Raw genomic sequence first — 57,671 nt, 5'->3', positions numbered from 1 at the left:
GTCGCAGGTGATCGGCAGGCGGCAGGAAGTCTGGCGGTCGCAGGTCGGGCTGCGTCGGCGTCGTCCGGCGAGCCGTGTGCTCGGCAGGTCGGGGCCGAATCCACCACTGGCCGAGGGGACCTGGGCGGCGCTGTGGATGCGGCGGTGGGCGTGGTGGCGCTCGGCAATGGGCTGGTGGCGGGTGATCGGGCTGCTGCGGATCTTCGAGCGACATCAGGGGATATGGCTGTCCCAGGTGATCGAGCGACGGCAGGGGACCGGGTGGTAGCCGGGCAGGTTATGTCGGCGGGGGCTGGCGCGATGAGCGGGCGGCAGGTGGATTCCGATGTCGCGGCATCGGGGCAGTGGTGTGACGGTGTGGGGGCGTTGGGATCTGGTGGTGCGGACGGTGTTCGGGATCGTGATGGAAGTGCGGGGAAGGGGGCGTGGCGGATGTCGCGGCCGGGGGTGGATGGATGGTTGGGGGAGGTGGAAGCGGGGACTTGGCGGACCTTCGGGGACGTGGGGCGGATTCGGGTGGGGATCAAGACGACTGCGGATCGGGTGTTCATTTCGGATCGGTGGGGGGAGGTGGAGCCACGGCCGGAGGGGGAGCTGCTGTTCGACTTGATAACCCATCATGATGTCGAGCCGTGGCGGATTTCGCGGGAGCGTGCCACCAGGGTGCTGTATCCGTACGACCCGTCCGAACCCGCGCGAACACCGGTTGATCTGCGGGAATTCCCAGGGGCCGCAGCGTATTTGGAGAAGAATCGGGAGACGTTGGCCGGTCGGAAGTATTTGACGGACAGCGGCCGGGAGTGGTTCGAGATCTGGGTGCCGCAGCGGCCACATATGTGGCGGGTGCCGAAGGTGGTTTTTCCCGATATCAGTGAGCGGCCGCGGTTCGCATTGGATCGGTCGGGGGCGGTGGTGAACGGAGACTGCTATTGGATCTCGCTGGCCGATCTCGGGGTGGACGGTGCGGCCGAGCGGCTCGCGTATTTGCTTATGGGCGTGGCGAATTCGGCGCTCGGGCTGCGGTTCTACGATGCGGTGTGCGGGAATCGGCTGTATTCGGGGCGGCGACGGTGGATCACCCAGTACGTGTCGCGGCTGCCGCTGCCGGATCCGACGACGATGCGGGCGGGCGGAGTCGTCGAGCTGGTACGCGATTTCGTCGACGGCGGGCGAGTTCCCGACGCGAATTCGCTGCGGCTGCTCGATGAGTGGGTGGCGTTCGCATTCGGCCCGCGTGTGTACGAAATGCGTTGAGTCCGCTCATGCGGTGGTGCGGACACCGACCATCGGCAGCAGCGTGCGCCGCGCGAATGCACGACCGGCCGTCACATCATCGATCGGAATGAGCCCGTCGGGCGTCAGCGCGAGTGAGAGCGCCAGCCGCGCCATGATTTCGGCGACGAGTTCGAAGTCGAAGTCGTCGTCCGCACCGCTGCGAAGTTCACGCAACTTCTCCGCCAAATAGGTGCGCCCTACCGCGATGATCGGTCCGGCTTCGGTGGTGAGCCGGGGCAGGATGAGGTCGGGTTCGGTCCGCAGCAACCTACGCAACAGTTCGTTGCCGGCGATCTCGGTGATCACCGCGACGAATATCTCGACCAGTTGTTCCTCGACGCCCTCGACCTTCTGTACACGCTTATCGATCTCGGCGACGAAACGCTGTGCCTCCCGCACGCTGACGGCCTCGACCAAGTCGTTCTTCGATTCGAATCGGCGATACAGGGTGGCCGGGCTGATCCCGGCACGTCGGGCGATCTCGCCCATGCTGGTGCGTTTGATGCCGAAATCCAGGAATGCCGACAGCGCGCTCTCCAGCAGTTTTTCGCCGTCGCTGACAGGCTTTTCCAGGATGCGCTGGAGGATGGGCGGGACGGTCGGCATCGAGTCTCCAGTCGTATAGGCTCGGACGCCGATGGTGCCAGGGCGTCGCGACGGTGCGGGTGATCGGCATTCATTATTTCACCGGGTCGCGACGCTTCGGCCGGGGATCGGCACCAGAGATCGACAGGACGGATATCGTTCGGCGGTTCGTGGGGGTTGGCGGGGGACTACTGTCGCGGCAGATCCAGTTCCGCCATCTCTTGTTCGATCGCGTTGGCGGCAAAATCCACCCCGCTGGAGCGCAGTTCGTGAACCCGCCGCTGTAGCGCCTCGATCCCGCCCGGCTGGGCCGCGATATCGGCCAGGCTGATCCGTCCCGACGGCCGGTGCATACTCTGCGGCACATACGCCACCGTGATACCTCCTGCCTGCACGCTACGCAGCCACCACCGCGGCGGGCTCACCCTGCGCGCAACAGGCCACTCGACAGCTGTGTCGGCGAGAGATCCCGGGGCGCCGGGCACGCTGGCGAAATGTTATCAGCGATTCGGACTGGTCATTTGATCAGTGTGGCCTGTCTCACATTTGCTTCGCGGCCCGGTGGTTGGCCATGTTGTGAAGGTACACAGCGCCGTTGAGCCGAATGCCGTCCTGCTCGGCTTCGCTCAATTCCCGACGCACCTTGCCGGGCACGCCCGCAACCAGCGATCCGGGCGGAATCTGGGCGCCTTCCGGAATCAGGGCGTTGGCGGCTATCAGACTGCCCGCGCCGATGACCGCGCCATTGAGCACTGTGGCGCCCATGCCGACGAGCACATCGTCGCCGACCGTGCAGCCGTGCAGGATCGCGTTATGTCCCACCGATACTCCGGTACCGACGGTGAGCGGGAAGCCGGGGTCGGCATGCAGTACGCAGCCGTCCTGAATGTTGGTGCGCGCGCCGACGCTGATCGCCTCGAGATCGCCGCGCAACACCGCGCTGTACCAAATGCTCACCTCGGCGGCGAGTCGAACGCGTCCGATTACGGTCGCGTTCGGTGCGATCCACGCGGTGTCGTCGATCTCCGGCGTATGTCCGCTTACCTCGATCCTCATGCCGAAAACCTAGACGACGAGATCGGCGGCGCCGCCGGCGTCCCCGAGAACAGCGCGCGGTGCGCGGCCGGGCTGGTGCCGAGAATGCGGTGGAAGTGGTGGCGCAGGCTGACCGCGGTGCCGAAGCCGGTTTCGGCGGCGATGCGATCCATGGTGTCGGTGGTTGATTCGAGTAGCAGCCTGGCCCGGTCGGTGCGCTGGTGCAGCAGCCATTGCTGCGGGCTGCTGCCCGTGCGATCGCGGAAACGTCGGGTGAAGGTGCGTCGCGACATGAGGGCGATGCGGGCCAAGCTGTCCAGATCGATCGGTTCGCCGAGATTCGTTCGCGCCCAGACCATTGCGCGTTCGATCGGATCGTCGTCGGCGGCGTCGGGTACGGCCACCGGAATGTACTGGGCCTGAGATCCGCTGCGGTGCGGTGCGGTCACCAGCGATCTGGCCAATTCGGTGGCGGCACGGCTGCCCAGATCGCCGCGCACCAGGTGCAGACAGCAGTCGAGTGCGGCTGCCACACCCGCGGAGGTGATGATGTCGCCGAGATCCGACCAGAGCGTATCGGCGCGGACCCGGACCGCGGGGTAGGCGGCGGCGAGGTCGTCGGCCGCGGCCCAGTGGGTAGTGATCTCCCGGCCGTCCGCCAGGCCACTGGCCGCCACCGCGAAGGCGCCGAGGCATAGGCCGACGATCCGGGCACCCCTGGCGTGGGCGCGATGCAGTGCGTCGCGCAGGTCGTCCGAGATGGCCATATCGCGCCGCCAGCTCGGGATCACCACCAGGTCGGCCCGCTCGAAGGCGTCGAGTCCGGTGCCGACGACAATGTCGAATCCGGCTGGCGTCCGCAGGGTGCCGGGGCGTTCGGCGCACACCTCGACGCGGTATTCGGGGCTGCCCTCGACGCCGACACGGCCGAAGACCAGCGTGGGCACGGACAGATGGAAGGGGATGACGTCATCGAAGGCGAGAACGGCGACGGTGCGCATGGCCCGATCTTATCGCTAGGCGGCTCATGGGCCACTTTTGATCGGATATCGCGGTCAGCAATATTGATCGCATGACCGAGACGATCGAACGCACCACTGTCGAAGCCCTGCATATCGGCGGACCCACCCTGCGCTTGCGGTACGGCAACCTGACCTGGCTCACCGACCCCACCTTCGATGCTCCCGGCGACTACCCGGGTCCGATCACACTGCACAAGCTGACCGGCCCCGCGGTGTCCGCGGACCAGGTGGGGGCGGTGGATGTGGTGCTGCTTTCACATGATCAGCACGCGGACAATCTCGACAATTCGGGTCGCGAATTCCTGAAAACCGTGCCGACCGTGTTCTCGACACCGGATGCGGCCGGCCGCATCAACGGTGTTCGGGGACTGGAGAACTGGGAGACCGTGACGATCGGCGATGTGCGCGTGACGGGTGTGCCGGCACTGCACGGGCCCGAAGGGTGCGAGCCGCTGAGCGGGGCGGTCACCGGATTCGTGCTGCAAGCCGATGATCAACCGACGGTCTACGTCTCCGGGGACAATGCCTCGGTCGCGCTGGTCGAGCAGATCGGGCGGCGGTTCGGGCGGATCGATATCGCCATCCTCAATGTCGGGGGCGCCAATGTCGGGCGGTTCGGCGACGTCGATCTGACGCTGAACGGGCGCACCGCACTCGAGGCCGCCGAATTGCTCGGAGATGCGGTCATCGTCGCCGTGCACGGCGAGGGGTGGCACCACTTCACCGAGCCGCTGGACTACCTCGTCCGCACCTTCGAATACGCCGGACGAGCTGATCAGCTGCGGATTCCGCGTTCCGGGCAGCCGTTCGAGGTCTAGCCGCGCGGCGACGCACTCCCTCGATAGCGCGCGGCGATCATGGCGAAGCTCCGGTCCGTGGTCCACGATGGCGATATGAGGATCGCAGTTCCGCGGGAGGTCAAGGAACAGGAGTTTCGGGTGGCGCTGACCCCGGCCGGTGCCGGGGAACTGGTGCGGCACGGGCACGAGGTGCTGATCCAGACCGGCGCCGGGGTGGGGTCGGGTTTTCCGGACGCGGACTATCTCGCCGCGGGTGCTCGGATGATGCCCGCCGCCGATCAGGTGTGGCGCGAGGGCGAGTTGGTGCTGAAGGTCAAGGAGCCGATCGCCCAGGAGTATCCGCTGATGCGGCGCGAGCAGGTGCTGTTCACCTACCTGCATTTGGCCGCGTCGCGGGAGTGCACCGACGCGGTGCTGCGGTCCGGAATCACCGCGATCGCATATGAGACGGTGCGGGCGGCGGATGGGTCGTTGCCGCTGCTCGCACCGATGAGTGAGGTTGCGGGCAAGCTCGGGACGCAGGTCGGCGCGTATCACCTGATGGCGCCGCTCGGGGGTGCCGGGCTGCTGCTCGGCGGGGTGCCGGGAGTGCGTCCGGCCGATGTGGTGGTGCTCGGCGGTGGTGTCGCCGGGACGAACGCGGCAACCGTCGCGGCCGGGATGGGTGCGAAAGTCACTGTATTGGATACGAATTTGGCGCGCTTGCGGGAGCTCGACGCGCGATTCGACGGGCGGATCTCGACGTTGGCCTCGACTGCGGTCGAGATCGAACGGGCGGTGCTCGCGGCCGATCTGGTGATCGGATCGGTGCTGGTACCTGGTGCGCGGGCGCCGAAATTGGTTTCCCAGGACTTGGTTGCCGGTATGCGGCCGGGCTCGGTGCTGGTGGACATCGCCATCGACCAGGGCGGGTGCTTCGCCGGTTCGCATCCGACCACGCACGCGAATCCCACCTTCCGCGTGGCGAATTCGCTGTTCTACTGCGTGGCCAATATGCCGGGCGCGGTGCCGCACACCGCGACCCTCGCGCTCATCAACGCCACCTTGCCGTATGTGCGCGCCATCGCCGATCACGGATGGCGTCAGGCATGCTCCGCGCATCCTGATCTCGCGCATGGGGTGACCGCGGATAGGGGGCGGTTGTTATCGGCGGAGGTTGCGGCGGCGCACGGATATGCGATACCGAAACCGATGGAGTTGGCAGGCTGACGACGGTGCCGGGGTCGATGTGGACTCGCAGTGTGAAGGGCGATATCGGTGATGGTGGAATATCCGCGGCGGGCCTGTGTCCTGGTGATCAGCTTGCTGCTGGTGCTGTTGCCGTACTCCGGTGCGGCGGTCGCGGCGCCGGTGGGCATCGATCCGGCCGCGGTGGATCGGTATATGTCCGAGTATCTGTCGCGGACACGATTGCCGGGGGCTTCGATCGCCATTACCCACGGGGATCAGGTGGTGTACGTCGCGGGATACGGTCACGATTCCACCGGTTCGGCGATCACCGCGACGACCAGAATGCCGATCGCTTCGGTGAGCAAATCCATGACCGCGATGGCCGTGATGCAGTTGGTCGACGCGGGGCGGATGCGTCTCGATGCGCCGGTGCGTCAGTACCTGACGGACTTTCGGCTGGCCGATCCGCGTGCCGACCGGATCACGGTGCGGCAGTTGCTGAATCAGACGTCGGGCATGTCGGATACCGCATTCCCCGATCTGCGGCGGCCACAGGCGGACTCGCTGGCCGGGGCGGTCGAGCGACTACGGACGGCCGAATTGGCCGCCGATCCGGGAACGCGATTCAACTATCACAATCCGAACTATCAGGTGGCCGCGCGGTTGGTCGAGGTGGTCAGCGGCGAACCGTTCGCGGCCTATCTGCAACGGAATGTGTTCGGGCCCATCGGGATGCGCGACAGTTCGACGGTGGATACGGCGCGCGCGGCCGAGGAGGTGACGCACGGATACATTCGGGCGTACGGGTTCGCGATACCGATGGCGGAGCCCGATTGGTTCGTCGGCGGTAGCCACGGTGTGATCACCACGGCCGCCGATATGGCCGGGTGGCTGATCACTCAGAACAACGGTGGCCTGGCGCCGGACGGGCACCGGGTGGTATCGGCCGCGGCAATGGCCGACATGCACACACCGTCCGGGGTCGCCGACGACGACTACGGAATGGGTTGGCGGCGTGAGCAATCCGATCACGGGGTGCAGATCTCGCACAACGGCGATTGGTTCACCTATACCGCTGAACAGGTTCTGCTGCCCGACACCGGATATGGCATTGCCGTCATCGCCGATACCGGTATGTCGCTCGAGGACGACCCCGGGATCATCGCGCAGGGGTTGGTCGAGCTGACCCAGGGCGAGACGCCGGATGTGCACCGCCCGTGGGGTATCTGGGCGGACTGGGGTATGGCGCTGTTGACGCTCGGGACTCTCGGTCTCGGTGTGCTCTGCCTGGTGCGATCGCGCCGCTGGGCCGACCAGCAGGGCACCCGGCCCGCATGGCTGATCGCGCTGCGGCAGCTGCCGTACCTGGCCCCGATCGTGATCCTGGCCGTGCTACCGCAGCTCGCGGGCCTCGTCTTCCGCGGTCGAGCCGCGACGTTCCTGCAGGTGACCTATGTTTGGCCAGCTCTCGTGGTGTTTCTCGGCATAGCCGCGTTGGCGGGTGTGAGCGTTCTCCTTGCCCGCGGGGTGTGGTTCATTATGTTGCGGCGCAATCGATCTGGGGCAGACGCGCAGCGCGAAGAGCCCGCGGCCCAGGCGCCCGCCTGAGCGTCGGGTTGCGATGCCGCGGGCATCTCGGTGCTGTGCCGGAGACGGCCCGCACCTGGGAAATGTGCGGGCCGCGTCGGGCTATTCGGCGTTCGGGCCGAGGTACCAGTCGGGTGCGCCTTCGGTGGGGAGGTCGTGCAGCTTGTCCGGGTTGCGGACGACATTGATGGCGACAATGCGGCCGTCGTCGATGACGAAGGAGAAGACGCCGGTGTGGGTGCCGTCGAAGACCACCAGACCGGGCGTGCCGTTGACCAGGACCGCGCGGCCCCAGGCGCCCGCCGCGGACGGTGCGTGGTACCAGCCGAGCAGCATCTTCGCGATGAGTTCGGCGCCGCGCACGGGCTGGCGGATCGCGGGGACCTTACCGCCGCCGTCGGCGGTGAGGCTGACGTTGGCGTCGAGTACGCCGAGCAGTGCGCCGAGATCACCGGAGCGCCAGGCGACCGCGAAGGCGGAGACGACCTTCTCCTGTTCGTCGGGCGAAGCCGGGAACCGGGGCGTTCCATCCTCGACGCGTTTGCGGGCGCGCGACGCGAGCTGCCGCACGGCCGCAGGGGTGCGGCCGACGACCTCGGCGACCTCGGGGCCGCTCATGCCGAATACGTCCTGCAGCACGAACGCGGTGCGTTCGGCGGGGGATAGGGATTCCAGCACGACCAGCAGCGCCGTGGTGACGCGCTCGTCCTGGGTGATCCGGTCGGCCGGGTCGTCCCAGCTGGTGACCTCCGGCTCGGGCAGCCATTCGCCGACGTACTGTTCGCGGCGGGCGCGGGCCGAGCCGAGCTGATCGAGGGCGAGGCGGCCGGTGACGGTGGACAGCCAGGCACGCAGGTTCTCGATCTCGCCCGCGGTCCCGGCCTCGTACTGGCGCTGCAGCCGCAGCCATGCATCCTGCACCACATCGTCGGCGTCGGTGAGACTGCCGAGCGTGCTGTAGGCGAGCCTGCGCAGATACGGCCGGTGCTCCTCGAAACGCCGAGCCAACTCGGCCTGGTCGATCGGTCCGGAGGATGGCTGTTCTGCTGTCACTGGTCTCGCCGTTCGGTCGTCCGGCCCCCTCGGGGGGCGAGTTTATGCGTGTCATCGGGATGACGACGCAGGGCTAGCGAGTGTGACATCCCGATCGCGACGGCGCGCTTGCCGGGGCACACGGATGTCCGGACCAGCGAGGATTCGATGGGGTGCGTGCGTCGTCGGGACGTGGGGACCGGCTACCCTCGCCGGGTGCATACGGGGACCTCGACCGCGGCCGGGCTGCTGCTCGGGTTCGCGCTCGATCGCGCGTTCGGTGATCCGCGCCGATGGCATCCGGTGGCCGGGTTCGGTTCGGCGGCAAGTGCGCTGGAGCGTGTGACCTATGCCGATCGGCGATCGGCCGGGGTGGTGCACGAGGCGTTGCTGGTCGGTGCGGCGACTGCGCTGGGGATCGGGCTTCGTCGTGGCGGAGTGGTGGCGACTGCGCTGGCGACCTGGACGGTGCTCGGTGGGCGCAGCCTCGCGCGTACCGGGCGGGAGATGGCCGACCGGCTCGAGTCCGGCGATCTGACGGGCGCGCGGGCCCTGCTGCCATCGCTGTGCGGGCGCGATCCCGAGGTGCTCGATGCGGACGGATTGGCCCGCGCCGCATTGGAATCCATCGCGGAGAACACCTCCGACGCGACGGTCGCGCCGCTGGTGTGGGGTGCGGTCGCCGGGACGCCGGGGCTGCTCGGATACCGCGCGGTCAACACGCTGGACGCGATGATCGGCTACCGCGACGACCGCTACCTCCGCTTCGGCTGGGCTGCCGCCCGCGTGGACGATCTCGCGAATCTGTTGCCCGCCCGCATCACCGGCATGTTCACCGCCGCCTTGGCTCCGGCGGTCGGCGGGCATCCGGCCGACGTGCTGCGCGCCTGGCAACGAGACGCTTCCAAACACCCCAGCCCCAATGCGGGCGTCGTCGAGGCATCCATGGCGGGTGCGCTCGGCGTCCGCCTCGGCGGCCGCACCCAATATCGCTACGGCACCGAACTGCGTCCCACCCTCGGCGACGGCCCAGCACCTCGAGTAGCGGATCTCCGTCGGGCCGTACATATGTCGGAGGCAATCCAGCTGGGCGCCGTGCTGACGGCCGCACTGTGGTCGGTGCTGCGGCTGACGCCCATGCCCGGTCCGAGCGCGTATTTTTCGCACATTCTGGGGCAGAAATCGCCGGATTCGGATTGAAGGTGCACGCTCGTGCCTACGGGTGCAGGCAGGTGGGCGGCGTCGGATAGCGATGGTTCGCAGTGCTGAGCGGTCTCGGCTCTGCTTGATCGCCGAGGTGGCTCAGCGGGTGCCGCCGTAGCGGTCGGCCAGGCGTTGTTCGTTGGTGGAAGTTGGTGCGGGGGTGGGGGTTTCGGTGGGGGTCGGCTTCGGGGCCGCCTGGGTCTTTTCCCTGCGACGTTCGCGGATTTCGGCGTAGACGAAGTAGCCGAGGCCGAGGGGGGCCATGATGCCGAAGGCCAGCCATTGCAGGCCGTAGGAGAGGTAGGGGCCCGCGTCGAGTTGGGGGAGGGGAGTGGGGGTGAAGGCGCCGGGCTGGTTATCACTGAGCTGCAGGTAGCCCCCGCGTTCGCCGGTGGGGATCGCGGTCAGTGGCTCTTGGAGGACGGTCATTTCCTGGGTGGTGTCCACCGAGTACACCTGGCGGTAGCCGTCCTGGACCATCGGGTCCTTGCCAGGGGTGATGCCCTCGGACATCCGGATTCGGGCCTCGATCCGCTGGGGGCCGGTGGGCGGATCCGGAATCTGTGGTGGGCGCGACCCATCGATGGCGGCGACCAGGCCGCGGTCGACGAGCAGGATGCGGCCGTCATCGAGCTTGAAGGTGGTGAGTACCGAGTAGCCGGGTGCGCCGTCGAGGTGGCGCAGGCGGACCAGCGCCGTCGAGTTCGGCATATAGCCGCCGGTCGCGGTGACGCGACGCCATTCGGCATGTGAGTCGGTGCTCTGGTCGTCCAGGACGGTGGTGATATCGATGGGAGCGGCGTCCACCGAATCGGCGATCAGCTGGTTGCGATGTGAGGTGGTGGTGTTCTTACCGAGCTGCCACGGTGCGAGCACGGTGAAGCACAGGTAGGCGAAGGCCGCGACCAGCACGGCCAGAATCAGCCAGCTCGGGCGCAGCAGGAAGGTCAGTCGGCGCATCACGGGCGTCCGTCGGAGGCGGGTTCGTAGGAGACCGGCTGGTCTGGTTTGTGGCCGGCTGGGTCTGCTCCGCGGGTCGTGCTCGGCTCGTCGGCTATCCCGGTCCGCGTGTCGTCCCCGGAAGAGGCAGCTCCATTGTGGGCATCGGCTTCGAGGTCATGGGCGGCGGCGCCGTTGCGGGCGGCCAGGGTGGCTCGGACCCAGTCCAATAGCCCAGGGATGGCGGCAGCGATCTGGTCGTGGACCAGATCGAAGTCGGCAGTGTCGCCGTAGTAGGGGTCGGGGACGTCGAGCGAGTCGGCGTCCGGGTCGAAACTGCGCAGCAGGCGGCGGCGGTCCGACGGGATGCCGAGCATGGCCAGTCGGCGTTCGTGGCCGGAGTCGAGGGCGATTACGAGGTCGGCGTCGCGGTGTCGGCTGCCGAACTTCGCGGCCACATGACCGGTCGGGTAGCCGTGGCGGCGCAGTGTCGCGTCGGTGCGGGCGTCGGCGTCCTGTCCGGCGTGCCAGCCGTCGGTGCCCGCGCTGCTGACCCGCACGCGGTCCGCGAGTCCCTCGCGGTACAGGTGTACCGCGAACATCTTCTCCGCCATCGGCGATCGGCAGATGTTGCCGGTACAGACGAACGACACGTGCAACTCACCCACGACAGCCATTCTGGCCGGTCGCCCCGATGGGCCGCCACGTAGGGTGTTTTCTCGTGTCGGAGGAACGGGTCGATCACGCGAAACTGCGTCACCACGGTGATGTCGACGCGCGCCCCGGCATGCTCGACTTCGCGGTGAACGTGCAGGGCAGTGCGCCGCCGGACTGGCTGCGCAACCGGTTGGCCGCCCGGCTCGACGACCTGGGCCGGTATCCGAGTGCGGCCGATGAACTCGCCGCGCGCAGCGCGGTGGCGGCCCGACACGGCCGCACCGCAGCAGAGGTGCTGTTGCTGGGCGGTGCGGCCGAGGGTTTCGCGATGCTGCCCAGACTCGCACCCGGGCTGGCCGCCGTGCTGCACCCGTCGTTCACCGAACCCGAGTTGGCGCTGCGCGAGGCCGATATCCCGGTCGTCCGCGTCGTACTCGAACCGCCGTACACGCTCGATCCGTCGCGGGTGCCCGCCACGGCCGACTTGGTGGTGCTCGGCAACCCGACCAACCCGACCTCGGTCCTGCACCCCGCCGATACCATCCGCGCGCTGCGCAAGCCCGGCCGGATCATCGTGGTCGACGAGGCCTTCGTCGATGCGGTCTGCGGTGAACCGGAATCGCTGGCCGCTTCGACCGCCCCGGATATCCTCGTCCTGCGCAGCCTCACCAAGACCTGGGCCTTGGCAGGCCTGCGCTGCGGCTACTTTCTCGGCGCACCCGACCTGCTCGCCCGGCTGAATCAGGGGCGCCCGCACTGGCCGCTCGGCACACTGCAACTGGAGGCGATCACCGCGACCGCCGAGCCGAATGCGGTCGCCGCCGCTGAGCAGCGAGCGCAGGCGATCGTGGTCGACCGGGATTCGATGATCGAACGACTGACCGCACTCGGTCTACACGTCCACACGCCCGCCGACGGACCCTTTCTGCTGCTGCGTGTACCCGACGGTGAACTCCTGCGAAAGCATTTGGCGAACCAGGGAATTGCGGTCCGCCGCGCGGACACCTTCCCCGGGCTCGGACCCGACTACATCCGCGTTGCCGTCCGCGGTGCTGCCGAGGTCGATCGGCTGGTCGCCGGTATTCGCGCGGCGGGGGTTTGATGTCGGCCCGAATGGGTGGTTGTTGGGTAGCGAGTATCGGTCGGCCGGCCCGAGGTCGATCAGCTGGTCGGGTATTTGTGCGGCGGAATTTGATGCCGACCGGAAGCGAGGAATTCGTGCGGCGAGCATTGCCCGGCCCGGCGGCTGCGGGGTCCAGTGCCGCCGAATCTGATCGACTGGCGTCCAGTACTGGGTGGTGGGTTTCGGTGTCGGCGGCTGTCCGCGGCCACAGCAGCCACGCTGCCTGTCAGCGGAGGCGGGAAGCGCGGCGGTGTCGAGGGCGCGGCTGTGGCGGGAGGCGCGGTGGGACCGAGCTCGATCGGGGCAGTCCCGAACGGCCCGCCGCCGATCGCTCGAATCGCCAACTTTGCCCGCCCTAGTGCGGACGGGCAAAGTTGTGGCCGTCGTTGGCGCGAAAGATTACGTGGATTCGGCAGACGAGCGGTGCGCCGCGCGATTCACACAGCATCGCCCCGCACGATGGCCGATGTGTGCGGTGCGGTTGGAAGTAGTCGGGGCATGAATGGAGTGGAGGTAGGCGGATCGTGACGACGCTGGCGGAACTTATCGGGGTGCTCGACGCGGCTTATCCGCCGAAGTTGGCGGAGTCGTGGGATTCGGTGGGGCTGGTGTGCGGGGACCCGGCGGATGAGGTGACTCGGGTGTTGTTCGCGGTGGATGCCACCGCGGCGGTGGTGGCTGAGGCGATCGATTGGCGGGCACAGGCTTTGGTGGTGCATCATCCGCTGCTGTTGCGCGGGGTCGATAGCGTCGCGGCCGATACACCCAAGGGTGCCCTGCTGCATCGGCTTATCCGGTCGGGATGCGCGCTGTTCGCGGCGCATACGAATGCGGACTCCGCTGATCCGGGGGTCTCCGACGCGCTGGCGGCGGCGCTCGGGCTCACTGTCACCGGGCCATTGGATTCGAAACCGCGAGCCGCCGTGGACAACTGGGTGGTGCAGGTGCCGCGCTCGCACGCCGATGCGGTGCTGGCGGCGCTGTTCGCGGCCGGTGCCGGTGGTAGCGGTACCTATCGTGACTGTGCTCTTCGGGTGCCGGGAGTCGGGCAGTTCCGCCCGGTCGCCGGAGCGAATCCGGCGGTCGGGGCGATCGGGGAATTGCAGCAGGTCGATGAGGATCGTCTCGAGGTGATCGCGCCACCTTCGGCGCGTACTGCCGTGCTGGCGGCGCTGCGTGCCGCGCATCCCTATGAAGATCCCGCCTACCACGTCACCGAGCGGGCCGCGCTGCCATCGGGGCTCGGCATCGGTCGGGTCGGCACACTGTCCGAGCCGGAGTCCTTGCGCGAGTTCACCTCCCGGGTCGCCGCCGCTTTGCCCGCAACGACCTGGGGCGTCCGCGCGGCCGGTGATCCGGACCGCATGATCCGGACGGTCGCCGTCTGCGGCGGCGCGGGCGACTCCTATCTGGATACCGTGGCGCGCCTCGGCGTCGACGCCTACGTCACCTCCGACCTGCGCCACCATCCGGTCGACGAACATCTGCGCCGCGGTGGCCCGGCCGTGATCGATGCCGCCCATTGGGCAACCGAATTCCCTTGGTGCGCACAGGCGCAGACAGTGGTACAGACCACGCTGCCCGACCTCGAAACCCGCGTCTGCACGCTGCGCACCGATCCCTGGACGGTCAGCGCCATCGGGTGACCCACACTCTCCGATCAGCCGCACACCCATTGTGTGGCTGTACACCTCGTGTACTGAGAGTGCAGCCCACATAATGCGGATGCGGGGTTGCCGACAGCGAGCATCGTTCGGCGAGCCGGGATTCCGCGTGCTACGGGGTGGCTCGGATGTGGCCCAGTGGCGAGCCGGGATGCTGTGGACGGGGGACGGCTCGACGGTGTCACCGCCCGAACTATCCAGTGCGGCGGCGTGTTCGGGGCGTGTCGCGACTGTTGCCGGGAGTGGTGTGTAGTTCGGCTGAGTCGACGCACCGATCCGGGGTACAACTACCGCATGAATTTCCCGGTGGACTTCGGGATCGTGCAGATCGGGCTGATGCTGATCATCCTGGTTGCGGTCGCGTTGCTGATATCGGCGCTCGTGATGGTGCGCAAGGTCGGTTTGCGGGTTTTGATCGGGCGCGGCGCGGGCGGACTAGGGCTGCTGGTCGTCGCCGTGGTGCTGCTGTGGGTGGTGACGCTCATGCAGACGTTCCTCGGGTTGAGCGGGGAGATCAAGGCGGCACATGTGGTGGTGAGTCAGGTTGCGGGCCAAGACCATCGGCTCGAGGTCGATCTCACCCTCTATGGCGACGAAGACCATCCCGATAAGCACGAGAAATATCAGGTCGAGGGTGACCTGTGGGTGTTGCAGGCCAATATCGTCGAATTGAAGCCATGGGTGAACGCCCTCGGCTTCCACTCCGGCTACAAGGTGACCCGCCTCTACGGCCAGCGCCTCGACGGCGTCGCCACCACCCAGAACCAGATCTTCGTCAATGGCGACGATCAAGACTTCTTCAACGATATGCGCACTCACAAATGGTGGACCGACCCCTTCGTCCGCTCCGCCTACGGCAACGCCGTCATCGCCACCCCCGGCACCTACGACGTCTTCATCTCCCGCGACGCCATCAAAACCCGTGCCCCGGGGAGCTGACGGACAGCTGGTTGTCGGGTAGAGCCGTGTGAGGGTCGTGGGCTGGTGCGCCGCCGGACTCGCCCGAACCCGGCCCGCGAAAATCCAGCCACGACGCCGGGTGGAGCATGTTCTCGCGGCTGTTGCAGGAGAAAGCAGCAGACGTTCCACCAGATCGAGCGCTGGTTCCGGCGCAGCGCGATGAAGTAGGACCCCACCCAGAGCGCCAACAGGCGCTGGCACGACTCCCCGGCCTTCAGGCCGAGGAGGACGTCGATAAATGACGCACCAACCGCTGGTTCCAGGCACTTCTCCCGCCGGCTGACGTGGCTCGGACCGAATCACCCACCATTCGGGGTACGGTTGAACACTGGTATCGCCGCCCTCCCGCGGCTCGCGTGCCCCCATCCGTCCATAGCGTCCAGGAGTTTGTCCGCGTTGAATGTCGAACCGCCTGTCCAGGCCAAGCTGCTCCAGCTCGCCGCCATCGACGCCGAACTGACGCGGATCGCGCATCGGCGCACCGTGCTGCCCGAGCAGCAGGAGGTGGCGCGGCTGGAGACCGAGCGGAATGCGCACAAGGATGCGGCGGTGGCGGTCGAGATCATGTTGGACGATCTCGACCGCGATATGCGCAAGCTGGAGGGCGAGGTCGATGCGGTGCGCAAGCGCGAGGAGCGCGACCGCGGCATGTTGACCGCCGGCTCGGTGGGTGCCAAACAGCTTTCGGAGATCCAACACGAGCTGGGCAGTCTGGAGCGGCGCCGTTCGGTGCTCGAGGACGAGTTGCTGGAGGTGATGGAGCGCCGCGAGGCCTCGGCGTCCGATCACGATCACGCGGGTGCGCGGCTCAGCAAGACCGAGCAGGACCTCGCCGACGCGCAACGGCTGCGCGATGAGGCATTGGCGGATCTCGAGGTGGCGCAGGGCCGTTGCGATGGCGACCGCAAAGATTTGGTCGCGCTGTTCCCGGCCGAACTGCTCAGCATCTACGACCGTCAGCGCACCCAGCACGGCGTTGGCGCTGCGTTGCTGCAGGCCCGCCGGTGCGGTGCGTGCCGGATCGAGCTGGACCGCGGCGAGATCGCGCGGATCGCCAAGACCGAGCCGGATGTGATCGTCCGTTGTCCGGAATGCGGTGCGATCCTGGTTCGTACCAAGGAGTCGGGTTTGTGAGGTTTCCGGTGCGGGTATCAGTACTCGCGTCGGTCCGCTCCCAGCGACGGATGTTCGGCTGAAGAGGACAAGGGAAACAATGACCCAGCGTGAGGTGATCGTCGAGGCCGACGGCGGTTCCCGGGGCAATCCGGGGCCGGCCGGTTACGGCGCGGTCGTCTTCGATTCCGATCACACCCGCATCCTCGCCGAACGCAGGGAATATATCGGCATCGCCACCAACAATGTCGCCGAATACCGTGGGCTCATCGCGGGTTTGGAGGCGGCGGCCGAGCTCGGCGCGCGGGTGGTGTCGGTGCGGATGGATTCCAAGTTGGTCGTCGAGCAGATGTCCGGGCGCTGGAAGGTCAAGCACGCGGCCATGATTCCGCTGGCCGACCGAGCCCGCAGGCTGGTCACCGGATTCGATTCGGTCACCTTCACCTGGATTCCGCGCGCCGAGAACTCCCATGCCGACCGGCTCGCGAATGCGGCGATGGATGACGGCACACTCATCGGCGAGGTGAACGCCGCCGAGCGGCAGCTGCTCGATGCCGGGGCGGCCTCCGCCACATTGGCGGAGGAGGTGCGCGAAGCCGAAGAGCAGCTGCTCAGCTGGACCGAAGAACCTTCGATATCCGCGCGCGGCGTCGAAGAGGAGTCGTCGAGCTGGATCGATGAAGTCAGGGACGCGCAGTCGACCGCAGCCGATTCTCGAGCCGCCGAAGGCGAGACACCGCCGACCGCCGCCGAAAGTGCGCCCGGCTGGACCGGCGCGACCGGCCGCCCGACGCGGTTCCTGTTGCTGCGCCACGGCCAAACCGCGCTCTCACTCGAGCGGCGCTACTCCGGCCGCGGCAACCCGCCGCTGACCGACCTCGGCCGCGAACAGGCCGCCCGCGCCGGGAAAATGCTCGCCGCGAAGGGCGGTGTCGCCGTCGTGGTGACCTCCCCGCTGGGCCGTGCCCGGGAGACCGCCGAAGCCGCCGCCACCGCACTGGACGTGCCGATGCGCGTCATCGACGGCCTCACCGAAACCGACTTCGGTGCGTGGGAGGGCCTCACCTTCTTGGAAGCGGCGCAACGAGATCCGCAGCTGCACGCCCGCTGGCTGAGCGATCCCTCGATACCCGCGCCGAACGGCGAGAGCTTCGACCAGGTCCGCGAACGAGTCGAGGCGGCCCGCCGCGATCTGGTCGCGCGGTATCCGGGCCAGAACATCGTGGTGGTCAGTCACGTGACCCCCATCAAGACCCTGCTGCAGCTCGCGCTAGGCGTCGGCCCGTCACTGCTGTATCGCCTGCACCTGGACCTGGCGTCGCTGTCGATCGCGGAGTTCTATTCGGACGGCGGCTCATCGGTTCGCCTGGTCAACGACACGTCCTACCTCTGAGGAACTTGGGCATCCGACCAATCCGTACGTTTCGCGAACCGTGAATTATGGCGTATAGCAACGGATTCGGCCTGTCGAAAGGGCCCCTTTGGGGTGAATCTCACACGGTAACGTTTCAGACACGGTTATAGCGGTAGGCTTCGGGACGGTCAGGCACAGGCATCCCGCCCCGGCCTGTCTGGTCGGGGATGACATCAGTCTTCGAACAGTGCTGCTCGGGGGGATGAGAGCTGGCGAGCAGCGTGGCTCGGTGGTCGCTTCGAAAGGTGAAGGCGTCCTGTGCTGTCGAGTGGTTCGATGGAAGCGCAGGTTCGAATGAGTAGTCCGATCAAGGTTGTCGTGCTCGGTGCGGGGATCGGTGGGCTCACCACGGCCGCCGCATTGCGACAGGCGGGCTTCGCGGTCGAGCTGTATGAGGCGGCTCCCGAACTGCGTGGCCAGGGATTCGGACTTTCTGTGCAGGCCAACGGCATCAACGCGCTGCGCGCGATCGGCCTCGGCATCGAAGAGGAACTGTTCGAGCGCGGCGGCAAGGTCGAGACCTTCCGCTTCAACAACCCGGACGGCACGCCCATTCGCGTGCTCCCGGTGCATCGCCAGGACGATCGCCTCGGCGCGCCGAGCGTCGCACTGCACCGCAAGGATCTGCACGCGGTGCTGTTGCGTGCGATCGGCGACACCCCGACTCATGTTGGCGCACAAGCGACTCGGTTCATCGACGATGGTGACCATGTGCGCGTCGAATTCGCCGATGGCCGCATCGCCGAGGGCGATCTGCTGATCGGCGCCGACGGCATCCGCTCCGTGGTGCGCGCCCAGCTGCACGGCCACGCCGAACCGCGTCCCGGCGACTTCGTCGCCTGGCTGGCCTGCATCCCGTTCGAACATCCGGCCGTGCCCCGCGGTTACTCCGCCCACTACTGGGGTACCGGAATGCGTTTCGGCATTCACGACATCGGCCAGGGCCGGGTCTACTGGTGGGGCACCATGACCATGCCGGGCGACGAGGCCGCCGATTGGCAGGGGACCAAGGAAGATCTGCAGCGGCTCTACGCCGACTGGGCGCCCGAAGTGCGCGCCTGCATCGATCGAACCGAATGGGCCGATGTGCTCGCCGTACCCTGCCAGGACCGTCCGCCGCTCGCGGGCTGGGGCCGCGGCCGGGTGACCCTGCTCGGTGACGCCGCACATCCCATGCTGCCCAGCCTCGGCCAAGGCGCCAACTCGGCCATCGAGGACGCGGTCGTGTTGGCCCATACGCTGAAGACCTCGCTGGATCCCGTTGCGGGCCTGCGTCGTTACGAGCAGGTGCGCGCCGAACGCACCGCCATGTTCGTCAATGGCTCGTGGTCGCTCGGCAAGATCGAGCAGACCACCGATCCCAAGTTGGTGAAGCTGCGCGACACCTACTTCCGGCACGCACCCACGGAATTCTTCCTGCGCGAATTGGCCAAGCCGATGTCGTTCCCACCGCTGGCGGGACCGACCGTGCGGCTGCCGCGTCCGCTGTCCCCCGTGGAACGGTGGCACTGGATCGCCGATCAGCTTGCGCCGCTGCACATTCTGGCCCGGGTTCGGGTGCACGGGGCGATCACCGCCGAACAGGTTCGGACCGGTCTCGATGAGGTGCAGCGCCGACATCCGCTGCTCGGTGTCGCGGTGGCGGCCGAACCCGACTGCACCGCACCGCGTTTCGTACCGGTGTCGACACCGATTCCGCTGCGTGTCGTCGAATCCGCGGATCAGCGGACCTGGCTGACCGAGGTGGACGAGGTCGAACTGCGCGAGCCGTTCGACTGGCACCGCGGCCCGCTCGCGCGCGCCGTGCTGATCACCGATTCGACCGGCGAGACCAGCGATCTGGTCATCACCCTGCACTATGCGATCGCCGACGGCGAGAGCGCGATGTCGGTGGCCAAGCAGGTGCTGCAGGTCGCCGCTGGTGAGAGCGCCGAACTCGAGCCCGCGCCGGTCCGGCCGGGTCCGGAGGCGCTGTTCCCGGCAAAGTTCCAGGGCGTCAAGGGCTTCGGCCGCACCGTGGGGTCGCTGCTGCGTGATCAGAAGTCGCAGCTGAAGCGTCCGCGCCGACTGGAGCCGACCGAATTGGCCCCGCCCGCGCGGCGGCGCAGCCGGGTCGTGCACCGCAGCCTGAACGCCGATCAACTCGACGCGATGACCGCCGGTTGCGAGCGCAACGGCGTCGGGCTGCAGGCGGCGCTGTCCGCGGCGCTGCTCATCGCGGCGGCCCGAGAGTCGGGCACCTACAGGGAATCCTGGTACACCGTCGGCAGTTCGGTGAACTTCCGCGGCCATCTCGACGGTGCGGTCGCCGATACCGAGGTCGGCACCTACCAGGGCATGATCGCGACCCCGGCGAAGTACGCGCCGTGGTCGTCGCTGTGGCAGATCGCCAGCGAGATCGAGCGCGAGTACGGCGCGAGGATGGATCGTCGCGACCACCTCGCGGCGCTGAATCTGTTGCAGGTCGCCGCACCGAAGTCGGTGGCCGTCAGCGCATCGACGGTCAAGCTGATGGACACCCGCGGTCCGGGCCATCTGTGCATGACCTACCTGGGCCGCTACTCGTTCCCGGACAAGATCGGCTCGTGGCAGCTGACGGGTGCGCAATTCGTCTCGGGCATGTCGGTGAGCGGCTTCATCATGGCCACCGCGAATGCCACGCACGGCGAATTGTCGTTCAATCTCGGCTATGTCGAGCCCGCGGTATCTCGCGAGCGCGCAGAGCGTCTCGCCGATGAGAGTGTGCGTGCGCTGCTGTCGGTGATCTGACAATGCGGGCCACACGCGCCCGCCCGTAAACGACCGCGAAGTCCGGCATCGATGACGATGCCGGTGATTCGCGCTATCTGAAAACTGGATACAAGTGGTAACTGCTTTGCGTTCGGCGTCGACAGGGGTGGGTCCTGGACAGGTTTGCGCACGGTATGTGCCGCGACCGTCGCGATAGGAGTGACTGTGACGTCCGAAACCAGCGCAACCCCGGAAAGACCCAACGAGGCATGGCCGGTCAGCGCGTATCAGCGCGATGTACTCGGCCTGGCGTTCAGGTTGGCGCCGGAACCCGTTGCCCAACAGACCTATAGCCTGCGCATCGATGAGCCGCTGGAGATCGAGCGGCTGCAGGCGTGCTGGCAGCGGGCGCTGCTGAGTGATGACGCACTGCGGCTGCGCTTCGCGTTCGAGAACGGCGAATTCCGCCAATGGATTTCCGACGATATTCCGCCGGTCGATGTCATCGACCTGACCGGGGCGCCGGATCCCGAGGCCGCGGCCCAGGAGTGGCTGTGGCGTGAGGTCGGCGCACCGGAGCGGCCGGATCGGCCCGCACGGCTGGCCGCGGTGGTGGACCGGCCGGACCGGTTCTTCCTGTTCATGTCGTTCCATCACGCACTGGCCGACGGCTATGGCATGAATCCGGTCATCGCCACACTCGATACCAGCTACAAGATGAAAGACGTTCCGCTCGACCAGCTCGCGGTGCCCGAGCCCGCCAACGAGCACACCGATCGTTCGGTGGCCACCTACCTGCGGATCATCGAGGACGATGAGGCATACCGGGCCTCCGAGCAGTACCAGGCGGACCGAGACGGACTGCTCGCCGCACTCGACGGCGTCGAGCCCGCGCTGTTCCCCAACCGGACCATCTCGCCGAGAATCGCACGCGGACACTACAACACGATGATTTCGGGGGAGTACCTCGACCGTGTTCGCGCGACCGGCGTCACCGTCTTCGCCTACCTGACCGCCGCGGTGGCAACCTATCTCGCGACGATCCACCGCACCGACCAGGTGGTGATCGGCGTCCCGATGCTGAACCGGCATTCCGCGGAGACGTACCGCACTCAGGGCCACCGCGCCAATGTCGTCCCGCTGCCGGTGCGCGTCGATCGGGACGTGCCGCTCGCTCGGATCGCGGAACAGGTCACCCAGCAGATTCGGAAGCTGAAGAAGCATCAGCGATTCCCGTACGGTGAGCTGACCCGCGCGTTGAATCCGGATCCGGCCGCGCCCCCGCTGTACGACGTCGCCTTCTCCCATACCAAACTGCCCGATGCCGATTATGTCCACGAGCTGATCTCGAAGTGGACGGTGCACAATCCGGGTTCGGTGACCAACGCGCTCACCATCGTCACCGCGGAGAACGGCAGGGACGGCTCGCTCAGCCTTCAGCTGTTCTACGACAAGGACGTTTTCGACGCGAGCTTCCCGATCGAATCGGCGCTGCGCGGCGTCGGCGAACTGGTCACCGCGGCGTTGGATCGTCCGGAGACCCCGGTCGGCGCGCTGCCGCTGCTGTCGGAGCGGATGAGCGCGGAAGTGGCGGCCTTCGAGGCGGGGCCACGTAGCGAGTTCCCCTACACCACCATTGATCGGCTCTTCACCGAACAGGCCGCCGCCCACCCGGAGCGAGTGGCCATTGTGCCCGCCGATTCGGGTGAACCGCGGCTGACATACGCCCAATTGTCCGGTCTGGTAAATGGTTTCGCGGCCCGGCTGCGCGAACTCGGCGCCACCGGCAACGAATGCGTTCCGGTGGTCCTGCCCCGTTCCACGGACATGCTGATCGCGGTGCTCGGAATCCTGCGTGCCGGTTGCGCTTATGTGCCGCTCGATCCGGACTATCCGGCGGCGCGCATCGCGACCGTCCTCGCGGACTGCGATGCGCGGTTCGTGGTCGCCGGACGCGAGCACGCGCTGGTCTACGCCGATCTCGGCGTCACCCGCGTCACGGTGGCCGACACCGTGCCCGGCACCGTCGAAAACGTCTCGCATCCCCACGATCTGAGCTATCTGATCTACACCTCGGGCTCGACCGGCGTGCCCAAGGGCGTGATGATCGAACACCGCTCGGTGGTCAACCGGCTGACCTGGATGCAGCGCCGCTATCCGCTGGCCGCCGACGACGTCATCCTGCAGAAGACGCCCGTCACCTTCGACGTTTCGGTGTGGGAGTTGTTCTGGTGGGCCAGCACCGGGGCCAAGGTCGCACTGCTCGAGGTCGGCGGCGAACGCGATCCGCGCCGCATCGCCGAAGCCATCGAGGCGCATGCGGTGACCGTCATGCATTTCGTGCCGTCCATGCTGGCCGCCTTCGTGGACGAGCTGGCGGCCGATCGCACCATCGTGGCGCGCATCGCCGGTCTGCGCCGGGTGTTCTGCAGCGGTGAGGCGCTGCCGCCAGCACTGGTCCGCCGCTTTCATGCGGCCTTCGCCGCGGTCGGGCAGCAGCCGCCGCAGCTGGTGAACCTCTACGGCCCGACCGAAGCCACCGTCGATGTTTCGTATTTCGACTGCTCGCACGATGATTCGCTCGATCTGGTGCCCATCGGCCGTCCGATCGACAATATCGACCTGCTGGTCCTGGACGAATCCGGACGCCGCATGCCCATCGGGGTGCCCGGTGAACTCAATATCGCCGGTGTCGGCGTCGCACGTGGTTATCGCGGCCGCCCCGATCTGACCGCCGCCGCCTTCGTCGACGATCTGACGGTGTCCGGCCGCCGTCGCTACCGCACCGGAGATCTGGCGCGCTGGCTGGCCGATGGCACCCTGGAGTATCTGGGCCGCTTCGACGATCAGGTGAAGATCCGTGGTAACCGGATCACCCTCGGCGAGGTGCAGAACGCGATCCTCGGCTGCCGCGGTGTGCGCGCCGCAGCCGTGCTGGACGAGCAGTCCGACACCCACGGACTGCATCTGGTCGGCTACTTCGTCGGCGATACCGTGACCGGCGACGAGATCGCCGAACAGATCGCGACCCGCCTGCCCCGCTACATGATTCCCACACGATTGCTGCGGGTGGACCGGATTCCGTTGACCCGCAACGGCAAGGCCGATCGGAAGGCGCTGGCCCGCGAGGCGGTGGCCGCGGAGCATGCGGGCATTGTCGGCGCCGTCGAACCGCGGACACCGGTCGAGGCCGAGCTGGCACAGGTCTGGCGGACCGTGCTCGGAATCGACTCCATCGGCGTACACGACAACTTCTTTACCCACGGCGGCGACTCGATACTCGCGCTATCTGTGCGCACCGCCGCCGAGCGGGCCGGGTTGTACTTCGATGTGGACGCTTTCTACGAGCATCCGACCATCGCCGAGCTGGCCGAGATCGTCTCGGATGGTCCGGACGGCAATCGAATTCGGATCGCCGATGCGCTGGAGACGGTGCCGCTGATCGACCGCGCTGCGCTGCATCGAGCCGAGGACGCCTTCCCGGCCACCGCGCTGCAGCTCGGCATGCTCTTCCACAGCATCGAGCGCACCGATTCGGTGACCTACAAGGACGTATTCCGCTACCGCCTCGATATGCCATGGGACGCCACGCAATTCCGCGCCGCATTCGACCGGCTCGTGCGCCGTCAGCCCGCGCTGCGCTCGTCGTTCGAGCTGAGCAAATACTCGGTGCCGCTACAGGTCGTGCACACCGCGATCGAATACGAGCTGGATATCGTCGATATCTCCGATATCGATCCGGTACTCGCCGATCAAGAGGTCGAGGACTACATCCAGGAGCGCAGGCACGCGCACTACGAGCTCACCCGCGCCCCGCTGCATGCCGTGCGGGTATTCCTGCGTCCGTCCGAAGGTGCGGGCCGGACCGTCGATCTGGTGCTCGGCTTCCACCACGCGATCCTCGACGGGTGGAGCGTCGCGACCTCGGTGCTCGAGCTGTTGCTCGACTACCTGAACACGCTGGGGCTGATCGAAACCGCCATCGATGACACCCCCCATGCGGCCACCGTGCTCGCCGAGTACGCACAGGCCGAAATCACCGCGGTGCACGATGAGTCGGCCCGTGCGTTCTGGCGGGACACGCTGGCGGGTGCCGAACCGACGGCGCTGACCGCATTGGGTGTGCACGAGGGCGCCGTGGTGGAGGAACCGCGGGCCAGCGCGGTGGTGCCGCGCAGGCTCGCGGAGCGCGTGACCGCCTTCGCCGCCCGGCACCAGGTGCCCGAGAAGGCCGTCTACTTGGCGGCGCACTGCCTGACGCTGCGGACGGTGACCGGTCGCGCCGATATCACTACCGGCGTCGTCAGCCACGGCCGTCCCGACCGGGCGGGCGCGGAAAGCATTGCGGGCCTTTTCCTCAACACACTGCCGATGCGACTGGACGATACCGCGACCACTTGGCGCGCGGCCGTCGACCAGATCGCGCGCCGGGAGCACGACGCATATCCGCACCGGCGCTATCCGCTGCGGTCGATGCTGGCCGATGGCGGCCCCGCCTTCGAGACGGCGTTCAATTTCATCAACTATCACCTCTTCGCGCCGATCGTCGGGGCGCAGGGAGTCGAACTGCGCGATTTCGACGTTCGCGAGGACACCAACTTCCAACTCCTGGTGACGGTGGCCAATGATCCGCGCGATGGCCGAATGTGGGTGCGGGTCAACGGCGATCACACGCTGACCAGGGATCAGTGCGAGACCGTCGCGGTCACCCAGCTGCGCATGCTGGCGAGTATCGTCGCGGATCCGGATGCCGCGATCGATCGGAGCACCGGTCCGGCGACCGCCCGGGATGTCGGCACGCTGGTCGCCGATGCGGCCGCACTCCACCCGGACGCGATCGCCGTACAGGGCGACGAGTCGAGCCTCACCTACGACGAACTGATCGAGCGCAGCGATCGACTGGTCGAGCGGCTCAGCGACTTCGGCATTCGGACCGGCGATCGAATCGGCATGCTGATGGGCCGTCGCCCGGAGCTGGTGCTGCTGGTGCTAGCGCTCATGCGGCTGGGTGCGGCCGCTGTGCCACTCGATGTCAGCTATCCGCGGTCCCGGCTGAACCTGATGATCGACCGCGCTCGCCCGCACCGGGTGATCGCCGACGCCGACTACGCCGATATCGTCGACAACGCCACACTCGTACTCGACACCACCGCACTGTTCGACCTGACGGCAGTCGACAGCCGTGCCGAAGTCGCTGTCCCGGAACTCATCTCACCCGATGAGGTCGCCTATGTGCTGTTCACCTCCGGCTCCACCGGCGAACCCAAGGGCGTCGCCATGCCGCACCGTGGGCTGAGCACACTGGTGGACTGGCAGAACCGCAGCGCATCGGGCATGGACCTGGCCAGCACACTGCAATTGGCGCCGTTGAGCTTCGATGTGTCGTTCCAGGAGATCTTCACCACCCTGGCCGCGGGGTCCACGCTGCGGGTGAGTTCGGTGGATCTGCGCGCCAACGTCGAGGAACTGCTGAATACCGTTGTCGCGGAGGGTATCGAGCGGCTGTTCCTGCCCTATGTCGCCCTGCAGGCCTTCGCCGAGGCCGTGGTGGCCCGGCGGATGTTCCCGGTCAACCTCAAGGTGCTGGCGTCTTCCGGTGAGCAGCTGCGCATCACCGACGAGATCCGCGCACTGTGCAAGGTGGTGCCCGGCCTGCTGCTGGAAAATCAGTACGGCCCAACCGAATCCCACGTGGCGACCACCTGCACGCTGACCGGTTCGCCCGACGACTATCCGTCGCTGCCGCCCATCGGCCGCCCGGTCGACGGCGATACCGTCGAATTGCTCGACAGCGCACTGCGTCCCGTCGCGGACGGCGTGATCGGCGAGATCTACCTGGGTGGCCGGTCCCTCGCACGCGGCTACCAGGGCCGTCCGGCACTGACCGCACAGCGGTTCGTGGCCACCCACGGCGGCGCGATCCTCTACCGCACCGGCGATCTCGGTGTGCGGCTGGCCTCCGGCGATCTGGTCTGCCTCGGTCGCAGTGACAGCCAGGTCAAGATCCGCGGCTTCCGAGTGGAGCCCGCCGAGGTGGAGCTGTGCATTCTCGGGTTGGTCGAGAAGTATCCGACCATCACCGAAGCCGCCGTGGTGGCACGGGGTTTCGGCGGTATCGATGGTGCGCTGATCGCATTCCTCGTCGGCGACGCCGACCAGACCGATCTGGCCGCGCTGCGTCACGATCTGCGCGGGGTGCTGCCCGCGCATATGGTGCCGTCCCGGTTCGTCTTCCTCGACGAACTGCCCCGCACGCCGAGCGGTAAGCGCGACGACGGCGCCATGCGCTCGATTGTCGATGTCGTGCCGGAATCGGCTGCCGCACAGCGGGAACCGGCTGATGAATTCGAACGCTGCGCTGTCGAACTCCTGGCCGAATATGCCGGTCTGCGCTCGATCGGACTCGACGACGATTTCTTCGCCTCTGGCGGCACCTCCATCGGCGCCATGCGTGTGGTGATGGGGCTGTCCCGGCGCTTCGGCGTCGATGTACCGCTGGATTCGTTCATCGGTGCGCCGACCGCCGCCGAACTCGCGGCGCTGATCCGGTCGGGCAATACCCAGCGCACCTTCGACCCATTGGTGCCGATCAGCGTCGGCGGCCATAAGCCGCCGTTGTTCCTGGTGCATCCGATCGGCGGAAATGTGCTGTGCTACTTGGCTCTTGCTCGCTACCTCGATCCGGATCGGCCGGTCTACGGCCTGCAGGCGGCGGGGGCGGATCCGGGCAGTACGCCGGAGAAGTCGGTCGTCGCGATGGCGCAGTCCTATCTGGCGGCGGTGCGCCGGGTGCACCTGGAGGGCCCGTACCACTTGGCCGGCTGGTCCTTCGGCGGCAATGTCGCACTCGAAATGGCGCGTCAGCTGCCCGAGCACGAGGTGGCCAGCGTGACGTTGCTGGACACCATGGCGTTGCGTCAGCAGGCCCGCGAACCGATCGCCGAGGAGCAACTCATCCGCTGGTTCTTCCTCGAATTGCTGTGGTACGCCCGCGGAAGTCAGGCCGCGCTCGTCGATTTCGAACCCGACGTTCACGGTTCGGAGGAACTGTTCGAGGTGATGCTCGCCGAGGCGATCAGGTCCGCGATCCTGCCTGCCGACAGCTCACCACAGGCCATCCGCAGGCTCTACGACGTGTTCTACGCCAACTACACGGCACTGCTGGAGTACCAGCTCGAACCCTACGACCGCGACATCACCCTGCTGCGGGCCGAACAAGGCCTGCCGCCCGGCGTCGATATCGCGCATCAGGCCGTGGGCAGCATGTTCGACAGCGAGAACAACGGGTGGCAGCAGTATGCGGGCCGGCGCTTCACGATGGTATCGGTGCCGGGCGATCACCTGCACATGATGACCGAACCGCATGTCGGTGAGGTCGCTGTGCAGCTGGACGCCGCGCTGGCGGCGGCCGATCCGGATCTGGATCGGGAGCTGGGCGCCGAAATGCTCGACGCCTGACCCGTACGACCCGACCGTTGTGCACGGCGATCCGCATAACGGTCGGGCTCGGCACTATGGCGGAGTCGGCGCGGTGCACGTCATGGTGAACTACAGTTTCGAGGTGGCCGCAGCTGTCGGGGGACGGCTCTCCATCGTGTGTGCGGTTGGCCAGCGCCTGAGTCGATTCCGATGTCGGCCAGCGCTTTTCGTGAAGGAGAGTACTTGCCGTGAAGTTCGCAATGATCGTATTGGCCACGGTTGCCGCCGCGGGTTTCCCCGCGGCCGGTACCGCGCAAGCGGCGGGAAATGCTGTGGTCGGCGGTAGTTCCGGCCTGGTCTTCGATACCAACGCGGTGTGCTCGCTGACCGCTGTCGGCCACGACAGCGCAGGGCGACTGGTCGGGCTGACCGCGGGACACTGCGCCCCGACCGGTGCCCGACTCGGCGCCGAGCAATTCCTGGACGCCGGTGTGATCGGCACTGTCGCGTACTCCGACGACGGCGAGGGCCTGGACTTCGCGGTGCTGGAATTCGATCCGGCGAAGGTCACGCCCGTGCGCAATATCGGCCCGACCACCATCGCCGGGCTCGGTGCGGCACCCGCCGCCGGTGAATCGGTGTGCACGAGCGGGCGCAGCAGCGGAATCGACTGCGGTGTCGTGTGGGGCTCGATGGCGGGCAGCGTCATCAACCAATCCTGTTCCAGGCCGGGTGATTCCGGTGGTCCGGTTACGGTGGGTGATCGACTGGTCGGGCTGAATCAGGGGCGGCTGACCGGACTCGGCGGCATCGGATTCAATATTCCGTGCATCGTCGCCGCGAATCCCGTTCACTCACCGGCATTTTTCGCGCCGATCGATCAGATCCTGCAGGCCGTGGATGCCCTCGGTGGTGTCGGCAGCGGATTCCAGCCCGTCTGATCCGATGTGGAGTTCACCGCCGCGAGCCCGCGCAGAGCGTCGGCGGTGAATGCGTCCAGAGGGTAGAACAATTCGATCGCGAGTTCGGAGAGCGTGACATCGGCCGGTGCCCCGAAGGTGGCCATGGTGCTGAACATGCGCAGTTCGCCGAAAGGGGTTCGGACGCGCAACGGGACCTCGAACGGACTCGGTTGTGCCGCATCGTCATCCGGTTCTTCGATGTGGTCCTCCGGCAGGGGATAGGCGGCGACCTCGTCGTACAGTTGCCGCAGCTCGCCGTCGCCGGTCGCATTGACCTGGCGAGATAGTCGCTCCAAGAACAACTCTCGCACCTGAGTCAGGTTGGCGAGTCTGCCCGAGAGGCCATCGGGGTGCAGTACCAGCCGGTAGACATTCGGCAGCGGCACCAGCAGTTCGTCGGGAATGCCGGTCATGAACAGCCCCATGGCGGCATTTTCGCCGACCACATTCCAGAGCCGGTCCACGACGACCGCCGGATAGGGTTGATGCGCGGTCAACATGATCTCGAGCGCGGAGCGGACCGAGGCCAGGCCCGCGTCGTCGAGGCTGCTCTCTCGGTAGGCGGGCGCGTAGTCGGCGGCCAGTAGCAGGGTATTGCGCTCGCGCAGTGGCACCTCCAGCGCATCGCAGAGCCGCAGGATCATGGCCCGGCTCGGTGTTGCCCGTCCGGTCTCCACATAGGAGATGTGCCGTGCGGAACTGTCCGACGACAGCGCCAGATCGAGTTGACTGAGCCTGCGCCGCTGCCGCCAGTCGCGCAGCAGTGCGCCGATGCGCGAATCCGTTCGTGTTGGTGCCACCTGAGCAGGCTAATGAGCGTCGCATGCGTTCGGCCATGACCTCAGAGGTTATTGAGACCTTCACCTCGGACCCGGCATGGTCGGTGCCAGCAGCCGATCGGCTGCCACGGATCGACCTCAGGAGCAGGATATGAGCACGTCGACACTCACCGCCCGGCCCGCGCTGGACGCCGACTACTTGCGGAGCGTGCTGCGCCTGGACGGCTGGGGGACCGGAGTCTTCGGCGTCGTCATGCTCGCCGGGGCGGCGGCGCTGAGCGGGCCGTTGGGGTTGCCGACGGCCTGGTCCATTCCGTTCGGTGTCGCGATGGTGGGTGGCGGGCTCGCACTGCTGCTCATTGCCGGGTATCCGCAACTCGTGCCGGGCCACGCGACTGCGGTCATCGCGGTCAATGTTGTGTCGGCGGTGGCACTGGTGGCGTTGGCATTCTCCGGGGTGCTCGAGCTGACCGGGCTCGGGGTGGTGTTCCTGCTGATCGGGGCGGTGTGGGTTGCGGTATTCGCGGGACTGGAGGCCCGTGGGGTGCGCCGAGCCGGGCTGTGAATGCGGACTACGACGAGGCCGTCGACCCGGTCATGCGGGTGTGGGGCGCGGCGGTTCGGATGCCAGCCCGATGATCATCTCGCGTTCCAGGCGCGGATCATCCTCAGCGCAGCACTGTTTTCGTCCAGTGAAGCCGAAACCGCTTCGCAGGTACAGGCATTCGGCGTGCGCCCAACTGCCACACCCGCATTCGGTGATCCTGCGCCGACTATCTCGGTCGTGCAAGGACCGCCACGGAGATACGGTTCGGAGAGCCATCGGTCCCGGCCGCGGAAGCATGTGGATGAGCGGCAACGGCGGGGACGGTATACCCGCGCTCACTCCGAGTCGTCGGCCGCGCGATACCGGGGCTTGGGCCTGAAACGCGCGGATGCGTTCAGCGCAGTCGTCCGCTCCGGTTCGTCATCCGGCCGTCGTGCGTCGCCTCGGTGTGGGTTTGCTGTGGTGGCTCCGCATGTCGTTCGCGGGCGAGTTCGAGCATGGCCAGTCCGGTTTCGCGGATGAGGCCGTCCAGGTCATCGAGCATTTCGGCGATGGCATCGCTGGTTGTCCGCAATTCCTCGGAGCTCGTATCGCGCCTATCGAAGACGACGCGGAGCTTATGTAGTCGGAGTCCGACATCGAAGAGGCGGCGCACCAGCCGATCGCTGGAATCGGCGAATGTGGTCGCGTTTTCGGAGAGCTCCTTGGCGGGGACAAAGGATCGTCGTGGTTTGCGCCTCGAGCCTCTGCTGACGCCCACGCGGTTGCTGGGCTGTCGGCGGGTGTCGCTCTGCGGGCTCGACCGCGCATTGTCGGGCATACCACTGCTCCTGAGTCATTGATTCGTATCGGTGGCCCCGCTTCGGGACCCGGAGACGTATGTGCTCTTACTCGCACGATAGCGCGGTAATGATCGGTTCCCCGGGAATTCGATACTTCTGTACCACTTTTCGTTGTACTCGTCCGGTAATCGCTTGGCACATAACAGATTCGAGAACCCGTCGCTCCCGCTCTCGTCGCCTCCGAGCTCCGCGCATGGCGTGGTGATCGATCAGGGGGCTGCTTCGCATGGCGAACGGGTGGACAATGGAGGTATGACAGTAAACGGTGTGCGGGAGTCACGCGAACTGTCGGTCGACGCGTCGCTGCATTTGCTCGGCACGATCGGATTCGGGCGTGTCGCGTTCTCGCGCTACGCCTTACCCGCTATTCGGCCGGTCAGCCATGCGATCGTCGAGGACCATCTGGTGCTCTACGCCGACTCCGCAACGACCCGTTCGCTCGATCGTCAGGTCGTCGCCTACGAGGTGGATGCGATCGATCACGAGACCTCCCTCGGCTGGTGCGTGATCGTGACCGGCATTGCCGATACCGTCCGCGACGAACACGAAATCGTGCACTATCAACAGTTCTTGCCGGAGCGCACGGTCGGGGCGGGTGATCGGGTGACCAGGATCCTGCCCGATATCGTCACCGGCATCGAGTTCATCGGGCCCGAGGACGCCGAACGATGATGCCTATCGGTCCGGGATCGGTTCGGGGAGTAGGGGTTCGAGCTTCGCCAGGAAGCGGGCGAAGTGCGGATCGGCGTCGGTGCGGTCGAAGGAATCGATCTCCCACCATCGGGACTCGCCGAATTCGCCTGGGTCCAGGGTGTATTCGCGGGTGCGGTCGCCACGGATGAGGTACCAGAGGCTGACATCCTCGTGCCCGCTGTCGATGCCGACGGTCGTGGTCATGGTGAGGAACAGCGGTTCCGTTCCGACGACGGTGAATTCGGCCTCGATGCCCAACTCCTCCTGTGCCTCCCGTCCGGCGGCGGCCAGCGGATGTTCGCCCGGCGAGATATGCCCGCCGGTCGGCAGCCACAGTCCGGCCAGGAGATGGCGGCCGAGCAGGACGCTGCGGGTTTCCGGGTCGACCAGTACGACATAGGAGACCAGATGCCGGGGCGGGGTATCGGGTTTCACCCGGCGGAATACGTCGTCGGTGGCGGCGAGCCAGGCCAGTGTTTCCGCGATGTGCTGACGCTCGAGTTCGTCGAGCGGATCGATGGTGTCGACGATATCGGCGACGGCGGCGGTCGCGAGGTTCATGGCAGGCGACTGTAACGGCAGGCACCGACAGCTCTGCCCGCCGCGAGACTCAGTCGAGGACGACCGGACGCAACCTGGTGGTGTAGACCCCCGCACGATCGAGCGCATCGGCCGCCGCATCGAGCTCGATCGTGACCTCCTCGAACACTTCCCGAGCCCCCGCGATGCAGTAGGCCGGAGTGGTGAGCGCCCCGATGCCCTCGGTATCGACCAGCATTCCCGAGACGTGCAAAGCCCCGTAACCGGCATTCAACTCGGCCAGGTCCCCACGTAGTTCGCGCAGTCGATCGAACAACTGCTGCCGTCGAATTTCCAATGCATATGGATCGGTCATCGCACGCTCCCCAGTTCGGCCATATTGCGAGTTCATCGCTGCCCGCAATTTACCGCCGATCTATGCCGAGGGTTCGAACTCCAGCAGCACCGGTCCGCCATCTGGGCCGTTCGGGAGCGGGAAGAAGCTGTGATGGGTCTGCGGATCGACGGCGACCGTATGCGCACCGTCGGCAAGGCGATCGGATGCGAGGGCGATGGTGTGCCCCGCGCGCTGGTCGAACAGACTCACCCACCCGCTCTCGGCGGCCACATACAGCCGATGGGCCGAAACATCGTAGACCAGCACGTCGGGCGTCCGGCCGACGTTGTTCTGTTCGATCACGGTGTGATGGGTGAGATCGACGGTGACCACGCGGGCGTTGTCCTCGCACCCGACGAACATCAGCCGGTCGGCCGCATCCAGTGCCTGACCGTGCGGTCCGGCGCAGCCGGGTACCGGAATCCGGTCGGTCACCGTCAGCGTGTCCGGATCGATGACGGCGAGATCGGCCTTGCCCTGCACCGCAACGACCATTCGATCGGAATCGGCGTCGTATACGACATTGCCGACCTCGCCACCCAATGGCACAGTGCCACGGATGGTTCCGGTGTCGGCATCGATAACGGTTTCGGTCCCGGCGCGCTGGTCGGTGGTCCACACCGCGTCGCGTCGCGAATCGTAGGCGAGTCCGTCCGGATAGTCGCCGGTCGGCGAGGTTCGCAGGATCATGCCGCTGTCCGAGTCGATGGTCGCGAGTCGGTTGTGTCCGGTGGCGGTCGCGTAGATTCGATGCCGCTGCGGGACCGCGAGCACGCCGTGCACGTCGGGTAGGTCCGCAATGGTGCGTACCACGCGATGTGCGCGGATATCGATCTCGACGACCGCGCCCGCACCCATATGCGCCACCCACAGCAAGCCCGATTCGGTGTCGAGGCTCATGTAGTCGAATCGAACTGCCGCACCCGGCAAATCGAGCTGCCCGAGCTGATGCAGGGGCAAGGGGCTCGCGGCGGGTGGCGTGGCGGTGCCGCACCCGGCCGTCACAATGACGACCGCGCAGGTCAAGGCCATCGACCACTTCGGTCCCATCGAGCCTCCCGTCGAAGGTGAACCGTGGGTTTCAGGCTAGTCCGGGATCGGATGGGGTCGTGCGTTCGGCTGATCTGGTAGGCACCTCCGCCCGGTCCATGCCGATATGGTCAGGCCGGGAAGGTGAAGCCGACCTTGCGGGTCGCGGGGTCGGCGGCGACCAGGCGCACCTGGACCTTCGAACCCTCGGGCGGTGCGTCCAGGCAGGGGCCGACAACGGGTGGGTCGGCGACGAAGACTTCGGCGGGGCGGCTGCCGTTGGCTTCGCGCACCACCACGGCATCGAAGACCGTGCCGGTGCGTTCGGCGAGCAGGGTGGCCTCGGTCAGGTCGATGCAGGCGCGTTCCACCTTGCCCGCGATGCTGTCGCTGCGTTTCATCGATTCGGCGGTGGGGACCAGTCCAGCGCGAACCCATTGCGGCACTTCGGTTCCAGCGCAACGGGCCAGGCAGATCTCGGTGGCGAACCGATCCGCGAGGCGACGCAGCGGCGCGGTCACGTGCGCGTACGGTGCGCCGATCGCGCTGTGCTGCAAATTGTTCGGCGGCGGCGAATTGCTCCCGGACCGCGCGCCGTCCGTCGATCGCGCGCTGCCGGTCGCCTGTCCGCCCCCGGTGACCTGTCCGCCCCCGGTCGCCGAACCACCCGCCGCCGCGTCGACCACACCGTCCAGCACGGTATAGCCGGCCCCGCGCAACAGCCCCGTAGCTTCCGACATCAGCACCAGCGTCGAGGGCGTATTCGGATCCAACCCGGCCAGCATCCGCCCGACCGACTCGTGCGCGGGCCACTCGACCCCGAGCGCCGCGGCGGTCCTGCGCATCGAATCGATCGCCGATTCCGCGGGCGGCGGCATGGTGCGCAATAGCGCGATGCGCTCACCGGCACCGGGTGCGCCATCAGATCCGCTGCCGTTCAACATGATTCGCGCCGCACACATACCGGTCAGCAGGGATATCTGCTCGTTCCAGTCATCGGCCGCGGTGCGCGGTTCCACCACGAGGCGCCAGTGCCCGTCGGCGTTGTCGTCACGGATAATGCTCTGGGCGGGCAGTCGCAGCCCGATCGCGCCGCGTACCAGCCCGGCCTCGATGCGCCGCGTGCCGAAATCCGGCAGGGCCGCGATCGAGGGATGCAGGCGGTTCGCGTCGGCGTCGGCTTGGACGCCTGCGTAGTCGAGCCGGACCCGGGAGCGCACGGTCGCCCGGACCACCGAGAACCGCAGCGGTTCCGCGTTCTCGTCGCATTCGATGGTCCACAGGGCGGCGGGCCTGGCCTGATCGGGGAGCAGGCTCGCGGAGTCCTCCGACAGGATCGGCGGATGCAGCGGCACAGTGCCGTCGGGAAGATAGAAGGTTTGGCCGCGCGTACCCGCTTCTCTGGCCAACGGACCAGCGGGGTCGATGACGGCGCCGACATCGGCGATCGCATAGTGCACCGTGAAGCCGGATGCGGTGCGTTCGATATGTACTGCCTGGTCCAGATCCATGGCGCCGGGCGGGTCGATCGTCACGAATGGAATATCGGTGCGATCACTGCGCTGGCCCGCGAACGCGTCGATCGCGTCGCGGGCCGCCGCGGTGGCCTCGGCGGGATACGCCGAGGCCAATCCGAATTCGGATCGAATGGCGCCGAAATCGACCGGCGCCGACACGATCCGCTGATGGAGTTCCACGGTCTCGCAGTCGTGCTCTACTGCAGTGCCAACATGGTGCCGTTCAATTCATTGAGCGGGCCGTACACGGTAAAGGTCACCCGTCCACCCGGGACACTGGCGGAGACGTCCGCCGCGGCGTCCAGCGCCTCGCCGAACGATGCCGCCGACGGATGTGGCAGACCGGCGATAGCCTGCCCGATATGACTCTGGTGCACCCAGGCGGTGTCGGCCGAGTTGAGGTCGACCTGGACCCCACCCGCCAGCGGGGTGACCGCGACCGCCGAGGCGGATCCGGTGCCCAGCATGGCGAAAACCGATGCGGCCCCGGCGATCAACGCACCGGCGACCATTGAACGAACAATCCGCATAAAGTTTCAGACCTGCTTCCGTGATCGAAGAATGGGGAGGTTCGTGGCGTCCCGGCAACGGGGCTTACCAACGGCGCCTACTCTATGACGTCGCTCACGTTCTAGGCCAGTCCCGCCGAATCGCCACACCGAACACGCCGCGCCCGGCATGGCAACACCCCGGCTGCTAGGGTTCCCCGGCGTGGCAGGGTCTGCCTTTCCCCGCCCATTCGCAAGTGTCCCGTACGTCGACAATTGGGAGTTATCCACTGATGTCAACGCTTCTTTTCGATTACCTGATGCCGCTGCTCGGTCCGGAGCAGGCGTCATATTGGGCTCAGGTCTTCATGGTGAACCCGCTCTGACCTCACCGTCACCGACGCGGACTTCGTCGCCTTCTGTTAACCACACGGGAGGCGGCGTTTCCCCAGGGCCGCTAGCATCCCGCTCCGTGACCAGAACTACCGCCGCGATCGCGGCCAGCTCCGCCGTCTTCGCCCTGCTCCTCGCCGGTTGCAGCGATGACAAAGCCTCCTCCACCGCTGCCTCTCCATCCGGCGCCGCAACGACGTCGGCCGCCAAGGCGGCGGGCAGCGACACTCTCGATAGTGTCAAGGCGGGGACATTCGTCGTCAGCTACCGCAGCGCCTTCCCCAAGCTCGCCGAGGGCAAAGACGACACCAAGATCAGCAACATCCTGGTCGACACATGCAAGGACATCAAGGGCGGCAAGGGCGAGGACGAGACCGTTCAGAACGTCATCAAGCGCACGAAGGGCACCGCCGAGGCCTCCAAGGAAGAGGCCCAGGCGATTTACCAGATGGCGAAGATGCTCTGCTGATCAGCCTTTCGGGCTGATCAATCCTTCCGCCACGGCAGGTAATTGGGCAGGTATTTCAACACATATCCGACGGTGATCATGACGATGATCGAGATCACGGGAATCAGTATGGACATCGGCCCGGTTTCCTTACGTTGTGCTACCGATGCGGGTCGTACGGCGCTCAACGCTGCCGTACCCGTATCGGTATACGCCCATTGTGTTACGAGCGCATGCCATCTTGGTTCGCCGCTTGCGTGTCGCCCTGACCGAGCGCCGGGGTGGGTTCGGGCGGGGCGATCTCCGGTGCGGTGGATTCCGGTGCGGCCAGGGTGGGCTCGGACGCGGGCGGCGTGGCCCCGACGGTCGGCTCCGGCGGAGTACTGCGCTCCAGGAACCGGAGCAGCTCCACCGGGAACGGCAGCACCAACGTCGAATTCTTCTCGGCCGCAACCTGAACCACCGTCTCCAGCAGGCGCAGCTGCAGTGACGCCGGCGACTCCGCCATCTGAGCGCCCGCCTGCGCCAACATCTTCGACGCCTGCAATTCGCCCTCGGCGGAGATGACCCGCGCCCGCCGTTCCCGCTCCGCCTCGGCCTGCCGTGACATCGAGCGCTTCAGCGAATCCGGTATCGAGACATCCTTGATCTCCACTCGATCGATATGGATACCCCAGGACAGCGCCGGGCTATCGATCATGATCTCCAGTCCCTTGTTCAACTCCTCGCGGTTGGACAACAGGCTGTCCAGATCGCTCTTGCCGATAATCGACCGCAGGGACGTCTGGGCCACCTGCCCGACCGCGAACAGATAGTTCTGCACCTCCACCACCGCGCAGACCGGGTCGACCACCCGGAAATAGACCACCGCATCGACCCGGACCGTCACATTGTCGCGGGTGATGCCGTCCTGGGCCGGCACCGGCATGGTGACGATCTGGGTAGAGATCTTGCGCATCCGGTCGACGAATGGAATCAGCATGCGCAGCCCGGGATCTCGGGTTCCGACCACCCGGCCGAACCGGAACACCAACCCCTTCTCGTATTGGGCGACCACGCGCGCGCTCATCGCGGTGAGCACCCCGCCCGCGATCGCCCCGGCCCCGAAGATGGCCCCGATAATGGCAAGAATATCCATGGTTACACCCCGCACTAAGTGCCTGACCGCACCGAATACCGGCTCAACGGTCCACTTCCATCATGGCACCGGATGCCCCGGTGAGCACCGGATTACGGGGGCGGACGAGTTGACCTGTAAGCCGGATCCTGTCCCCGGTTCACACCGGGTGACGGCCATCCATCTGGACACACCGTTGCCGGGTGCCTCGAGCGGTCCACCCGCAGGCTCGGGCGAGCAGCCCTCGAACACCTGCGCAGCCGCACCGCGAGCGATGCGACCTTCGACCTTGCTCCGGGCGGGGTTTACCTAGCCGCCCCGGTCACCCGGGGCGCTGGTGCGCTCTTACCGCACCGTTTCACCCTCACCGCACGATCCCGGAGGATCGTGGGCGGTCTGTTTTCTGTGGCACTGTCCCGCGGGTCACCCCGGGTTGCCGTTAGCAACCGCCCTGCTCTGTGGAGTCCGGACTTTCCTCGGCGCCGGGCAGCGGCACTCACGTGCCCGTTCCCGTCACCGCGGCCGCCCGGCCAACTCGTCCGCAACGTTTAGCCTACTTTGATCACGGGGTACCTTGTTCACTGGGCTGACCTGGCGACCGGTCGGGGCGCAACAGTTCGGACCAAACAGTACGGTGGGGTTTCATGGAACGTGTCGAGGTCAGTTTTCCCTCGGGTAGTGAGCAATGCGCTGCCTGGCTGTATCCCCCCGACGGCATCCCCAAACCCCGCCCGCTTGTGGTGATGGGGCACGGTCTGGGAGCCAACCGAGAGATGGGTTTGGACCGCTACGCCCGCCGGTTCGCCGCCGCGGGCATGGGCGTGCTGATATTCGACTACCGGCATTTCGGGGCCAGTCAGGGCGCGCCGCGCCAACTACTACATATCGCCCGGCAGCGTGAGGACTGGCGCTCGGCCATCGCGTACGCACGGACGCTGCGTGGCTTCGACGCCACTCGAATCGCCCTGTGGGGCACCTCATTCGGTGGCGGCCACGTGCTGGCGGTCGCGCCCGACGACGATTACATCGCGGCCGTCGTCGCCCAGGTTCCGTTCACCAGCGGCTGGGCCTCGGCCATGGCCAAGGGGCCGACCAGCCTGACCAAGGTCGCGACCATCGCCGCCACCGATCTGCTGATCGGCCCGATTCGGCGCAAGCCCGTTCGTATCCGGTTGGCTGGTCGCAAGCGCGCGGCGGCGCTGATGAGCGCACCGGATGTGCCGGAGGGTTTCGGCAGGCTCGCCGAGGAGAGCGAGACCTACGAACCGAAAGTCGCCGCCCGCGTGGCATTCTCGACGCTATTCGACTCACCCGGCCGCCGGGCCAAGGCATTGAAGATGCCGGTCTTCTACGCGATCGCCGATAACGACTCCATCGCACCGCCCAAACCGACGCTGCGCGCGGCCGAACGCACCAAGCACGCGATCGTAAAGCGTTATCCGGTAGGGCATTTCGACGTCTACTTCGATGACGTCTTCGAGCAGACCGTATACGACCAGACCGAGTTCCTGGTATCGGTGCTGCGGCCCTGACATAGCCGTCGCGGTGATGCGGACGGTATTCTTGGGCCACCCGGTCCGGTCGATCATGACCGGCCATGTCGATGGCTCGGATGCGTCGCGAAGCATCACCGCGATGAGAATCGTTGTCTGCCAATTCTTTCGTTCCCTCGGGAAGGGCATTCCCGTGCTGCCGTGACGGCCGCGCGGGTGCGGACCCGCCCCGAACTGCGTCGCCAGCGTCGTGCGCGTTCGCACGGTTGCTGGAACCATCTGCTCGCGGCGCCGCCTGGTTCCGTCAGATTCCGAGAGACGCGACCATCCAGTTCCGGGCTGCCTCGAGATCATTGCTGGGAATGGCGCGAGTTGCGTAAGTCGGCTTGCTGACCCATCGCCGTGACCGCCACCCGATCATGGGTCGCACTGTCCACCACCCCATCTCGCGAAGCAGCATGTGGCCTAAGGTTCCTTGGCAAGGGTGGCTCGGAGGTCACCGGATGTCCGACTCTCTACGCCACCGACCACGGCTACCTCACACAAGGGTGGATCACCGACCGACCCGAAACCGTTGAGATACCGCACCTTCTACTCGGCTTCTTGGAGCCGGACACGTTCATCGGTGCCGAGCTGACCGATACAGGGCGAGGCACGTTCACCCTTACCGGCCGACCCGTAACCGACGCTGAGACACTGGGGCAGCTAGACCTAGCCGACAACGAAACCGCTATCGAAGTACCGATATCACGGAGGACGTTCTACGGTGCAGTACCTTCGAAATGATTGGTCAACCTGGTTGGACCTCTTCCATGGTTGCAAGGCACACGCGTTTCATTTGGAGGTCAGAGACTCTTACGCCGTTCCACAGGAAAATGAACGCTTCCGCCGATTCCTCAACGGCGAGCCTCCGACAGTTGACGACTACAAGAACGATTGGGTTGCCCTCGTTCAGGACACAACCGCGCGTGGTGTGGAAATTAGCCGCGTGCGCGTTGTAACCGTCCCCCACTCGGATTATCAACGGTGGCTATTGTCGGTCACCAGCGATAACGTCAACGCTGGCGAGGACATTCGTTACGTGCCGCGTCATCTCGCCGGAGAAGTGCCACCTGATGATTGGTGGCTCATCGACAATGAGCGGGTGGTGTTCAATCTGGTTGAGCAGAACGGGGCACCGGCGGAAGGTATTGCAGTAACCACTGATCCCCGGATAGTTGAATATTGCCAGGGAGTGAAACAACGGCTTTGGGGGTTGGCTACTCTATACGCCGAATACGTCGATAGTGCCAACATCCGACAGTGACGGGAGTTGACGAAGCGCGGGAAGCTCTCGGGGCACAGCTTCGGGAGCTTCGCCGCAGATCGGGGCTGACCGGCCGAAGGCTCGCGTACCTCTCCGGCTGGCACCCGTCGAAGGTCTCAAAGATCGAATACGGCAGGATCAAGCCGTCCGACGTCGATATCCGCGCCTATTGTGAACACGCGGACGCAGCCGACCAGCTTGCGGACCTCCTAGCCAGCCTGCACAACATAGATAGTGCATATCTGGAGTGGCGGCGAATCCTTGCTACCGGGGTGAAACGCCGACAGCAGAAATCCGTGAAGCTTGAAGCGGAGGCGAAGAATCTACGCGTCTATACCACTCAGGTAGTTCCCGGACTCCTACAAACCGCCGAATATGCTGAGGCCATATTCAGGCGGCATATCGAGTTCTATCGAGTGCCTGATGACGCGGAAGAAGGCGTGTCAAAGCGGATGGACCGGCAACGCATCCTCTATCAGCGTGACCATCGGTTCCACTTCCTCATAAGCGAGCAATCGCTATACACGACAGTCGGAAATGATGACGTAATGCGAGGGCAACTCGATAGACTATCGTCAATCCTCGGAATGCCGAGGATCACGATAGGGCTTATTCCTGCCATGGCCGAAGCCCTGATAGTTTCGACTGGTTTCGTCATGTTCGACAACCGAATGGTCATGGTTGAGGGCACAGCGGCAGAGCTGACGATTACGCAACCGCGAGAGGTTGCGATCTACGGCCGGGCGTTCGACATCCTTGCCGGTCAATCCGTGACCGGTGAAGCTGCCCGAGGGCTTATCCGCCGAGCGCTCGAGGCCCGGCACAGGGACAGCGATTGAGGCCCCCGGCGGCCACGCCGACCCAGGTTCACCCCTTTGGACCCCTCCCGTTCGGCCCCTCATCGACTTGCATACCCGTACACGATCGCCCCGCCGGCCACGTCTCAGCCGTTCCCGCTCCATACACTCTTGGATGTCGTCGCGAATCCGAATCTCGAATTGCATTGCCCCATCTTCGCCTTTGGCTCGTCCTCGACCCTGGACCTTGAACACGGCAGTGATGCCGGACTTCACCAACAGGTCGGCGTCCGTAGGTGTCCCGAGCGTTCCACGCATCCTCCTACATCTCCCCGCTCGGCCGGTACTTGGTCCGAGCCTCTGATACAGGGAGTTGTTCAAGCTCCTGATGCGGACGGTATTCTGGGGTTACCCGGCCGGGGCGATCATGACCGGCCACGTCGATGGCCCGGATGCGCCGCGAAGCATCACCGCGATGAGAATCGTTGTCTGCCAATTCTTTCGTTCCCTCGGGAAGGGCATTCCCGTGCTGCTGTGACGGCCGCGCGGGTGCGTACCCGCCCCGAACTGCGTCGCCAGCGTCGTGCGCGTTCGCACGGTTGCTGGAACCATCTGCTCGCGGCGCCGCTGTGGCCAAAACACAGCGCCAATCTCGGTACCCTGCTGCGCACCTGCGATGCGGTCGGCGCGTGCATGGCGGTGCCCCGGCGACCATGGGTGCCGGACGCACTGAACCACGGGAATACATTGCGGCACCGGCAATGTGTGCATTGGATCGACGGGCGCGTCGACCGTTGGCTCGAGCGTCAGCGTGCTGGCGGTTCGGCCATCGTCGGTGTGGAACTCACCGACGAATCCATCCGCCTCGCCGCTCTCCCGGTCGCCCGCAAACGCACCGTCATCGTGCTCGGCCATGAATCCACCGGCATCCCACCAGAAGGGCTGGAACTGCTCGATGTCGCCGTCGAGATCCCGATGGTCGGCACCGGCCACAGCCTCAACGTCGCGGTCGCAGGGTCGCTGGTGCTCTACAAGCTCGCGGGACTGTGCTGATCCGCGTCAGTTCACGCAGCAACGCCGTTATCGGCCCCGGAAAGCCTTGTGCCTCACCCGGAAACGAAGGCGGCTGCGGTGGGGTATTTGGCCAGGGCTTCGCCTGCAGCGATCTCTTCGGCGTCGGCCAGTAGTTCGTAAATGGTCGCGTTGACGCCGGTGGCGTGGGTTTCGGTGGCGCGGGCCAGGATCGCGTCGCGGGATTCGACGGCGTCGCGGTGGTCGCCGAGCACGGTTTGTAGACGCTTCGCCTCGGTGCCGAGATCCTTTGCGGCACTGCCGAGTACCTCGACCGCCCCCTCGCACGAGTAGCGAAGGCGTTTGGCGCTCTTGCGGATATCGTGCAGCAGTTCGACGCGGTCATCGGCCGAGACGGCCGGTTCGGCGTAGACCAGTCGCCGTAATCGCTTGCGGTCCTTGCGCAAGATGCGTTCGAAGACCTCGGCGGCCGGGATTCCGGCCCGGTGTGCGTGGAGGGGTGGATGCGTGCGCCATACCGAAAGTTCGTGGCGCAGTGCGTGATATCGCTTGCCGTCGAGGGCGGCCAGGATCTCGGCGTGTGCGCTGGCGTAGCGGGCCTTCTCGGCGTCGACCAGATCGGTTCGGACGTATTCGGTGGCGCCGGGGACGTATCCGTTTCCGACGGTACTCGCTCCGGTCGCGCCTGCCTCGGTCTCAGCCGCCCTGGACTCCGTTGCCAGCCGGGCGAATTCATCCTGCGGCGCATGCGCGGCGAGCAGTGCCACGAACCGTTCCGCGCGCACCTCGGCGTCCCTGGCGACGCCGAGCAGGTCCGCCAGCCACTTCAGCTCCTCCTGCATGGCGGCGATCGGCGCGGGCTCGAAAAGACTGCGGTACGAGCGCAGCACGCTGCGCAGTCTGCGCGTGGCGACCCGCATCTGGTGCACCGAATCCCATTCGTCCGCACGGACTTCCGGTTCGGCGGCCAGCAGCCGGTCGACATCGTCACGCAGCGTCGCGACGATGGCGTTTCCGGCCGTGACCCCCATAACTCAGCTCACTTTCGCGAATCCGTCGGTCGCCTCGACGAGGTGGTGGGTGATGCCGGGTTCGGCCGCGGCGTGTCCGGCGTCGTCGACGATATGCAGTACCGAACCGGGCCAAGCTCGATGCAACTCCCAGGCACTGGTCGCCGGACACACGACGTCGTGGCGGCCCTGCACGATGACGGCCGGGATGTGCGCAATGGTACCGATATCGCGCAGCAGCTGCCCCTCGTCGAGGAATCCGCCATTGACGAAGTAGTGGTTCTCGATCCTGGCGAATGCCAGCGCGAACCGCGGCTCGGCGCTGTCCTGCACTCGATCCGGGTGCGGGAGTAGCGAACTCGTCGCGCCCTCCCAGCTGGACCAGGCGACAGCGGCCGCGAGCGCAACCTGCTCATCGGGGGAGTGCAGCAGCCGGTGATACACCTGCACCAGATCGCCGTCGCGCTCGTCCTCTGGCACCGGTGCCAGGAACTTCTCCCACTCGTCCGGGTAGATGTTGCCCGCCGCACCGTTGTAGTACCAGTCGATTTCCTTGCGCCGCAACAGGAAGATCCCGCGCAACACCAGCTCGGTGACCCGCTGTGGATACCGCTGCGCGTAGGCGAGGGCGAGCGTGGAACCCCAGGAGCCGCCGAATACCTGCCAGCGGTCGATGCCGAGATGGGTTCGCAGCGCCTCGATATCGGCGACCAGGTGTCCGGTGGTGTTGGTTTCCAGACCGGCCCCGTCGGCGATATGCGGGGTCGACCGGCCGCAGCCGCGCTGATCGAGCAGCACGATCTTGTAGGCCGCCGGATCGAAGAACTGCCGGTGGAACGGTTCGGTGCCGCCGCCGGGTCCGCCGTGCAGGAATACCACGGGCTTACCGTCCGGATTGCCGCTGACCTCCCAGTACACCGATTGGCCCGCGTCGACATCGAGCATGCCGGTGTCGTAGGGCTGAATCGGGGGGTAGAAGGTACGCATCAGAAGGCGAGCCCCGAAGCGAGATCGGTCAGTTCCAGCGCCTCGATCGCCTGCTGACGCACATCGGCGCAGCTCTTGGTGGTGATCCGGTCGATCATCGCCTTATCGGCGAGCACATGGCCGTTGATGCCGCCATTGCGCAGCGCCCATTCGTGCACCAGCGCGTTGAACCCGATCCGGCCGAGCGTCGGACCCTGCACCCGCCAGTTCGACAGCTCGGGACGGATCATGTCGCACAGCTGGGTGGCCGAGGCGTCGGAGATCTCCAAGGTCGTCGGGGCCGCGCCGGTGGTTTTGCCCGGTGCGGCGCTGGCCGTCACCGATCCGGTGGCCGAGCTCGAGCTGCCCGTTGGTGTCGGGTTCGAGCTGCTTCCGCAGGCTGTCAGTGCCGCGGCGGCGAAAACGCCCGCCACCACCAGCGTGCTGCGTGAAATCCAACGGGGTTGCGCCATCGGTACCTCTGCTCGTGTCGACATTGTCGGGTTCGAGTCTGCCATTGTTTGCCCCGCGTGGCCCGCGCGAGTTTGCTGGGCACCGCCGCGCCGCGGTGGATCAGCCCTGGTCGCGGTGGTCAGCGCAAGCCTGCGCGCAGGTCGTCCAGTAACCCCTGCAGGAAGCGGGCGAAGCGGGGTGCCGAGGCGTCGATGGTGCGCCACGGATGCAGGGCGACCAGTGGGGCCAATCGGTCGGCGAGTGCGATCTCGGTGTCGGAGACGGTGCCGGACTGGCGCCACCGGTCGAAGTATGCGGTGCGGTGCGGGCCGCGCAGCACGTGCCAGGACAGGAAGGGGTGGGTGAGCACCGCATCGCCCCAGTCGAACAGCATCCCGGTGCCGGCGCTCGAACCGGTGAAGACATTGCCGGGTTGCAGATCGTTGTGTTCGATACTCAGCCTGCCGAATTCGGCGAGTGCCGTCGCGGCTTCGGTGATCGCGGCGCCGAGGCCGGGGAGGCGGGGCTCGAAGTGGCGGTAGACCGTGATCAGTTGCGGCGGTGGCAGATAGGGGGTGCCGGTGGCGCGCAGCTCATCGATATGGTCGGTCATCGCCAGCTGGAGATCGGCGTAGGAACGGACCAGCTGGGTCCACGCGGCCTCGGAATCCCGTGCGGTGGCGCCACCGTCGGGGCTGAGTAGCCAGCCGTGATCGGCTTGGACCGCGAGGGGTTCGAGCACACTGCCGGGCCGCAACCGGGACAATGTCTGCAACAGTGGACCCTCGTGTGCGCAGGCGCGGGAGTTGGCCTTCAACCACACCGGGTCCGCGTCGGTCGGGATACGCACGAGCAACGACCAGGCGCGACGTCGCGTTTCCTCCGGTGCCCCAACGATTTTCACGCCGCGCGCGGTGAGAATTCCGGTGGCCCAATCGAGCATGGGCCGCACGGATTGGCCGAGCAGCGCGGCGGGTGCGCGCACCGCCCGGCCATTCATCGTGAACTCAGAAGCTGTGCTCGGGACCGGGGAAGGTTCCGCGCCGCACCTCGTCGGCGTAAGCGGCTGCGGCGGAGCGCAGTTCATCGCCGATATTGCCGAAACGCTTGACGAACTTGGCGGTCTTGCCGGAGGTGTAGCCCGCCATATCCTGCCAGACCAGCACCTGCGCATCACATTCCACACCAGCGCCGATGCCGACGGTCGGGATGGTCAGCTTGCGGCTCACCTGTCCGGCCAGTTCGGCGGGCACCATCTCCATCACCACGGAGAACGCACCGGCCTCCTGTACCGCGATGGCATCGGCGATGAGCTGTTCGGCGCCGTCGCCGCGGCCCTGCACCCGGAAGCCGCCGAGGGTGTTGACACTCTGCGGGGTGAAGCCGATATGCGCCATGACCGGAATACCGGCCGAAGTGATCAGCGCGATCTGCTCGGCGACCCGCTCACCGCCCTCCAGCTTCACCGCGTGCGCGCCGCCTTCCTTCATGAACCGGGTTGCGGTGGCGAGGGCCTGCTGCGGCGCGGACTCGTAGGTGCCGAACGGCAGATCGGCCACGACCAGCGCGTGCGGTGCGCCGCGGACCACACCGCGCACCAGCGGGATGAGCTCGTCCACGGTGATCGGCACGGTGGTGTCGTAGCCGTAGACGACATTGGCCGCGGAGTCACCGACCAGCAGCACCGGAATTCCGGCCTCTTCGAAGATGCGCGCAGAGGAGTAGTCGTAGGCGGTCAGCATGGACCAGCGCTCGCCTTCGGCCTTCATCTGCTGCAGATGATGCACCCGCGTCTTGCGCTTGCCCGCCTTGGGAGTGGTCGGGGCAGCACCGTACGCAGGGGTTTCCGATTCGGATACGGACATCATCGTCCCTTTCGTGGTTGTCGCCTCGAGGCCCGTTCGGGTCCCCGGGTTTGTATGACGAATCCAGTGTGCACCCCTGACGCCGCCTGTTTAAGGCCACGGTCGATGCAATTGGTCACATCGCAATGTGGCATGGGGAGGCGGGCATGCCAGGATCTTTGACATGTCTTTGGTGCGGAGTTGGCGTGGGTTGCTGGTCGCGGTGGCGTTGACGGTGGTGGCGGCCGGGTGCACCGTCGCCAAGGAGGAGGCGGGCCAGCCGCTGCCGGCACCGCCCGCGGGCCTGGAGAAGTTCTACAGCCAGACCGTGAACTGGGGCTCCTGCGACGACTTCGGCGCCCCGGACGACCGCCCCGCGCCGAATACCGAGTGCGCGCGCATCAATGTGCCCGTCGACTACACCAAGCCCGACGGCGCGACCGCATCGCTGGCACTGGCTCGAATCCCGGCCAGTGGTAAGCGGATCGGCTCGCTGCTGCTGAATCCGGGCGGGCCCGGGGTATCGGGCCTGTCGATGTCGGGTATCGCGGGCAAGACGCCGCTGGCCGAGCGCTTCGACCGGGTCGGCTTCGATCCGCGCGGCGTCGGCTCCTCGACCCCGACCATCGCCTGCCTGACCCCGCAGCAGAACGACGCCGAACGGGCCGAACCGCCGACGGACAATACCCCTGAGGGCATCACTAAGGCCGAGGACGAGAACCGGCAGTTCGTCGGCCACTGTGTGGAGCGCACGGGCACGGACTTCCTGTCCCACGTCGGCACCCGCGAGGTGGTGCAGGACATGGATGTCATCCGGGCCGTGCTCGGCGATCCGAAGCTCAGCTACCTCGGCTACTCCTACGGCACCAAACTCGGCTCGGCCTACGCCGAGAAGTTCCCGAACAACGTGCGTGCGCTGGTGCTCGACGGCGCCGTTGACTCCTCGCAGGATCCGGTGCAGGAATCGCTGCGCCAGGCAGCCGGATTCCAGAAGGCCTTCGACGCCTACGCTGCCGACTGTGCCAAGCAGGCGGAATGCCCGCTCGGCACCGATCCGTCCCAGGCGGTCGCGAAGTTCCGCGCGCTGGTGAATCCGCTGGAGACCAAACCCGCCACGACCACTGATCCGCGCGGGCTGAGCTACGGCGACGCCATCACCGGTGTGCAGCAGGCGCTCTACTCCAACGATTTCTGGCGGGTGCTCACCCTCGGCCTGTCCGAATTGCGGGACGGGCGCGGTGACACGCTGTTGAAGCTCGCCGATCTGTACGACGGCCGCCGCGATGACGGCTCCTACGACAACACGCAGGAGGCCTTCAACGCCATCCGGTGCGTCGATGATCCACGTATCGACGATCGCGCGGTAACGGGCCGACAGGACGCCGAATACCGCAAGGCGGCGCCGTTCCTGGACGACGGCCGCGGGACCGGTGTCGCGCCGCTGGAACTGTGCGCCACCTGGCCGGTGCCGAATACCAGCACACCGCACAAGATTTCGGCACCCGGTCTGCCGAAGACGGTGGTGGTCTCGACCACCGAGGATCCCGCGACGCCCTACCAGGCCGGTGTCAACCTGGCCGACCAGTTGGGTGCGGCGCTGATCACCTACCAGGGCACCAGACACACCGCGGCCTTGGTCGCGGGCAATCAGTGTCTCGACGATGCGGTCATCGCCTACCTCACCGATCTGACGATTCCGGCGGCCGGTCTGACCTGCTGACACTTGTGCACGACTACGCCTGGCGCTCGGCTCCGACGTGCGCGAAAGCGTGCTGTGCCCATGGTTTGCTCGCTCACGGTGCCCATGATTCGCTCGCCGGCGCATGCTCACGCCGCGATCTTGGGCGCGGTGCGATTCATTCCGAATGATGGGATTGCAATCCCTAAGCGTGTATGTAACACGGATTTAACGCCAGGTGCTTACGCTCGGCGACATGGATCGCCAGAAGGAATTCGTGCTGCGGACGCTCGAAGAACGGGATATCCGCTTCGTGCGTCTCTGGTTCACCGATGTTTTGGGCTATTTGAAGTCCGTTGCCATCGCGCCAGCGGAGCTAGAGGGCGCCTTCGAAGAGGGCATCGGCTTCGACGGCTCGGCCATCGAGGGCTTCGCCCGCGTCTCCGAGGCCGATATGGTCGCGCGACCGGATCCGTCGACCTTCCAGGTGCTGCCGTGGTCGACGAGCAAGGGCCACCAGCACTCGGCGCGCATGTTCTGCGATATCACCATGCCCGACGGCTCGCCGTCCTGGGCCGACCCGCGCCACGTGCTGCGGCGTCAGCTCAACAAGGCCGGTGATGTCGGCTTCAGCTGCTACGTGCACCCGGAAATCGAATTCTTCCTGCTGGAGAACGGCCCGCAGGACGGCTCCATGCCGAGACCGGCCGATACCGGCGGGTTCTTCGATCAGGCCGTGCACGATTCCGCGCCCAACTTCCGCCGCCACGCCATCGACGCGCTGGAGTCGATGGGCATCTCGGTGGAGTTCAGCCACCACGAGGGCGCACCGGGTCAGCAGGAGATCGACCTGCGCTACGCCGACGCGCTTTCCATGGCCGATAACGTGATGACCTTCCGCTACCTGATCAAGGAAGTGGCCATCGACGAGGGCGTGCGCGCGACATTCATGCCCAAGCCGTTCGCCCAGTACCCGGGCTCGGCCATGCACACCCATATGAGCCTGTTCGAGGGTGAGGCCAACGCCTTCCACGATCCGGACGACCCGATCAACCTGTCGGAGACCGCGCGGGCGTTCATCGCGGGCATCCTCGAGCACGCCCCGGAGATCAGCGCGATCACCAACCAGTGGGTGAACTCCTACAAGCGGCTCATCCACGGCGGGGAGGCGCCGACCGCCGCCTCGTGGGGCCGGTCCAACCGCTCGGCGCTGGTGCGCCTGCCGATGTACACCCCGAACAAGGCGTCCTCGCGTCGCGTCGAGATCCGCAGCCCAGATTCGGCCTGCAACCCCTACCTGACGTTCGCGGTGCTGCTCGCCGCCGGTCTGCGCGGCATCGAGAAGGGCTACACGCTGCCGCCGGAGGCCGAGGACGACGTGTGGTCGCTGACCGCCGCCGAACGGCGCGCGATGGGCTTCCGCGAGCTGCCCGGCACCCTGGACGAGGCACTGCAGGCGATGGAGCGTTCGGAGTTGGTCGCCGAGACGCTCGGTGAGCACGTCTTCGACTTCTTCCTGCGCAACAAGCGCCGGGAGTGGGCGGACTACCGCAGCCAGGTGACGCCGTATGAACTCAAGGAGTACCTCGGCCTATAGGAGTACCTCTTCCGGTAGGCGGTAAACCGGCTTCGTCGGCTACGTTTGCGACTCTTTCCACCGTGCTGTGTGGAAACCGATGATCGGGCAACTAAGTTGGACGTATGGTCCGGCCGCCGTCTGCTCGTTCAGCTGTCCCCGGTGTCGGTCGGCTCGGCTTGCTCGAGCCGACCGCCGCCGCCTCGTTGCGAGAGTTGGCGTGGGACAACATCGACAGCATTCCGGTGCTGTGGGCGCTGTCCCGCGCGCCGGATGCCGATCTCGCGCTGCTCACCCTGACGCGGCTGCGGGCCGCGCTCGGCGACGAGTGGCCCGAGCTGGATTCCACGCTGCGGGTCGATAATGCGTTGCGCGGCAGGCTTTTCGCGCTCATCGGATCGTCGAGCGCCTTTGCCGATCATCTGGTCGCCGATCCTGCCGCGTGGCGAATTCTGCGGCGGGACAAGCTACCCGCGCGCGAGGAGCTGATCGCGGATCTGCTGGCTTCGGTGCAGGCCGTGCCCGCCCAAAGTCCGAATGCGGACGCGCTGCTGTACCGGGCCGAAGTCTCCGGTCCGGAGGCAATCCCGCTGCTGCGCAAGCGATATCGCGATCAGCTCATGCTGCTGGCCGCGCTGGATCTGGCGGCCACCGTCGAGAACGAGCCGGTGCTGCCGTATCAGGTGGTCGGCCGCCATCTCACCGACCTGGCCGATGCCGCGTTGACCGCCGCCTTGGCGGTGGCGGTGGCGCGGGTCTGCAAGGACGCTCCGGTGCCGGTGCGACTTGCCGTGATCGCCATGGGTAAGAGCGGTGCGCGCGAACTCAACTACGTCAGCGATGTCGACGTCGTCTTCGTCGCCGAGCCCGCCGACGCCACCGCCACCGCCACCCGATTGGCCGCCGAGATGATGAGCGTGGGCAGCGTGGCCTTTTTCGAGGTCGATGCGGCACTGCGGCCCGAGGGCAAGGCGGGTGCGCTGGTGCGGACCCTGGACTCGCATATCGCGTACTACAAGCGGTGGGCCAGGACCTGGGAGTTCCAGGCATTGCTCAAGGCGCGGCCGATGACCGGCGATCTGGCGCTGGGGGAGCAGTACCGCGACGCGCTGATGCCGATGGTGTGGACCGCATCCGAGCGCCCCGACTTCGTCGCCGATGTGCAGGCGATGCGGCGCCGGGTGGAGGATCTGGTGCCCGCCGATCTGCGCGAACGCGAACTCAAACTCGGCCACGGCAGCCTGCGGGATGTCGAATTCGCTGTGCAGCTCTTGCAATTGGTGCACGGCCGGGTGGACGAGACGCTGCATGTGCAGGGCACCGTCGAGGCGCTGACGGCATTGGCCGCGGGCGGCTATATCGGCCGCGACGATGCCGCGAATCTCACGGCCTCATATGAATTCCTGCGGTTGCTCGAACACCGGCTGCAATTGCAGCGGCTCAAGCGCACCCACACGCTACCCGCCGTCGATGACGAGGAGGGCATGCGCTGGCTGGCCCGCGCCGCCCATATCCGACCGGACGGCCGACAGGACGCGGTGGGTGTGCTCGGCAATGAGATTCGGCGTAATGCGGTGCGGGTGCGGCGATTACACGCCAAACTCTTCTATCGGCCGCTGCTCGAATCGGTGGTCAAGATGGAACCCGACGCGTTGCGGCTCAGCCCCGACGCGGCAATCCGGCAGTTGGCTGCGCTCGGCTACGCGGCGCCGGAAAACGCACTGGGACATCTGAAGGCGCTCACCGGCGGGGTATCGCGCAAGGGCCGGATTCAGGCGCTGCTCTTGCCGACACTGCTCGAATGGCTCGGGGACACACCGAATCCCGATGCCGGACTACTCGCCTACCGGCGGGTTTCGGAGGGGCTCGACGATCAGATCTGGTTCCTGCGCGAATTGCGCGACGAAGGCGCGATCGCACAGCGGTTGATGATCGTGCTCGGCTCCTCGGAATATCTGCCGGATCTGCTGATCAACGCACCGGATACGATCCGGATGTATGCCGACGGTCCGGGCGGGCCGCTGTTGCTCAGCCCGCAGCCCGAAGACGTCGCGCGCGGGATACTGACCGCCTCGGCGCGCTACGACGATCCGAAACGTGCTGTGGCGGCGGCTCGTTCGCTGCGCCGACACGAATTGGCGCGGGTCGCCTCGGCTGATCTGCTCGGCATGCTCGACGTGCCGCAGGTCTGTCGGGCGCTGTCCTCGGTCTGGGTCGCGGTGCTGGAAGCCGCACTGCGCGCGGTGATCCGGGCCAGCGAGGTCGAACTCGGCGCACCGGCACCGGCCGATATCGCGGTGATCGGCATGGGCCGCCTCGGCGGTATGGAACTGGGCTACGGTTCCGACGCCGATGTGCTCTTCGTCTGCGATCCGCGGCCCGGTCAGGACGAGACCAGGGCCGTGAAATGGGCGATCGGCATCGCGGAGCGGGTGCAGCGGTTGCTCGGCGCACCGAGCACCGATCCGCCGCTCCAGGTCGACGCCGGACTGCGCCCGGAGGGGCGCAACGGTGCGCTGGTGCGCACACTGGCCGCCTACGCCGCCTATTACCAGCAGTGGGCGCAGCCCTGGGAGGTGCAGGCGCTGCTGCGTGCCCATCAGGTGGCCGGGGACCAGGACCTCGGTGTCCGGTTCCTGCACATCATCGACAAGGTGCGCTATCCGCAAGGCGGGGTATCGGCGGAGTCGGTGCGGGAGATCCGCCGGATCAAGGCCCGGGTGGACGCCGAACGCCTGCCGCGCGGCGCGAATCCGGCGACCCACACCAAACTCGGTCGCGGCGGCCTGGCCGATATCGAATGGACCGTACAGCTGATGCAGCTGCGCTACGCCCACGATGTGCTCGGACTGCACAACACCTCGACGCTGCAATCCCTGGATGTCATCGAGGACACCAAACTGCTGGCGGCCGAGGATGTTTCGCTACTGCGCGATGCCTGGCTCACGGCCACCAAGGCGCGCAACGCCTTGGTGCTGGTGCGCGGTAAGCCAGCCGATCAACTACCCGGCCCGGGGCGTCTACTATCGGCCGTCGCGCGAGTGGCGGGGTGGCCCAACGATGACGGCAGCGAATTCCTCGACAACTACATGCGCGTAACCCGACGCGCGAAGGCGGTGGTGGAGCGCGTCTTCGGCGGCTGAACGCTCGCTCAGGGCAGGGTGATGCCGACGCGGTCGGCACGCTTGCAGCCCCATTCGTAGAGGGCGGTCAGGACCGGGACCAAGCTCCAGCCCTCCTCGGTGAGGTCGTATTCGACCTGGGGTGGGACGGTGTCGAAGACGGTGCGGCGGATGAGACCGTCGGCCTCCAGATCGCGCAGCTGCTGGATGAGCATCTTCTCGCTGGTGCTCGGCATCAGTCGGCGGAGTTCGCCGTAGCGGCGCACGCCCTCTTTGAGATGGGCCAGGATGACCGGCTTCCATTTGCCGTCGATGAGGTCGACGGTCACCTCCACTGCGCAGTAGTAGCGCTTGTCCGGCATTGCTCGCCTCCCGGTACTCACCAAAAAGTGCGTTCTTGTAACACTGTAATCATCGGGCTTTCATGGAACTCGCACCGCGGCGTGGCCGCACCACATTCTGCAGACATGGAGCTCATTTCCCATGAAAGTCATCGTTTTCGACAGCTTCAAGCCCGGCGTGACGATGGAGACCATCACCCCCTACCTCCCCGAGGAGGTCGCCAATGTGTGGCGGCTGTGGAAGGCGGGCATCGTCCGTGAGAACTATGCGCGCGCCGACGAACCGGGTGTGGTGATCGTATTCGAGGTCGACAGTGTCGAGGAGGCCGAGCGCTACGTCGCCGACTTCCCGCTGACCAAGGCCGGTCACCTGGAATGGACCTATGTTCCGGTACAGGCGCCACTGCCGCTCGAGGCGCTGATGGATCCGTCCGTCGATGTCGCCGAGCCCTACGACCGGACGAAGGTGGTGTCGGCCTGATGCACTACGCGTACGGTCTCAGCATTCCGCAGACCCTCGCGGATGCCTGCGACCCGACCAGGATGGCGTTGATCATCTACGACATGCAGGTCGGCATCGTGCGGCAACTGCCGGACGGCGGCAAGATCGTCCAATCCTGCGTGGAACTGCGGGATGCGGCACGGGAGAACGGATTTCGCGTCTTCTATACCCGGCACATGTCACTGCCGCCCGCGGCCTCCGGTGTCTCCCAACTGCGTACGGCCATGGAATGGCAGCAGGTCGACAACCCGAACGAGGTGCACTCCAGCTTCCCGCAGGGCTCGCCCCAGTATCAGCTCGTCCCCGAGCTGACGCCGGGCCCGAACGAGGTGGTCATCGATAAGATCACCATGTCCGCCTTCGCGGCCACCCCGCTGGATATCGCGTTGCGCGACTTGGGAATCGACACCTACGCCATCGCGGGCATCGCCCTGGAGGTCGGCATCGAACCGACGGTCCGGCACAGCCTGGACCTGGGGTACCTGCCCATCCTGGTGACCGACGCGTGTGGCGCGGGCCATCCTGCCGCGGCCGAACGCTCCTTGGCCACATTGGCTTTCGCCGGTGGCTCACTCACCACGGACGCCGCGGTCCTCGTCGAGCAGATGAACCGCCACTGAGCGCGAGCCGCGCCGGAGCGAGCGCGGTCAGCACCTGGAAGCGCCGCACGAATTCGCGCAGCGCGATCCGGTCTTCATCGTCGGGCGGGTGGTACCCCCGCTCGGCGGTGACGGATACGGTGCTCCCGTCCATTACCCGCAACGCGTCCCAGCACACCGGCAGCACAGGCGCGTGCACACTGTGCCCATTGCACGTCACCGTGATCCGTGAAGTGAACCGGCCCGCAGTGTGCGCAAGATCCTCTGCGCCCTCGGCGGTCAGCACCCCCGTTGCTGTGAATTCCTCGACATACATCGCGACCACCTCGACTTCGGCCCGGCATCCCCGGGCCGTCGGACCCAGCTTAGTGACGCTATGACCACACAGGATCTCCACAATCAGCGCACTTGATCTTCATCGGGGGCGGATAGGGTCGGGGGATGCGGATATGGGTGGGACGGTTGCTACACGGGTTGGGATGGTGCGCCCTGGCGGCGGGGATTACCGGGCTGCTGTTGCATTTCGGGTCGTGGGATCGACGGCTGTTCGTACTGCTGGCTTCGGGGGCCACCTATCTGATGCTGGGTGCGGTGGTCGCGGTAGCGCTGTTCCTGATGGCGCGGGGGTGGCGCAGTGCCGCGGTGGCCGGGGTGGTGGCCGCCGCGGTGTTGTGGACGCTGGTGCCGATCTTCGTGCCGGATGGCAAGGCGGCCGCGGGGCCGGAAATTTCGGTGATGCAGTCGAACTTGCTCTTCGGGGAAGCGGATGCGGATGCGGTGGTTCGGGCGGTGCGAGACAACAGGGTCGAGGTGCTCACCGTCGATGAGCTGACACCGCAGGTGGTGCGGCGGCTTGCCGGAGCCGGAATCGAGGAACTGCTCCCGCATCAGTTCTTGCAGGCCGGAGGGGGCGGCGGCGGTACCGGGATCTACAGCCGGTACCCGTTGCGGGACACCGAGAAATACGACGGCTTCGTGCTCAACAATCTGTCCGCGACGGTGGAGCATCCACAGCGCGGGGCGGTGACGGTGTTCGCGTTTCATCCGATTCCGCCGACGGTCGACTTTCCCGGGTGGAGTTCCGAGCTCGGCCGGATTCGCGAAATACTGGACGCGCAGCGGGGTCCCGCGATCGTCGGCGCGGATTTCAATGCCACGCGCGATCATTCGGCGTTCCGTGATCTGCTGCGCGGCCGGTTCGTCGCGGCAGCGGATGAGGCGGGTGCCGGACCACTGCTCACCTTTCCCGCGGACTACCGCTGGGGGCCGGTGATCGGCATCGACCACATTCTGGTCGCCGATGGCACGGCCGCGGACGTGCGCTCACTGACCATTCCTGGATCGGATCATCGCGCGATAGTGGCACGCGTGCAGTTGAACGCCTGACGGTTCGTCCTCGCTATTGCGATCGGACAGATACGCGCGCAGCGGTTTCTGCGATTACCATGTGATCGCTCGACGGGCAGGCGTATGCGGGATGCGTCGCCGACGCCATCGGGTCAGGGGCCGCTGAGGACGGGCCCGCGGTGAGTTCGGGGAGGAAAGACCTGATGAAGACTAGACGGCTGCGGTTCGGGGTGGTCGCCGTATTGCTGCTGGTCGGCGCTGCGCTGGTCGGATGCGACGGCACAGCGGGCCAGCAGGGGGCGGGCGCGGTGACCGCGGACAATCCGTGGGACGTGACCGGCGCGGTCTCCAATAACGGGCCGAGCGGTCCGCGCAAGGGTGTGCCGGATGCTGCGTTGACCGCGGATAACGGTGACGGTGGCGCGGTCGACAAGCTCGCCCTCAACACCATCGCCGACCTGGAGGTTTTCTGGAAGACCGAGTACGGCAAGACCTTTCCCGGCACCTTCAAACCGGTGAGCCGCTATATCTCCTGGGATGCCAAGGCGCCCAAGGAGCAGGCGGTCAAGTTCTGCAAGTCCAGCACCTATCACCTGGTCAACGCCGCTTACTGCAGTCTGGACCACACCATCGGCTGGGATCGCGGCGTACTGCTGCCGCTGCTGCAGCAGAAGTACAGCGAGATGGCGATCGTGATGGTGCTCGCGCACGAGTACGGTCACTCCATTCAGGGACAGGCCAAGATCGCCGGATTCTTCAGCGGGGCGCTGGTGAAGGAACAGCAGGCCGATTGCCTGGCGGGTGTCTTCCTTCGGCATGTGGCGGAAGGGAATTCGGCGCACTTCACGCTCAATATGACCGACGGTCTCAACGCGGTGCTCGGCGCGACCATCGCCGTACGCGATACCGATCCGGATAACCCGAAGAACGTGCACGGCTCCGCCTTCGAGCGGACGACGGCGGTGCAGATCGGCTACACCGACGGCGCGCCGGGCTGCAAGAAGATCAACAAGAAGGAGATCGAGCAGCGTAGGGGGACCCTGCCCACCACCTATGAGGACGGCGAACAGGACGCCCAGCTTCCGGTCGATGCGGCCGCGCTGACCGGCCTGAGCCAGGCGCTGGCAAAGATCTTCCCGCTGCGGCAGGCGCCGCAGTACGACTACAACGGCATCGTCAAGAACTGCGCCCAGGTGACCGCCACCGAGCCGGTCTCCTACTGCCCGAGTTCGAACAAGATCGGTACCGATGTACCCGAACTCGCCAAACGCGGCGGGCCGATGACGGGCGATGACGAACCGCTCTCGGCGGTCGTGGACGGCGATTACAACGCCTTCGCCGTCTTCATCTCCCGCTATGTGCTCGCGGTGCAACAGGAACGCAAGCTCTCGATCACCGGTGCGGAAACCGCCGGACTGCGCACCGCATGCCTCACCGGAGTCGTGACGACCGAGCTGAGCAAACCGGGCAGCGATCTGCGGCTGTCGGCCAACGACCTCGACGAGGCGGTCTCCGGACTGCTCGCCGACGGTCTGGTCGCCAGCGATGTGAACGGCAAGGTGGTGGCGAGCGGCTTCCAGCGGTTGGAGGCGTTCCGCACCGGTGTGCTCGACGGCGAGCAGTCCTGTCTGTCGAACTATCGCTAGTTCACCGGCAGTTCGCGCAGGGAGCTGATGGTGGTCGCGAGCGCGCGGGCCGCCTCGGCTCCCTTCGTCACGAAATGCTCGGTGAAGTAGGTGACGTGCTCGCTGTGCTCGTGGAAGTGATGCGGGGTGAGCACCACCGAGAAGACCGGCACATCGGTGTCGAGCTGCACCCGCATCAGACCGTCGATCACCGCGGACGCGACGAAATCGTGCCGGTAGATGCCGCCGTCGACGACCAGCGCCGCCGCGACGATCGCCGAGTACTTACCGCTGCGCGCCAGCCGCTTGGCATGCAGCGGGATTTCGAATGCGCCGGGCACCTCGAAGACGTCGATGGTGGCGGGGTCGAAGCCGAGCCCGGAGTATTCGGCGGTGAAGCCCTCGTAGGCCTTGCCGACGATCGAGCTGTGCCAGGTTGCGCGGATGAAGGCGACTCTTTCTCCCATGGCCAGAGCTTACTTGCCCGGTAGGGGGTCTACTCGCCCGTCAGGTGCGCCTCC

At 66.5% G+C, this 57,671-nt stretch carries 51 protein-coding genes, 1 other RNA gene and 1 pseudogene (2 of these 53 cut by a window edge); 28 read left to right on the top strand and 25 right to left on the bottom strand.

What is annotated here, in order from left to right:
• Window positions 1–1,254, top strand: partial view of an Eco57I restriction-modification methylase domain-containing protein gene (locus tag ACQP1G_RS33260; protein WP_433193628.1) — the 3' portion only. Its footprint begins 969 nt before the window's first position; the window shows 1,254 of its 2,223 coding nt (coding positions 970–2,223); its start codon lies beyond the left edge, outside the window; it ends in the stop codon at window positions 1,252–1,254.
• A 6-nt stretch (window positions 1,255–1,260) separates the two neighbouring features.
• Here ACQP1G_RS33260 and ACQP1G_RS33255 read toward each other — a convergent pair whose 3' ends face one another.
• From ACQP1G_RS33255 to ACQP1G_RS33240, 4 genes are all read right to left on the bottom strand, one after another.
• Complete coding sequence (locus ACQP1G_RS33255) at window positions 1,261–1,881, bottom strand: TetR/AcrR family transcriptional regulator (RefSeq protein ID WP_433193626.1); 621 nt, start codon at window positions 1,879–1,881, stop codon at window positions 1,261–1,263.
• A 167-nt stretch (window positions 1,882–2,048) separates the two neighbouring features.
• The gene (locus ACQP1G_RS33250; RefSeq protein WP_433193625.1) at window positions 2,049–2,255 is read right to left on the bottom strand and encodes a hypothetical protein; all 207 of its coding nucleotides are present in this window, start codon (window positions 2,253–2,255) and stop codon (window positions 2,049–2,051) included.
• 145 nt (window positions 2,256–2,400) lie between these two features.
• Window positions 2,401–2,916 carry a gamma carbonic anhydrase family protein gene (locus ACQP1G_RS33245; protein ID WP_433193624.1) on the bottom strand — a complete coding sequence of 172 codons (516 nt, stop codon included), beginning with the start codon at window positions 2,914–2,916 and terminating at the stop codon, window positions 2,401–2,403.
• On the bottom strand, window positions 2,913–3,896 hold the full coding sequence (locus ACQP1G_RS33240) for a GlxA family transcriptional regulator (protein ID WP_433193623.1): 984 nt from the start codon (window positions 3,894–3,896) through the stop codon (window positions 2,913–2,915). Before ACQP1G_RS33240 ends, ACQP1G_RS33245 begins: the two co-directional genes overlap by 4 nt.
• 71 nt (window positions 3,897–3,967) lie before the next feature.
• On the opposite strand from ACQP1G_RS33240, the gene ACQP1G_RS33235 reads away from it, so the two are divergent.
• From ACQP1G_RS33235 to ACQP1G_RS33225, 3 genes are all read left to right on the top strand, one after another.
• Complete coding sequence (locus ACQP1G_RS33235) at window positions 3,968–4,735, top strand: MBL fold metallo-hydrolase (protein WP_433193621.1); 768 nt, start codon at window positions 3,968–3,970, stop codon at window positions 4,733–4,735.
• A gap of 75 nt (window positions 4,736–4,810) precedes the next feature.
• On the top strand, window positions 4,811–5,926 hold the full coding sequence (gene ald, locus ACQP1G_RS33230) for an alanine dehydrogenase (RefSeq protein WP_433193620.1): 1,116 nt from the start codon (window positions 4,811–4,813) through the stop codon (window positions 5,924–5,926).
• 51 nt (window positions 5,927–5,977) lie between these two features.
• Window positions 5,978–7,495: a serine hydrolase domain-containing protein gene (locus ACQP1G_RS33225; protein ID WP_433209045.1), complete on the top strand. Its 1,518-nt coding sequence runs from the start codon at window positions 5,978–5,980 to the stop codon at window positions 7,493–7,495.
• Window positions 7,496–7,576: 81 nt separating this feature from the next.
• Here ACQP1G_RS33225 and sigJ read toward each other — a convergent pair whose 3' ends face one another.
• On the bottom strand, window positions 7,577–8,527 hold the full coding sequence (sigJ, locus tag ACQP1G_RS33220) for an RNA polymerase sigma factor SigJ (protein WP_433193619.1): 951 nt from the start codon (window positions 8,525–8,527) through the stop codon (window positions 7,577–7,579).
• Between the two features lie 147 nt (window positions 8,528–8,674).
• Here sigJ and ACQP1G_RS33215 point away from each other — a divergent pair, with 147 nt between their 5' ends.
• Window positions 8,675–9,706, top strand: coding sequence for a cobalamin biosynthesis protein (locus tag ACQP1G_RS33215; RefSeq protein WP_433193618.1), 1,032 nt, complete (start codon window positions 8,675–8,677; stop codon window positions 9,704–9,706).
• 102 nt (window positions 9,707–9,808) lie between these two features.
• Here the strand turns inward: ACQP1G_RS33215 and ACQP1G_RS33210 are convergent, their stop codons facing one another.
• Both ACQP1G_RS33210 and ACQP1G_RS33205 read right to left on the bottom strand, forming a co-directional pair.
• Window positions 9,809–10,669 (bottom strand): SURF1 family cytochrome oxidase biogenesis protein, encoded by an 861-nt coding sequence (locus ACQP1G_RS33210; protein WP_433193617.1) that lies wholly within the window; start codon window positions 10,667–10,669, stop codon window positions 9,809–9,811.
• A 194-nt stretch (window positions 10,670–10,863) separates the two neighbouring features.
• Window positions 10,864–11,325 (bottom strand): annotated as a pseudogene (locus ACQP1G_RS33205) (low molecular weight protein-tyrosine-phosphatase); the annotation flags it as partial.
• Between the two features lie 44 nt (window positions 11,326–11,369).
• Here ACQP1G_RS33205 and cobC point away from each other — a divergent pair.
• The 8 genes from cobC to ACQP1G_RS33165 all read left to right on the top strand — a co-directional run bounded on the left by cobC (window position 11,370) and on the right by ACQP1G_RS33165 (window position 28,669).
• Window positions 11,370–12,407: an Rv2231c family pyridoxal phosphate-dependent protein CobC gene (gene cobC / locus ACQP1G_RS33200; RefSeq protein ID WP_433193616.1), complete on the top strand. Its 1,038-nt coding sequence runs from the start codon at window positions 11,370–11,372 to the stop codon at window positions 12,405–12,407.
• 545 nt (window positions 12,408–12,952) lie between these two features.
• Window positions 12,953–14,074: a Nif3-like dinuclear metal center hexameric protein gene (locus tag ACQP1G_RS33195; RefSeq protein WP_433193615.1), complete on the top strand. Its 1,122-nt coding sequence runs from the start codon at window positions 12,953–12,955 to the stop codon at window positions 14,072–14,074.
• Window positions 14,075–14,386: 312 nt separating this feature from the next.
• A complete protein-coding gene (locus ACQP1G_RS33190; protein ID WP_433193614.1) occupies window positions 14,387–15,031 on the top strand; it encodes a hypothetical protein in 645 nt (214 codons plus the stop codon).
• 417 nt (window positions 15,032–15,448) lie between these two features.
• A complete protein-coding gene (locus ACQP1G_RS33185; protein WP_433209042.1) occupies window positions 15,449–16,186 on the top strand; it encodes a zinc ribbon domain-containing protein in 738 nt (245 codons plus the stop codon).
• A 79-nt stretch (window positions 16,187–16,265) separates the two neighbouring features.
• Entirely contained in the window at window positions 16,266–17,558 is a 1,293-nt protein-coding gene (locus ACQP1G_RS33180) for a bifunctional RNase H/acid phosphatase (RefSeq protein ID WP_433193613.1), read from the top strand.
• Window positions 17,559–17,873: 315 nt separating this feature from the next.
• Window positions 17,874–20,348: an FAD-dependent monooxygenase gene (locus ACQP1G_RS33175; protein ID WP_433193612.1), complete on the top strand. Its 2,475-nt coding sequence runs from the start codon at window positions 17,874–17,876 to the stop codon at window positions 20,346–20,348.
• A 186-nt stretch (window positions 20,349–20,534) separates the two neighbouring features.
• Entirely contained in the window at window positions 20,535–27,767 is a 7,233-nt protein-coding gene (locus tag ACQP1G_RS33170) for an amino acid adenylation domain-containing protein (RefSeq protein WP_433193611.1), read from the top strand.
• Window positions 27,768–27,976: 209 nt separating this feature from the next.
• Window positions 27,977–28,669 carry a hypothetical protein gene (locus ACQP1G_RS33165; RefSeq protein WP_433193610.1) on the top strand — a complete coding sequence of 231 codons (693 nt, stop codon included), beginning with the start codon at window positions 27,977–27,979 and terminating at the stop codon, window positions 28,667–28,669.
• Here the strand turns inward: ACQP1G_RS33165 and ACQP1G_RS33160 are convergent.
• Window positions 28,609–29,490, bottom strand: a complete 882-nt coding sequence (locus tag ACQP1G_RS33160; RefSeq protein WP_433193609.1) for a helix-turn-helix domain-containing protein — start codon at window positions 29,488–29,490, stop codon at window positions 28,609–28,611. The two genes, ACQP1G_RS33165 and ACQP1G_RS33160, sit on opposite strands and share 61 nt — an antisense overlap.
• A gap of 130 nt (window positions 29,491–29,620) precedes the next feature.
• Between ACQP1G_RS33160 and ACQP1G_RS33155 the strand changes: the two genes are divergently transcribed.
• Window positions 29,621–30,034: a hypothetical protein gene (locus tag ACQP1G_RS33155; protein WP_433193608.1), complete on the top strand. Its 414-nt coding sequence runs from the start codon at window positions 29,621–29,623 to the stop codon at window positions 30,032–30,034.
• Between the two features lie 376 nt (window positions 30,035–30,410).
• On the opposite strand, the gene ACQP1G_RS33150 is transcribed toward ACQP1G_RS33155, so the two are convergent.
• Window positions 30,411–30,836 (bottom strand): hypothetical protein, encoded by a 426-nt coding sequence (locus tag ACQP1G_RS33150; protein WP_433193607.1) that lies wholly within the window; start codon window positions 30,834–30,836, stop codon window positions 30,411–30,413.
• Between the two features lie 274 nt (window positions 30,837–31,110).
• On the opposite strand from ACQP1G_RS33150, the gene ACQP1G_RS33145 reads away from it, so the two are divergent.
• On the top strand, window positions 31,111–31,530 hold the full coding sequence (locus ACQP1G_RS33145) for a pyridoxamine 5'-phosphate oxidase family protein (protein WP_433193606.1): 420 nt from the start codon (window positions 31,111–31,113) through the stop codon (window positions 31,528–31,530).
• A 3-nt stretch (window positions 31,531–31,533) separates the two neighbouring features.
• Here ACQP1G_RS33145 and ACQP1G_RS33140 read toward each other — a convergent pair whose 3' ends face one another.
• The 5 genes from ACQP1G_RS33140 to ACQP1G_RS33120 all read right to left on the bottom strand — a co-directional run bounded on the left by ACQP1G_RS33140 (window position 31,534) and on the right by ACQP1G_RS33120 (window position 35,525).
• Window positions 31,534–32,112: an NUDIX hydrolase gene (locus tag ACQP1G_RS33140; protein WP_433193605.1), complete on the bottom strand. Its 579-nt coding sequence runs from the start codon at window positions 32,110–32,112 to the stop codon at window positions 31,534–31,536.
• A 49-nt stretch (window positions 32,113–32,161) separates the two neighbouring features.
• Entirely contained in the window at window positions 32,162–32,446 is a 285-nt protein-coding gene (locus tag ACQP1G_RS33135; RefSeq protein ID WP_433193604.1) for a hypothetical protein, read from the bottom strand.
• Window positions 32,447–32,506: 60 nt separating this feature from the next.
• Entirely contained in the window at window positions 32,507–33,517 is a 1,011-nt protein-coding gene (locus ACQP1G_RS33130) for a YncE family protein (protein WP_433193603.1), read from the bottom strand.
• A gap of 110 nt (window positions 33,518–33,627) precedes the next feature.
• Entirely contained in the window at window positions 33,628–35,193 is a 1,566-nt protein-coding gene (locus ACQP1G_RS33125; protein WP_433193601.1) for an RNB domain-containing ribonuclease, read from the bottom strand.
• A 17-nt stretch (window positions 35,194–35,210) separates the two neighbouring features.
• Entirely contained in the window at window positions 35,211–35,525 is a 315-nt protein-coding gene (locus ACQP1G_RS33120; protein ID WP_433193600.1) for a hypothetical protein, read from the bottom strand.
• Between the two features lie 448 nt (window positions 35,526–35,973).
• Between ACQP1G_RS33120 and ACQP1G_RS33115 the strand changes: the two genes are divergently transcribed.
• Entirely contained in the window at window positions 35,974–36,363 is a 390-nt protein-coding gene (locus tag ACQP1G_RS33115; protein WP_433193598.1) for a hypothetical protein, read from the top strand.
• 202 nt (window positions 36,364–36,565) lie between these two features.
• Here the strand turns inward: ACQP1G_RS33115 and ACQP1G_RS33110 are convergent, their stop codons facing one another.
• Both ACQP1G_RS33110 and rnpB read right to left on the bottom strand, forming a co-directional pair.
• Window positions 36,566–37,480: a slipin family protein gene (locus ACQP1G_RS33110; RefSeq protein WP_433193597.1), complete on the bottom strand. Its 915-nt coding sequence runs from the start codon at window positions 37,478–37,480 to the stop codon at window positions 36,566–36,568.
• Between the two features lie 101 nt (window positions 37,481–37,581).
• Window positions 37,582–37,997, bottom strand: an RNA gene (rnpB, locus tag ACQP1G_RS33105) — RNase P RNA component class A.
• A gap of 106 nt (window positions 37,998–38,103) precedes the next feature.
• Between rnpB and ACQP1G_RS33100 the strand changes: the two genes are divergently transcribed.
• From ACQP1G_RS33100 to ACQP1G_RS33080, 5 genes are all read left to right on the top strand, one after another.
• On the top strand, window positions 38,104–38,991 hold the full coding sequence (locus tag ACQP1G_RS33100; RefSeq protein WP_433193595.1) for an alpha/beta hydrolase: 888 nt from the start codon (window positions 38,104–38,106) through the stop codon (window positions 38,989–38,991).
• 727 nt (window positions 38,992–39,718) lie between these two features.
• Window positions 39,719–40,258 (top strand): DUF6879 family protein, encoded by a 540-nt coding sequence (locus ACQP1G_RS33095; RefSeq protein ID WP_433193594.1) that lies wholly within the window; start codon window positions 39,719–39,721, stop codon window positions 40,256–40,258.
• Window positions 40,255–41,097, top strand: coding sequence for a helix-turn-helix domain-containing protein (locus ACQP1G_RS33090; protein WP_433193593.1), 843 nt, complete (start codon window positions 40,255–40,257; stop codon window positions 41,095–41,097). Before ACQP1G_RS33095 ends, ACQP1G_RS33090 begins: the two co-directional genes overlap by 4 nt.
• Before the next feature lie 331 nt (window positions 41,098–41,428).
• Window positions 41,429–41,593, top strand: coding sequence for a hypothetical protein (locus ACQP1G_RS33085; protein WP_433193591.1), 165 nt, complete (start codon window positions 41,429–41,431; stop codon window positions 41,591–41,593).
• Window positions 41,590–42,108: a TrmH family RNA methyltransferase gene (locus ACQP1G_RS33080; protein ID WP_433193590.1), complete on the top strand. Its 519-nt coding sequence runs from the start codon at window positions 41,590–41,592 to the stop codon at window positions 42,106–42,108. Before ACQP1G_RS33085 ends, ACQP1G_RS33080 begins: the two co-directional genes overlap by 4 nt.
• 53 nt (window positions 42,109–42,161) lie before the next feature.
• On the opposite strand, the gene ACQP1G_RS33075 is transcribed toward ACQP1G_RS33080, so the two are convergent.
• The 5 genes from ACQP1G_RS33075 to panB all read right to left on the bottom strand — a co-directional run bounded on the left by ACQP1G_RS33075 (window position 42,162) and on the right by panB (window position 46,381).
• Window positions 42,162–43,118: a CHAD domain-containing protein gene (locus tag ACQP1G_RS33075; protein ID WP_433193589.1), complete on the bottom strand. Its 957-nt coding sequence runs from the start codon at window positions 43,116–43,118 to the stop codon at window positions 42,162–42,164.
• Window positions 43,119–43,121: 3 nt separating this feature from the next.
• Entirely contained in the window at window positions 43,122–44,084 is a 963-nt protein-coding gene (gene pip, locus ACQP1G_RS33070) for a prolyl aminopeptidase (protein WP_433193588.1), read from the bottom strand.
• Entirely contained in the window at window positions 44,084–44,536 is a 453-nt protein-coding gene (locus tag ACQP1G_RS33065) for a hypothetical protein (protein ID WP_433193587.1), read from the bottom strand. Before ACQP1G_RS33065 ends, pip begins: the two co-directional genes overlap by 1 nt.
• Window positions 44,537–44,655: 119 nt before the next feature.
• The gene (locus ACQP1G_RS33060; RefSeq protein ID WP_433193586.1) at window positions 44,656–45,516 is read right to left on the bottom strand and encodes a phosphotransferase; all 861 of its coding nucleotides are present in this window, start codon (window positions 45,514–45,516) and stop codon (window positions 44,656–44,658) included.
• A gap of 7 nt (window positions 45,517–45,523) precedes the next feature.
• On the bottom strand, window positions 45,524–46,381 hold the full coding sequence (gene panB, locus ACQP1G_RS33055; RefSeq protein ID WP_433209039.1) for a 3-methyl-2-oxobutanoate hydroxymethyltransferase: 858 nt from the start codon (window positions 46,379–46,381) through the stop codon (window positions 45,524–45,526).
• A gap of 163 nt (window positions 46,382–46,544) precedes the next feature.
• On the opposite strand from panB, the gene ACQP1G_RS33050 reads away from it, so the two are divergent.
• The 3 genes from ACQP1G_RS33050 (at window position 46,545) to ACQP1G_RS33040 (ending at window position 52,757) form a co-directional block, all read left to right on the top strand.
• A complete protein-coding gene (locus tag ACQP1G_RS33050) occupies window positions 46,545–48,080 on the top strand; it encodes an alpha/beta hydrolase (RefSeq protein WP_433193585.1) in 1,536 nt (511 codons plus the stop codon).
• A gap of 214 nt (window positions 48,081–48,294) precedes the next feature.
• Window positions 48,295–49,635 carry a glutamine synthetase family protein gene (locus tag ACQP1G_RS33045; protein ID WP_433193584.1) on the top strand — a complete coding sequence of 447 codons (1,341 nt, stop codon included), beginning with the start codon at window positions 48,295–48,297 and terminating at the stop codon, window positions 49,633–49,635.
• 104 nt (window positions 49,636–49,739) lie between these two features.
• A complete protein-coding gene (locus ACQP1G_RS33040) occupies window positions 49,740–52,757 on the top strand; it encodes a bifunctional [glutamine synthetase] adenylyltransferase/[glutamine synthetase]-adenylyl-L-tyrosine phosphorylase (protein ID WP_433193583.1) in 3,018 nt (1,005 codons plus the stop codon).
• An 8-nt stretch (window positions 52,758–52,765) separates the two neighbouring features.
• On the opposite strand, the gene ACQP1G_RS33035 is transcribed toward ACQP1G_RS33040, so the two are convergent.
• Window positions 52,766–53,098, bottom strand: coding sequence for a winged helix-turn-helix transcriptional regulator (locus ACQP1G_RS33035; RefSeq protein ID WP_433193581.1), 333 nt, complete (start codon window positions 53,096–53,098; stop codon window positions 52,766–52,768).
• A gap of 121 nt (window positions 53,099–53,219) precedes the next feature.
• Between ACQP1G_RS33035 and ACQP1G_RS33030 the strand changes: the two genes are divergently transcribed.
• Both ACQP1G_RS33030 and ACQP1G_RS33025 read left to right on the top strand, forming a co-directional pair.
• Window positions 53,220–53,558 (top strand): hypothetical protein, encoded by a 339-nt coding sequence (locus ACQP1G_RS33030; RefSeq protein WP_433193579.1) that lies wholly within the window; start codon window positions 53,220–53,222, stop codon window positions 53,556–53,558.
• Entirely contained in the window at window positions 53,558–54,199 is a 642-nt protein-coding gene (locus ACQP1G_RS33025) for a cysteine hydrolase family protein (protein WP_433193578.1), read from the top strand. Before ACQP1G_RS33030 ends, ACQP1G_RS33025 begins: the two co-directional genes overlap by 1 nt.
• Here ACQP1G_RS33025 and ACQP1G_RS33020 read toward each other — a convergent pair.
• Complete coding sequence (locus ACQP1G_RS33020; RefSeq protein ID WP_433193577.1) at window positions 54,153–54,494, bottom strand: hypothetical protein; 342 nt, start codon at window positions 54,492–54,494, stop codon at window positions 54,153–54,155. The genes ACQP1G_RS33025 and ACQP1G_RS33020 overlap by 47 nt on opposite strands.
• A gap of 125 nt (window positions 54,495–54,619) precedes the next feature.
• On the opposite strand from ACQP1G_RS33020, the gene ACQP1G_RS33015 reads away from it, so the two are divergent.
• Window positions 54,620–55,564, top strand: coding sequence for an endonuclease/exonuclease/phosphatase family protein (locus tag ACQP1G_RS33015; RefSeq protein WP_433193576.1), 945 nt, complete (start codon window positions 54,620–54,622; stop codon window positions 55,562–55,564).
• 164 nt (window positions 55,565–55,728) lie between these two features.
• Window positions 55,729–57,171 (top strand): metallopeptidase, encoded by a 1,443-nt coding sequence (locus tag ACQP1G_RS33010; protein ID WP_433193575.1) that lies wholly within the window; start codon window positions 55,729–55,731, stop codon window positions 57,169–57,171.
• On the opposite strand, the gene ACQP1G_RS33005 is transcribed toward ACQP1G_RS33010, so the two are convergent.
• Window positions 57,168–57,617, bottom strand: coding sequence for a 6,7-dimethyl-8-ribityllumazine synthase (locus ACQP1G_RS33005; RefSeq protein ID WP_433193574.1), 450 nt, complete (start codon window positions 57,615–57,617; stop codon window positions 57,168–57,170). The genes ACQP1G_RS33010 and ACQP1G_RS33005 overlap by 4 nt on opposite strands.
• Window positions 57,618–57,646: 29 nt before the next feature.
• Window positions 57,647–57,671, bottom strand: the final stretch of a protein-coding gene (locus ACQP1G_RS33000; protein ID WP_433193573.1) for an alpha/beta hydrolase. 854 nt of this gene lie beyond the right edge of the window; only the last 25 of its 879 coding nucleotides appear in the window; the start codon falls outside the window, past its right edge — the gene reads right to left on this strand; its stop codon occupies window positions 57,647–57,649.

The organism is Nocardia sp. CA-107356, from assembly GCF_050946365.1.
Classification (GTDB): domain Bacteria; phylum Actinomycetota; class Actinomycetes; order Mycobacteriales; family Mycobacteriaceae; genus Nocardia.
Note: the sequence above shows the minus strand (reverse complement) of the source record. Positions and strands in the feature narration are given on the sequence as shown.

Coding starts and splice junctions, on each gene's coding strand:
- ACQP1G_RS33245 (WP_433193624.1), bottom strand. CDS start 2,916: ATGAGGATCGAGGTAAGCGGACATACGCCGGAGATCGACGACACCGCG.
- ACQP1G_RS33035 (WP_433193581.1), bottom strand. CDS start 53,098: ATGCCGGACAAGCGCTACTACTGCGCAGTGGAGGTGACCGTCGACCTC.
- ACQP1G_RS33225 (WP_433209045.1), top strand. CDS start 5,978: ATGGTGGAATATCCGCGGCGGGCCTGTGTCCTGGTGATCAGCTTGCTG.
- ACQP1G_RS33030 (WP_433193579.1), top strand. CDS start 53,220: ATGAAAGTCATCGTTTTCGACAGCTTCAAGCCCGGCGTGACGATGGAG.
- ACQP1G_RS33255 (WP_433193626.1), bottom strand. CDS start 1,881: ATGCCGACCGTCCCGCCCATCCTCCAGCGCATCCTGGAAAAGCCTGTC.
- panB (WP_433209039.1), bottom strand. CDS start 46,381: ATGTCCGTATCCGAATCGGAAACCCCTGCGTACGGTGCTGCCCCGACC.
- ACQP1G_RS33175 (WP_433193612.1), top strand. CDS start 17,874: ATGAGTAGTCCGATCAAGGTTGTCGTGCTCGGTGCGGGGATCGGTGGG.
- ACQP1G_RS33180 (WP_433193613.1), top strand. CDS start 16,266: ATGACCCAGCGTGAGGTGATCGTCGAGGCCGACGGCGGTTCCCGGGGC.
- pip (WP_433193588.1), bottom strand. CDS start 44,084: ATGCGTACCTTCTACCCCCCGATTCAGCCCTACGACACCGGCATGCTC.
- ACQP1G_RS33140 (WP_433193605.1), bottom strand. CDS start 32,112: ATGAACCTCGCGACCGCCGCCGTCGCCGATATCGTCGACACCATCGAT.
- ACQP1G_RS33020 (WP_433193577.1), bottom strand. CDS start 54,494: ATGTATGTCGAGGAATTCACAGCAACGGGGGTGCTGACCGCCGAGGGC.
- ACQP1G_RS33110 (WP_433193597.1), bottom strand. CDS start 37,480: ATGGATATTCTTGCCATTATCGGGGCCATCTTCGGGGCCGGGGCGATC.
- ACQP1G_RS33210 (WP_433193617.1), bottom strand. CDS start 10,669: ATGCGCCGACTGACCTTCCTGCTGCGCCCGAGCTGGCTGATTCTGGCC.
- ACQP1G_RS33065 (WP_433193587.1), bottom strand. CDS start 44,536: ATGGCGCAACCCCGTTGGATTTCACGCAGCACGCTGGTGGTGGCGGGC.
- ald (WP_433193620.1), top strand. CDS start 4,811: ATGAGGATCGCAGTTCCGCGGGAGGTCAAGGAACAGGAGTTTCGGGTG.
- ACQP1G_RS33015 (WP_433193576.1), top strand. CDS start 54,620: ATGCGGATATGGGTGGGACGGTTGCTACACGGGTTGGGATGGTGCGCC.
- ACQP1G_RS33235 (WP_433193621.1), top strand. CDS start 3,968: ATGACCGAGACGATCGAACGCACCACTGTCGAAGCCCTGCATATCGGC.
- ACQP1G_RS33025 (WP_433193578.1), top strand. CDS start 53,558: ATGCACTACGCGTACGGTCTCAGCATTCCGCAGACCCTCGCGGATGCC.
- ACQP1G_RS33150 (WP_433193607.1), bottom strand. CDS start 30,836: ATGCCCGACAATGCGCGGTCGAGCCCGCAGAGCGACACCCGCCGACAG.
- ACQP1G_RS33215 (WP_433193618.1), top strand. CDS start 8,675: ATGGGGTGCGTGCGTCGTCGGGACGTGGGGACCGGCTACCCTCGCCGG.
- ACQP1G_RS33005 (WP_433193574.1), bottom strand. CDS start 57,617: ATGGGAGAAAGAGTCGCCTTCATCCGCGCAACCTGGCACAGCTCGATC.
- ACQP1G_RS33100 (WP_433193595.1), top strand. CDS start 38,104: ATGGAACGTGTCGAGGTCAGTTTTCCCTCGGGTAGTGAGCAATGCGCT.
- ACQP1G_RS33010 (WP_433193575.1), top strand. CDS start 55,729: ATGAAGACTAGACGGCTGCGGTTCGGGGTGGTCGCCGTATTGCTGCTG.
- ACQP1G_RS33120 (WP_433193600.1), bottom strand. CDS start 35,525: ATGGTCGCCGGTGCGTTGATCGCCGGGGCCGCATCGGTTTTCGCCATG.
- ACQP1G_RS33130 (WP_433193603.1), bottom strand. CDS start 33,517: ATGGGACCGAAGTGGTCGATGGCCTTGACCTGCGCGGTCGTCATTGTG.
- ACQP1G_RS33075 (WP_433193589.1), bottom strand. CDS start 43,118: ATGGGGGTCACGGCCGGAAACGCCATCGTCGCGACGCTGCGTGACGAT.
- ACQP1G_RS33145 (WP_433193606.1), top strand. CDS start 31,111: ATGACAGTAAACGGTGTGCGGGAGTCACGCGAACTGTCGGTCGACGCG.
- ACQP1G_RS33240 (WP_433193623.1), bottom strand. CDS start 3,896: ATGCGCACCGTCGCCGTTCTCGCCTTCGATGACGTCATCCCCTTCCAT.
- ACQP1G_RS33155 (WP_433193608.1), top strand. CDS start 29,621: ATGAGCACGTCGACACTCACCGCCCGGCCCGCGCTGGACGCCGACTAC.
- ACQP1G_RS33040 (WP_433193583.1), top strand. CDS start 49,740: ATGGTCCGGCCGCCGTCTGCTCGTTCAGCTGTCCCCGGTGTCGGTCGG.
- ACQP1G_RS33050 (WP_433193585.1), top strand. CDS start 46,545: ATGTCTTTGGTGCGGAGTTGGCGTGGGTTGCTGGTCGCGGTGGCGTTG.
- ACQP1G_RS33135 (WP_433193604.1), bottom strand. CDS start 32,446: ATGACCGATCCATATGCATTGGAAATTCGACGGCAGCAGTTGTTCGAT.
- ACQP1G_RS33190 (WP_433193614.1), top strand. CDS start 14,387: ATGAATTTCCCGGTGGACTTCGGGATCGTGCAGATCGGGCTGATGCTG.
- ACQP1G_RS33045 (WP_433193584.1), top strand. CDS start 48,295: ATGGATCGCCAGAAGGAATTCGTGCTGCGGACGCTCGAAGAACGGGAT.
- ACQP1G_RS33060 (WP_433193586.1), bottom strand. CDS start 45,516: ATGAATGGCCGGGCGGTGCGCGCACCCGCCGCGCTGCTCGGCCAATCC.